This window comes from Streptomyces shaanxiensis (genome assembly GCF_039537145.1).
Taxonomy (GTDB): domain Bacteria; phylum Actinomycetota; class Actinomycetes; order Streptomycetales; family Streptomycetaceae; genus Streptomyces; species Streptomyces shaanxiensis.
In genome coordinates, this window is sequence record NZ_BAAAZY010000003.1 from 358,900 (window position 1) to 416,570 (window position 57,671).

Here is a 57,671-nt window from a genome sequence, read left to right on the forward strand (position 1 = left end):
AGGACCTCGTGGCCGTCAGTCCGTGCCGGACTCCATCGCGGCGCGGTCCAGCAGCGCGTCCTCCTCGGAGACCTCGCCGCGGGAGGCGATGGCCTCGGCGCCGCCCTCGGGCAGCTCCGGCATGGTGCCGATGAGGCCGGTCGCGGCGGCCTGGGAGGCGCCGACGGTGGGGCTGCCGGTGCCGATCAGGCCGAGGCCGACGTACTGCTCCAGCTTGGCGCGCGAGTCGGCGATGTCGAGGTTGCGCATGGTGAGCTGGCCGATCCGGTCGACCGGGCCGAAGGCCGAGTCCTCGGTGCGCTCCATGGACAGCTTGTCCGGGTGGTAGCTGAACGCCGCGCCCTTGGTGTCGAGGATCGAGTAGTCCTCGCCGCGCCGCAGGCGGAGGGTGACCTCGCCGGTGACGGCCGCGCCGACCCACCGCTGCAGCGACTCGCGGATCATCAGCGCCTGCGGGTCCAGCCAGCGGCCCTCGTACATCAGCCGGCCGAGGCGGCGGCCCTCGTTGTGGTACTGGGCGAGGGTGTCCTCGTTGTGGATCGCGTTCACGAGGCGCTCGTACGCCGCGTGCAGCAGGGCCATGCCGGGCGCCTCGTAGATGCCGCGGCTCTTGGCCTCGATGATCCGGTTCTCGATCTGGTCCGACATGCCGAGGCCGTGCCGGCCGCCGATGGCGTTGGCCTCCATCACCAGGTCGACGGGGGAGGCGAACTCCTTGCCGTTGATGGTGACCGGGCGGCCCTGCTCGAAGCCGATCGTCACGTCCTCGGCGGCGATCTCGATGGACGGGTCCCAGAACCGCACGCCCATGATCGGCTCGACGGTCTCGATCCCGGTGTCCAGGTGCTCCAGGGTCTTGGCCTCGTGGGTGGCGCCCCAGATGTTGGCGTCGGTGGAGTAGGCCTTCTCCGTGGCGTCCCGGTAGGGCAGGCCGTGGGCGACCAGCCACTCCGACATCTCCTTGCGGCCGCCGAGCTCGGTCACGAAGTTCGCGTCCAGCCAGGGCTTGTAGATCCGCAGGTGGGGGTTGGCGAGCAGGCCGTAGCGGTAGAACCGCTCGATGTCGTTGCCCTTGTAGGTCGAGCCGTCGCCCCAGATCTGGACGTTGTCCTCGAGCATCGCCCGCACCAGCAGCGTGCCGGTGACGGCGCGGCCCAGCGGCGTGGTGTTGAAGTACGCCCGCCCGCCGGAACGGATGTGGAACGCGCCGCACGTCAGCGCGGCCAGGCCCTCCTCGACCAGGGCGGCACGGCAGTCGACCAGGCGCGCGATCTCGGCGCCGTAGGTCTTGGCGCGGCCGGGCACCGAGGCGATGTCGGGCTCGTCGTACTGGCCGATGTCGGCGGTGTAGGTGCACGGGACGGCGCCCTTGTCGCGCATCCAGGCGACCGCGACGGAGGTGTCGAGACCGCCCGAGAAGGCGATGCCGACGCGCTCGCCGGTGGGCAGGGAGGTGAGGACCTTGGACATAGGAAGAGTATGCATGAAGACGCATGGTCATGCAAAGGGGGCATGTCGAAGCCCCGGGACATGACCATCCCGGCCCCATGTACTAGAGTTATCTCGACATCGAGATATCTGCCGAGGCGTACCGCAGTCGCACGCCGTCGCCAGTCTGGCAGTAAGGCATGCCTAACTTAGCCTTACCTTAGCGGATCGGCCAAGACGGTGTGGCGGCAGGATGCGGTGGTAAGCGCACAGAAATGAAGGAGACTGTCGTGTCGGCGAACAGCTTCGACGCCCGCAGCACGCTGCAGGTGGGCGACGAGTCGTACGAGATCTTCCGGCTGGACAAGGTCGAGGGCGCCGCGCGCCTCCCCTACAGCCTGAAGGTGCTGCTGGAGAACCTCCTCCGCACCGAGGACGGCGCGAACATCACCGCCGACCACATCCGCGCCCTCGGCAGCTGGGACTCCCAGGCCCAGCCGTCGCAGGAGATCCAGTTCACGCCGGCCCGCGTGATCATGCAGGACTTCACCGGCGTGCCCTGTGTCGTGGACCTCGCCACCATGCGTGAGGCCGTCAAGGCGCTCGGCGGCGACCCGGCGAAGGTCAACCCGCTCTCCCCGGCCGAGATGGTCATCGACCACTCCGTCATCGCCGACAAGTTCGGCACGAACGACGCCTTCAAGCAGAACGTCGACCTGGAGTACGGCCGCAACAAGGAGCGCTACCAGTTCCTGCGCTGGGGCCAGACCGCCTTCGACGACTTCAAGGTCGTCCCGCCGGGCACCGGCATCGTCCACCAGGTCAACATCGAGCACCTGGCCCGCACGGTCATGGTCCGTAACGGCCAGGCCTACCCCGACACCCTCGTCGGCACCGACTCCCACACCACCATGGTCAACGGCCTCGGCGTGCTCGGCTGGGGCGTCGGCGGCATCGAGGCCGAGGCCGCGATGCTCGGCCAGCCGGTCTCCATGCTCATCCCGCGCGTCGTCGGCTTCAAGCTGACCGGTGAGCTGCCCACCGGCACCACCGCCACCGACCTCGTGCTCACCATCACCGAGATGCTGCGCAAGCACGGCGTCGTCGGCAAGTTCGTCGAGTTCTACGGCGAGGGCGTCGCCGCCACCTCCCTGGCGAACCGCGCCACCATCGGCAACATGTCGCCGGAGTTCGGCTCCACCGCCGCGATCTTCCCGATCGACGACGAGACCATCAAGTACCTCAAGCTCACCGGCCGCTCCGAGCAGCAGCTCGCGCTCGTCGAGGCGTACGCCAAGGAGCAGGGCCTCTGGCTGGACCCGAAGGCCGAGCCGGACTTCTCCGAGAAGCTGGAGCTGGACCTGTCGACGGTCGTCCCGTCGATCGCCGGCCCGAAGCGTCCGCAGGACCGTATCGTCCTCGCCAACGCCGCCCAGCAGTTCACCCAGGACGTCCGCAACTACGTCGACTCCGTCGACGAGTCGGGCAAGGAGTCCTTCCCGGCCTCCGACGCCCCGGCCGTCGCCCCGAACGGCGCCCCGTCCAACCCGGTCACCGTGACCGCCCCCGACGGCTCGACGTACGAGATCGACCACGGCGCGGTCACCGTCGCGGCCATCACCTCCTGCACGAACACCTCCAACCCGTACGTCATGGTCGCCGCCGCGCTCGTCGCGAAGAAGGCCGTGGAGAAGGGCCTGACCCGCAAGCCGTGGGTCAAGACCACCCTCGCCCCGGGTTCGAAGGTCGTCACCGACTACTTCGACAAGGCCGGTCTGACGCCGTACCTGGACAAGGTCGGCTTCAACCTCGTCGGCTACGGCTGCACCACCTGCATCGGCAACTCCGGCCCGCTGCCGGAGGAGGTCTCCAAGGCCGTCAACGACCACGACCTCGCGGTCACCTCGGTCCTCTCCGGCAACCGGAACTTCGAGGGCCGTATCAACCCCGACGTCAAGATGAACTACCTGGCTTCCCCGCCGCTGGTCGTCGCGTACGCCCTCGCGGGCTCCATGAAGGTGGACATCACCAAGGACGCGCTCGGTGTCGACCAGGACGGCAACGCCGTCTACCTGAAGGACATCTGGCCCTCCGAGGCCGAGGTCAACGACGTCGTCGCCAACGCCATCGGCGAGGACATGTTCTCCAAGTCCTACCAGGACGTCTTCGCGGGCGACGCCCAGTGGCAGGCCCTGTCGATCCCCACCGGTGACACCTTCGACTGGGACGCGGAGTCGACGTACGTCCGTAAGCCCCCGTACTTCGAGGGCATGACGATGGAGATCACCCCGGTCTCCGACATCTCCGGCGCCCGCGTCCTGGCCAAGCTCGGCGACTCGGTCACCACCGACCACATCTCGCCCGCCGGTGCCATCAAGGCCGACACCCCGGCCGGCAAGTACCTCACGGAGCACGGCGTCGAGCGTCGCGACTTCAACTCCTACGGCTCGCGCCGCGGTAACCACGAGGTCATGATCCGCGGCACGTTCGCCAACATCCGCCTGCGCAACCAGATCGCGCCGGGCACCGAGGGCGGCTACACCCGCGACTTCACCCAGGCCGACGGCCCGGTCTCCTTCATCTACGACGCCTCGCAGAACTACCAGGCCGCCGGCACCCCGCTGGTCATCCTGGGCGGCAAGGAGTACGGCTCCGGCTCGTCCCGTGACTGGGCGGCCAAGGGCACGGCCCTGCTCGGCGTCAAGGCCGTCATCACCGAGTCGTACGAGCGCATCCACCGCTCGAACCTCATCGGCATGGGTGTCCTGCCGCTGCAGTTCCCGGCGGGCCAGTCGGCCGACTCGCTCGGCCTGACCGGCGAGGAGACCTTCTCCATTTCGGGCATCACCGAGCTCAACGAGGGCACCACCCCGAGCACGGTGAAGGTCACCACCGACACCGGTGTCGAGTTCGACGCGGTCGTCCGCATCGACACCCCCGGTGAGGCCGACTACTACCGCAACGGCGGCATCATGCAGTACGTGCTGCGCAGCCTGATCCGCAAGTAAGCGGTCAAGCAAGCGGTACGGCACGGCGGTCGAGGGCCGCACTCCCGGTGAGCGGGGGTGCGGCCCTTCGCCGTGCCGGCGCCCGGAAACCCCAGGTCATCACCCACCCTCAGGTGGAACACAGGGTTCCCTCAGCGGACGGGGACAGGATCGGGACATGACTGGCACCGCAGGGTTCCGCAACGGCCGCGTCCGTGTGCTCCTCGTCGACGACGCCCTGAAGCACCGGCTCGGCGACCTCGGCGCCGGCGCCGACGACTACGCCACCAACTCCGCCGCAAGATCGACCACGGCGGGGCACCGATGATCCGCACCGTGCACGGGCTCGGCCACGCCATCAGGCCGGTGGAGGACGGGAGATGAGCACTCGACGGCCCCTTCGCTCCATGCGCTCCCTACGCACGCGCCTGCTCGTGTTCATCGGCCTCACCCTCGTCACCGTGTGCGCCGCCATGGCGCTCACGACGGCCTTCGTCCAACGCGCCCATCTGATGGGCGACCTGGACGGCCGGGTCGCCGACGCCGCCTCGCGCAGCCTGGGTGGTGCCTCGCTGCACCCGGAGATCGAGGACGACCTGGGCTTCCTCAACGAGAACGGCCACCCCGTCGGCCTGCTCGCCGCCCGCCTCGACGAGGACGGCACGATCGTCGCCGCCGAGGTCGTCGGCCGGGACGCCGCACCGAAGGCGCTCACCGCCGAGCAGACCGCCGCCCTGGCGGACATCGCGACGGACGGCTCCCGGCACACCCGGACCGTCCCGGGCCTGGGCACCTATCGGCTCGCCGCGGTCGAGAAGGGCGGCGTCCAGGTCCTCACCGGGCTGCCCATGGGCGACGTCCAGCGCATGATCGGCGGACTGGTCGTCGCCGAGGCCGCCGTGGCGGTGGCCGGTCTCGCCGTGGCGGGCGGTGTCTGTGCCGTGGTCGTACGACGCCAACTGCGCCCCCTCGGCCGGGTCGCCGCCGCCGCGGCCGAGGTCTCCCGCGCGCCGCTCGACCGCGGCGAGGTCACCGGCCTCACCCGGGTCCCGGCCCGGGACACCGACCCCGCCAGCGAGACCGGCCAGGTCGGCGCCGCGCTCAACCGCATGATCGACCACGTCGAGTCCTCGCTCACCGCCCGCCGGCACAGCGAGGAGCGCATGCGCCGCTTCCTCTCCGACGCCGGCCACGAACTGCGCACCCCGCTCACCTCGATCGCCGGCTACGCCGAACTCATGAGCCGCGGCACCGACCGGATCGAGCCGGGGCTCGCCTGGCGTCGCGTCTCCGCCGAGTCCGCCCGTATGACCGGCCTGGTCGAGGATCTGCTCCTGCTGGCCCGCCTGGACGAGGGACGCCCGCTGCACTCCGCCGAGGTGGACATGGCCAGGCTGGTCGCCGAGGCGGTCTGGGACGCGCGGGCGGCGGGCGGAACGCACGACTGGCAGCTCGAACTGTCCCTCGACGCCGCCCCGTCGGTCCTCGGCGACGAGGCCCGCCTCCACCAGGTGGTCGCCAACCTCCTGGCCAACGCGCGGGTGCACACCCCGGCCGGCACGAAGGTCGTGGCCACGGTGAAAGCGGGGAGCGGATCGGGGGATACGGGGAACGGATCGGTGAAGGCGGGTAACGGATCGGGGGACACGGGGAACCGATCCGGTGAGACGGGGGACGGCTCCGGCATCGTGATCCGCATCCGCGACAACGGCCCGGGCATCCCGCCCGCCTTCCTCCCCACCGTCTTCGAACGCTTCACCCGCGCCGACGCCTCCCGCGCCCGCAGCGGCCCGCACGACGGGGGATCCGGTCTGGGTCTCGCCATCGTGGCGGCGATCGTCTCCGCGCACGGCGGCCGTATCGACGTCGAGAGCGAGCCCGGACGCACGGAGTTCACGATCGAACTGCCGCCCGTGGACGCCGAACCGCCGCCACTGGACACCCTGTCGGGCCCGTCCGCTCCAGCACCGGCGCGATCCCCGCGGACGCTCGCCGGTAACCGCTGACGGGCGGCAGCCCGTCCCGTAGGCCTGTGGCGCCTCGTGCGTCAGCCGTTTACATCCGCGCCACTCGGCGCTACTTTCCGAAACAAGGGGAGGGTGGGAGCGCTCCCATACGGTGGACCGGAACCCGCCTGTGCGCCGCTCCCACCTCACCCGGCCGCACCGCATCCGCATCCGCGCCGGTGCATCCGCACGGCTGCACCGCGCAGCGGCACCCGCACCTCCGCACCCGTACGCACGCATCCGCACAGCCCGTACCTGAAGGAAACGGATCCGTCTGTCATGATCCTGACAAAATCATCCGACGCGGGCACGCTCCCGCCTCGCCGATTAACGCTCCCGACCCGAGCCAGAGCCCTCTTCCTCGTCCTGGTCTCCCTGCTCGCGACCATCCCGGCCGTGGCCCTCGTCATGAGCGCCGGCAGCGAGGCGGAGGCCCACGGCACCCCCATGAAGCCCGGCAGCCGTACCTTCCTGTGCTGGCAGGACGGTCTGACCGACACCGGTGAGATCAAGCCGGTCAACCCCGCCTGCAAGGCGGCCCAACAGATCAGCGGCACAACGCCGTTCTACAACTGGTTCTCGGTGCTCCGCTCCGACGGCGCCGGCCGCACCCGCGGCTTCGTGCCCGACGGCGAGCTGTGCAGCGGCGGCAACACCAACTTCACCGGCTTCAACGTGCCGCGCGACGACTGGCCGCTCACCCATCTCACCTCGGGTGCGACGGTCGACTTCTCGTACAACGCCTGGGCCGCGCACCCGGGTTGGTTCTACGTGTACATCACCAAGGACGGCTTCGACCCGAAGCAGACCCTCACCTGGGACGACATGGAGGAGCAGCCCTTCCTCTCGGTCGACCACCCGCCGCTCAACGGCTCCCCGGGCACGGTCGAGGCCAACTACTCCTGGACAGGAAAGCTTCCTGACAACAAGTCGGGCCGCCACATCGTCTACATGGTCTGGCAGCGCTCCGACAGTCAGGAAACCTTCTACTCCTGCTCCGACATCGTCTTCGACGGCGGCAACGGCGAGGTGACCGGCATCAAGGAGCCCGGCAACCCGACCGACCCGGTGCCCGGCGAGTGCTCCGCCGCCCGCCGCACGACCGGCAGTTGGTCCGGCGGCTACCAGTCCGAGGTGACCGTCACCAACACCGGCGACGTCCCGATGCTCGGCTGGATGGTCGACTGGACCCTCCCCGCCGGCCAGAAGGTGGAGAGCCTCTGGAGCGGCAACGCGACCTACAACGGCCAGGCCGTGATGGTCCACAACGCCGACTGGAACGGGTCCCTCGATCCGGGGGAGAGCGCGACGTTCGGCTACGTCGTCTCAGGCTCCGGCGGCGACAGTACGGCGACCCTGCCCTGCCGGGTGGGCTGAACCGCCGTCCGCGGCGGACCCGGTGGGCGTCGGGCCTCGCCCGCCGGGTCCGCAGTCTGTCGACAGAGTGATTGACAGGAGAACGAACTGGTAACGGCAGGCAACTGTAAGGGGGTTCGCCGTGGTCTAGCCCATATGAAGATCAGTTTCTTGCTGCACAACGCCTACGGCATCGGAGGCACGATCACCACCACGTTCAACCTGGCCCAGGCGCTGGCGGAGCGGCACGAGGTGGAGATCGTCTCCGTGCTGCGGCACCGGGAGCGCCCCAACTTCACGCTGGACCCGAAGGTTTCCTTACGACCACTGGTGGACCTGCGGCACGAGAAGGAACATCCCCTGCATCTGAGACCGGCAAGAGTGTTTCCGGTCGCCGAGTACCGCCACCAGCAGTACAGCGAGCTGACCGACCAGCGGATCGGCGAGTGTCTGGCCGCGATCGACGCCGACGTCGTCATCGGCACCCGGCCGGGACTCAACGTGCACCTGGCACTGCAGGCACCGGAGCACGTCGTACGCATCGGGCAGGAGCACCTCACCCTCGGCAACCATCCGCCCCGGCTGCGCACCGCGCTGCGCCGGGCCTACCGCCGGCTCGACGTGCTCACCACGGTCACGGAGGCGGACGCCGCCGCGTACCGGCGCAGGATGCGGCTGCCCGGGGTCCGGGTGGAGGCACTCCCGAACAGCGTCCCCGATCCGGTGCTGCCCGCCGCGGACGGCACCGCCAGGATCGTGGTCGCGGCGGGACGACTCGTCCCGGTGAAGCGGTACGACCTGCTCATCGAGGCGTTCGCCCTGGTCGCCGCCGAACACCCCGACTGGCAGCTGCGCATCTACGGCAAGGGGGAGGAACAGGACCGACTGCGGCAGCTCATCCACCGCCTCGGCCTGTACGAGAACGTCTTCCTGATGGGTGCCGCCGCCCCCATGGAGGCGGAGTGGGTCAAGGGCTCGATCGGCGCGGCCGCGTCGAACTTCGAGCCGTTCGGCATGACCATCGTCGAGGCGATGCGCTGCGGCCTGCCGGTCGTGAGCACCGACTGCCCGTACGGACCCGGCGAGATCATCGAGAACGGGGTCGACGGACGGCTGGTCCCCGTCGGGGACCGCGACGCGCTCGGCGCCGCACTGCTGGACCTCGTCCGAGACGACGAGCGACGCCGGCGGATGGGCCGTACGGCCATGGCGAACGCGCGACGGTTCGCCCCCGTCCCGGTCGTGGAGCATGCCGAACGCCTGATGGACGAGGCGATGTCGGCCCGCCGGTCCGGGCGACGGATCACCCCGGAACGCGGCCGAATACGCAACGCCCTGGTGAGCCAGGGCTTCGCCGCGCGCGACACCGCGCACGCCGCGGCCGCCCGCGCGCTGCGCACGGTACGGAGGGGACGGCGATGACCACGGAACCCGGCGCGACGCGTGACGCGCACCTCCGTGCCGACTGCACGATCGACGCGGCCGGCCGGATCGCGTTCACCTTCCGGTCGCCGGCGGCCGCTCTCGGCTCCCGGCCGTCCCAGTTGCTGCTGCGGCTGCGCCCCAAGAAGGGGCAGCCCGAGAAGGTCCTGCACGCCCTCGACCTGGAGCCCGTGGGCGACGGTCGCCTGAGTGCCGTCCTGGAGCCGGAGCCCGCCCTCGCCGAGGGCCGGTGGGACGTGTACCTCCTTCCCGAACCCGGAGCGGCACGACAGCGCGTCCGCCCCGGTCTGCGTGATCTGCGGGCCCTCGTCGACGGACAGGCCCGTGACTGGCCGTCACCGGTCGCCGTACGGGTGCCGTACATCACCAAGGACGGCTACCTCGCGGTGCGGGCCTGGCTGCGCACCGCCCATGCGGAGGTCGAGGGCATCGAGGTCACGGACCGGACGATGACGGTCAGGGCCAGGCTGCACGGCACCACGCTCGCCGTCGGGGCCGCCGTACGACTGCGTCCGCGGGGCGGGAACGGCGTCGTACGGACCCTGGAACCACGGATCCCGGAGCCACAGACCCTGGAACCACAGACCCTGCAACCGCGGGCCGGGAGCGACGCCCGGGTGTTCTCCTTCACCGTGGACTACGAGGAGCTGGCCGCCGACCACGGCGCCGGAAGCCGCGTCTGGGACCTCTCCGTCCAGCCTCGACCCGACGCCACAGCCTCGCCGATCCGACTCGGCCGCCTGTTCGACGACATCGCGGACCGCAAGGAGATCTTCGTCTGGCCGGCGGCCGAGGTCGGCGCGGTCGTCGTACGTCCCTACTACACGGTCGACAACGACCTCTCCGTGGAGGTGACCGCCACGGCGTGACGTGTCCGTCCTCGAGCGGACCCGGTGGGCGTTGAGCCGTCGTCCACCGGGTCCGCGAGCCGGACGGACCCGAGGGGGGAGAGAGGACCGTCCGGTTGGGGAGTGGCTTGTTCCGACGTGAGGCCGTGAGGTGCGACAACGTTGTCGCACAGTCTCCTCACGACTCTACCGCCTCAACGGACAACACCGTCAAGCCAGTTGGACATCCGGCCGATCCGGTCGGCTCACTCCCCGTACGGGTGAACCGGCGGCCGCGCCCGCCGTGCCCCGACGTCGGCACGCGCGCGTGCGTGGTATCGCCGCGTCATGCGTTTCCGTCCAAGCCTGGCGACAAGGCTCATGTCCCTGCTGTCGACCGGCGCACTCCTGGTCACCGCCACCACAACCGCCCACGCGGCGCCCGCCGCAGCCCCGCCGGAACTCGTCGACGATCCCACGCCGTACGTCGACCCGCTCATCGGCACCAGGAACGGCGGCAACGTCTTCCCGGGCGCCGTCGTCCCGTTCGGCATGCTCTCCTTCAGCCCCGAGAACACCCGCGGCGACGCCACGCGCACGGCCGCACCCGGCGGCTACCACTACGACGCCACCCGCATCCGGGGCTTCAGCCTCACCCACATGTCCGGCACCGGCTGTGCCGGCGGCAGCGGTGACATCCCGCTCTTCCCGTACGCCGGTGCGGTCACCACGTCACCCGCGAGCGACACCGAGGACGCCGTCTACGCCTCCGGCTTCCGCCACGCCGACGAGAACGCCGAGCCCGGCCGCTACCGGGTCCGCCTCGCGTCCGGCGTCACCGCCGACCTCACGGCGACCGCCCGCACCGGCTCGGCGCGCTTCACCTACCCGGCCGGGAAACCCGCCTCGCTGCTCGTCAGGACCGCCAACTCCGAGGTGGGGTCGACGGGTTCGACGGTGCGGATCGATCCGGCGAGACGCACGATCACGGGGTCGGTCACCTCCGGGAACTTCTGCGGGTACCTCGACCCCGAGGGCCGGCGCTCCTACTACACCCTTCACTTCGCCGCCCGTTTCGACCGCGCCTTCAAGGCCACCGGCACCTGGCGCGACGACCGGCTCAGCCCGGGGTCCACAGCAGTGAGCGGCGGCACCGGCGGGTACGCCGACGGCGGGCGGCCCGTGGCCGGCAAAGGCGCGGGCGGATACGTCGAGTTCGCGCCCGGCACCGGCCCGGTGAACGTCAAGGTCGGCATCTCGTACGTCAGCCGGACCGGCGCCGAGGCCAACCTGGCGGCGGAGAACCCGCCGCACCGCTCCTTCGACGCCGTACGGGACGCCGCCCGCCGCGCCTGGCGCGACCGCCTGTCCGCGATCCGGGTCGGCGGTGGCACCCATGCCGAGCGGACCACCTTCTACACCGCGCTCTACCACTCCCTCCTCCACCCGAACGTCATCAGCGACGCCGACCGCCGATACCGCGGCCCCGACGGCAGGATCCACACCGTCAGCCGCGGCCATCGGGCCCAGTACGGCACCTTCTCCGGCTGGGACGTCTACCGCGACCAGGTCCAGCTGCTCACCCTGCTGAACCCGCGCGTCGGCTCGGACATCGCCCAGTCCCTGTACGAACTGGCGGAGCAGAACGGCGGCGTCTGGGACCGCTGGCTGCACGGCGCGAGCGGCACCCACGTCATGAACGGGGATCCGTCCCCCATCGCCCTGGCCGGCATCCACGCCTTCGGCGGGACGGACTTCGACCTGCGCGGTGCGCTGGCCTCGCTGGTCCGGGCCGCGACCGCGCCCACCGACAAGGACCTGTCGCCGACCGGGAGGCCGGTGCTGTCCGTCGGTCAACGCCCCTCCCTGGACCAGTACTTGCGGCACCACTACATGCCGTCCGTGTCGAACGCGTGGGGCGGTGCCGCCGAGACCCTTGAGATGTCCGGCGCGGACTTCGCCCTCTCCCGACTCGCCGCCGAGGCGGGGCAGAAGGCCACGGCGACGACCTTCGCCCGCCGCTCCCAGTGGTGGCGGAACAACTTCAACGCCGCCGCCACCCCGACCGCCGGCTACATCGCCGACCGCACGGCCGACGGCAGCTGGGTCCCCGGCTTCACCCCGGCCACCGGCGACGGGTTCGTGGAGGGGACGGCGGCCCAGTACACCTGGATGGTCCAGCACAACCCGGCGGGCCTGTTCGCGGCGATGGGCGGTCCCGGCAAGGCGGTGGACCGCCTCGACGCCTTCTTCCATCACGCAGACGGCAGCTGGGCCTTCACCGGCAGCGGCGGCGAGAAGGCGGAGCTGGACAACGAGCCGTCCATCAACGTGCCGTACCTCTATGACTACGCGGGCGCCCCGTACAAGACACAGCAGACGGTCCGGGCCGCGATGCGCGCGCTGTGGTCCGCCGGGCCCGGTGGCATTCCCGGCAACGACGACCTCGGCGCCATGTCGTCCTGGTACGTCTTCTCCGCGCTCGGCATGTATCCGCAGGTGCCGTCCCGCGCCGAACTGGTCCTCGCCTCACCGCTGTTCCCGCGCGTCGAGATCGAGCGGCCGTACGGGAACGACATCTCCGTCCACGCGAAGGGCGCCGCCGCCGACGCGCCGTACATCCACTCCCTGAAGGTGAACGGCCGCACGAGCGACCGCCCTTGGCTCCCGGCGTCCCTTGTGCGGGACGGCGGCCGACTGGACTACTCCCTCTCCCGTACGGCCGACCCGGCATGGGGAGCGTCCGACGCGCCGCCGTCCTTCCGCGAGGGCGAGCGGCTCGGGACGCCCGGGATCACCCCGACCGTGGGCTGAAGTCCAACACGTCGCACAGCCAGTCCAGTTGGCGACGGACGTGCACGGCGTCGCCGCCCTCGTGGCCGTTGAACGGATAGGCGTGGACCTCCTTGCGGGGAGCGGCGCCCGACAGTTCCGCATAGCGGTTGGCGGCGCCGTACGCCCCGCTGGGCGGGCACACCGTGTCGCGCAGGCCGATCCCGAAGTGGGCCGGTGCGTGGGCGCGCCGGGCGAAGGCGATCCCCTCCAGGTAGGAGAGGGTGTCGTACGCGGCGCGCTCGGCGCCCCGGTGCACGGCCAGGTACGCGGCGATCTCGCCGTACGGCCCGGCGTCCGTGAGGTCGAGTGCGCGCCGGATGCCGCACAGGAACGGGGCGGTGGCGAGGAGCGCGGCGAGGTCGGGGACGAGGCCGGCGACGGCGAGGGCGAGCCCGCCGCCCTGGCTGTTGCCGACGGCCGCGATGCGCGCGGCGTCCACCCCGGGCAGGGCCCGCACGGCCGTGACGGCTCTTACCGCGTCCGTGATCAGGCGGCGGTAGTGGTGGTCGTGGGGCGACAGCAGCCCGCGTACCGCCGGGCCCGGGCCGCCCGGTGCCGTGGCGTGCGGGTCCGGGGTGGCGCCGCCGTTGCCGTACTGGTCGCCCTGGCCCCTGTTGTCCATCAGCAGATGCGCGTATCCGGCGTTCACCCAGGTGAGCCGCTCGTGGGGGAGACCTCGGCCACGGCCGTACCCGGCGTACTCGACGACGGCGGGCAGCGGATCGCGCACCCCGGCCGGTCTGCTGAACCAGGCCCGCACCGGGTCGCCGGCGAACCCGCGGAAGGTCACGTCCCAGGTCTCGGTCAGCCGTAGTCCGGTCCGCACCGGGTGCGCCGACACCAACACCTCCGGCTGGGCCGCCTCCTTGAGGGTGTCGTGCCAGAACTCGTCGAAGTCGGCGGGCTCCTGGGGGTCCGGGCGGTAGCGCTCCAGCTCCGCCAAGGGCAGGTCGAACGCGGGCACCAACTGCCTCCGATTGTTGCGCTTGTAGATCTGAATGTTTCGTAGCCCCGGGCTCCTCCCGGTACCAGCCTCCCCAACTCGCCTTCCCTGTCAGTCCCATTGACAGCCATTACACCCGCCCCTAACCTCGCCGCAAAGTTGCCGGTACGACTCCGAAACTTTCGGTGCCACCGGGAGGCCCACCGTATGAGCACCTCCACCACATCGGCTCCACCGCCTGGCACACAGGACCCGCCGCCGACGAAGACCCCACCCCGGCGGAGCCGGACGCCGACGCGCACCGGCTGGCGGCGGGCGCTGCGCCGGGACTGGCAGTTGTACTCGCTGGCCCTGCTGCCGCTGCTGTTCTTCCTGGTCTTCCGCTATCTGCCGATGATCGGCAACGTGATCGCCTTCCGGCGCTTCGAGCCGGGCGGGTCGATGTTCGGCGAGGACTGGGTGGGGCTGCGCTATGTCGAGATGTTCCTCAGCGACCCCACCTTCTGGCAGGTGTTCCGCAACACTCTGTGGCTCGGCGGACTGACGCTGGTCTTCTGCTTCCCGATCCCGATCGTGCTGGCGTTGCTGCTCAACGAGGTGCGCCGCCGATCGCTGAAACGATTCGTGCAGTCGGTGTCGTATCTGCCGCACTTCCTGTCGATCGTGATCGTCGCGGGCATCACGATGCAGATGCTCGCCACCGACGGCCCGATCAACCACGTACTGGGCTGGCTGGGCCACGACCCGATCCGCTTCATCCAGGAACCCGAGTGGTTCCGCACCGTCTACGTCGGCTCGGAGATCTGGCAGACCGCCGGCTGGGGCACGATCCTCTACCTCGCCGCGCTCACCACCATCGACGAGGACCTGTACGAGGCCGCCCGCATCGACGGCGCCAACCGCTGGCAGCAGATCTGGCACGTCACCCTGCCCGGCATCCGGCCCACCATGATCACGCTGCTGATCCTCAACGTCGGCACCTTCCTGGCCGTCGGGTTCGAGAAGGTGCTGCTGCTGTACAACCCGCTGACGTACCAGACCTCCGACGTGATCTCCACGTACGTCTACCGGACCGGTGTGGAGTCCAACAGCTTCAGCTACGCCGCCGCCATCGGCCTGTTCGAGGCGATCATCGGCCTGGTCCTGATCACGTCCGCCAACCAGCTCTCGCGCCGCACAGTGGGGACCAGCCTGTGGTGAAGCCGAGTCGTTCCTACCGTGTCTTCCAGGGCGTCAACGGGGTGATCCTCGCCCTCGTCGTGGTTGTGACCTTGTACCCCTTCCTCAACATCGTCGCCCGGTCCTTCAGCGGGGAGCGTCAGATCCGCGCCGGTGAAGTCACCCTGTGGCCCAAGGGGTTCAACCTCACCACGTACAAGATCGTGTTCCAGGACTCCATGTTCTGGCGCAACTACGGCAACACCGTGCTCTACACGGTCGTGGCGACCGCCGTCGCCATGGTGCTGACGACCTGTTACGCCTACGTCCTGTCGAAGAAGCACCTCAAGGGCCGCACGGCACTCGTCGGCATCGCCGTGTTCACCATGTTCTTCACCGGCGGTCTGATCCCCAACTACGTCCTGATCACCAGCCTCGGCCTGAAGAACAGCGTGTGGGCGATCGCCCTGCCCAACGCGATCAGCGTGTTCAACCTGCTGGTGATGAAGGCCTTCTTCGAGAGCCTGCCGACCGAGCTGGAGGAGGCCGCGCAGATCGACGGGCTGAGTACTTACGGCATCCTGCTGCGGATCGTGCTGCCGCTGTCCAAGGCGGTCGTCGCGACGATGGTGCTCTTCTACTCGGTGTCGTTCTGGAACTCCTGGTTCAGCGCGTTCCTCTACATGGACCAGACCGACCTCATGCCGGTCACCGTCTATCTGCGCAACCTCATCCAGGGCGCCACCGGAGGCTCCAACGCCGGTGCCGGCACGGAGCAGCTGAGCCAGGTCGGGGCGAACATCCAGGCGGTCACCATCGTGCTCACCGCGCTGCCGATCCTCTGCGTGTACCCCTTCGTCCAGCGCTACTTCGTCTCGGGCGTGATGCTCGGCGCGGTCAAGGGCTGACCGGCGGGGGAGCCGACGGGAACGTCAACTCACTTACGGAACAAAGGAGTGTCCGTGAAGAACGCAGGACAGCTGTCGCGGCGCCAGATCCTCGCCGCCGCCGGTTTCATCGGCCTCGCCACCCTCACAGGCTGCGGCAGCGGCGACGACGGCGGGGACTCGAAGGACCTGTCGAAGAAGCAGAACGGCGCGATGAAGGAGTACCGCGCCGGACAGCGGTTCAAGGCCGCGAAGCCGCTCTCCTTCTCGCTGCTGCACAACAACAACCCCGTCTACCCGACGAAGAGCGGCTGGCTGTTCTGGAAGGAGGTCACCAAGCGCACCGGCGTCACCCTCAAGCCCGTCGACGTCCCGCTGGCGGACTACGAGAAGAAGCGCAGCGTCCTCATCGGCGCGGGCGACGCCCCTTTCCTGATCCCCAAGACCTACCACCCCTCCGAGGTCGCCTTCGTGTCGTCCGGCGCGATCCTCGCCGTCAGCGACTACGTGCACCTCATGCCCAACTTCCAGGACAAGGTGAAGAGATGGAAGCTCGAGCCCGAGCTCGACTCCATACGCCAGTCCGACGGCAAGTACTACCTGCTGCCCGGTCTGCACGAGAAGGTCAAGCCCGGCTACTCGCTGTCCTTCCGCACGGACGTCCTCGACAAGCACGGACTGACCCTGCCCACCAGCTGGGACGAGGTGTACGACGTCCTCAAGGCACTCAAGGCCGAGTATCCCGACAAATACCCCTGGACCGACCGCTGGAGCACCAACACCCCCTTCCCGTGCGGCGCGCTGTTCAGCTACCTCGGCCAGGCGTACGGGGTCAAGTCGGGCTGGACGTACGACAACATCTCCTTCGACTCCAAGGCGCAGAAGTTCGTCTTCACCGCCACCCAGGACAGCTACCGGCAGATGATCGAGTACCTGCGCAAGCTCGTCGCCGAGAAGCTCCTCGACCCGGAGAGCTTCACCCAGCAGGACGACCAGGCGGTGCAGAAGCTGCTGGCCGAGAAGTCCTATGTCATCAGCGCCAACCCGCAGGAACTGGTGCAGAACTACCGCTACAACCTGCAGAAGCAGGTCAAGGGCGCGAAGATCGAGATGGTGCCGGTGCCGCTCGGCCCGGCGGGCCCGGTGGTGCTCGGCGGAGCCCGGCTGGAGAACGGCGTCATGATCTCCAGCGAGGCCCTCAAGAGCGACACCTTCGTCGCGATGATGCAGTTCGTGGACTGGCTCTGGTACTCCGACGAGGGCCAGAAGTTCTGCAAGTGGGGCGTCCAGGGCGTCACCTACACCGAGTCCGGCGACACCTACCGGCTGAAGCCCGGCATCTCCCTGATGGGCTCCGACCCGGACGCCCCGAAGGACCTCCAGAAGGACTACGGCTTCTTCAACGGCGTCTTCACCTACGGCGGCAGCTGGGCCCTCGTCTCCTCCAACTTCAGCCCGGACGAGAAGAAGTTCCAGGACGCCATGGCCCAGCGCGAACAGCTCCCGATCGACCCGGCGCACCCGCTGCAGTCCATGGAGCAGGAGCAGGCGACGCTCTGGGACACCCCGCTCAAGGACCACGCCATCCAGAACACCCTCAAGTTCGTCCTCGGCAAGCGCCCGCTGTCCGAATGGGACGACTACGTCGCCGAGTCGAAGGCCAAGAACATGGACCGGCTCGTCGACCTGCACAACAAGGCGAGGGAACGCTTCGAGAAGGAGAACGGGTGAGCAGCGGCGTCCGTACGGCCGACTTCGGCGCCGGAGTCCTCTCCCGCGCCGCCGCCCTGATCCACACCCTGGTCACCGTCGAGGCCCTGCTGCTCCTGGCCGCATCGCCCGGACTCGCCGGCCTGCTCCTCCTCGGCCCCGACCCGGCCAACCTGCCCCTGGCCGCCGTATGCCTGCTGCCGCTGGGCCCCGCCCTGTCCGCCGCCGTCCACGCCCTGCACCACCGCACCGGTGACCTCACCGATCTGCACCCGGCCCGCGCCTACGCCCGCGGCTGGCGGCTCAACGCCCTCCCGGCGCTGAAGCTCTGGACGCCGCTGCTCGCCTGGCTGACCGTCATCGCCTTCACCCTCACCCACTTCTCCGCCACCGGCCTGCCCGGCTGGTGGGCGGTGCTGCTCGGCGTGATCGGCGCCGGCTCCCTGCTGTGGGGCGCGCACGCGCTGATCCTCACCTCGCTGTTCGCCTTCCGCGGCCGCGACACCGCCCGCCTCGCCGCGTACTTCCTCTTCCGGCACGGCCGCGCCACCCTCGGCGCCGCCTCCCTGCTCCTGCTGACGGCCGCGTCGACCGCCCTGCTGACCGAGGCCCTGCCCGCCCTGCTGGCCGCCCCACTGCTGCTCTCCCTGCTGCGCAGCAGCCGCCCGGTGATCGCCGAGACCCAGGAGGACTTCACCGCATGACCGCGCCGCGCACCCCGAGGATCCCGTACGGCGGCGACCACAACCCCGAACAGTGGCCGCAGCCGGTCTGGGACGACGACCACCGCCTGTTCACCCAGGCCCGCATCGACACCCTCACGGTCGGCGTCTTCACCTGGTCCCTCACCCAACCGGCGCCAGGCACCTACGACTTCACGGTCCTCGACCGCATCCTCGACCGCGCCGCCGCCGAGAACCGCCGCATCTGCCTGGCCACCGGCACCGCGGCCCTCCCACCCTGGCTCGCCAAGCGACACCCCGAGGTCAACCGCACCGACTTCGAGGGCCGCCGCCACCGCTACGGCCAGCGCCACAACTTCTGCCCCAGCTCGCCGGCGTACCGCGAGCACGCCACGGCGATGGCCGCCCGCCTCGCCGAACGCTACGCGGACCACCCGGCGCTGCTCGCCTGGCACATCAACAACGAGTACGGCGGGGCCTGTTACTGCGACCTGTGTGCCGAGGCGTTCCGGGAATGGCTCCGGGCCAAGTACGTCACCCTCGATGCCCTCAACGACGCCTGGTGGACGACCTTCTGGTCCCACCGCTACACCGACTGGGACCAGATCGAGCCCCCCAGCGCCCTCACCGAGCACTGGCGCGGCCCCGACCACACCGCCTTCCAGGGCATCACCCTCGACTACTTCCGCTTCACCACCGACGCCCTCCTCGGCTGCTTCCTCGCCGAGAAGGAGGTGATCCGTGCCCATGACCCGGACACGCCGGTCACCACCAACTTCATGGGCATGTTTCGCCCCCTCGACTACCACCGCTGGGCGCCCCACCTCGACTTCGCCTCCTGGGACAGCTACCCGCCCCTCGACGCCCCGCCCACCTGGCCGGCCCTCGCCCACGACCTGATGCGCGGCCTCAAGGGCGGCGCCCCCTTCTGGCTGATGGAGCAGACCCCGTCCACTACGGCCTGCCGTGACGTCAATCCCCTGCGCCGCCCGGGCGAACTCCGCCTCGCCACGTTCCAGGCCATCGCCCACGGCGCCGACGCGGCCCTCTACTTCCAGATGCGCGCATCCCGCGGCGCCTGCGAGAAGTACCACGGTGCGGTCATCGGTCACGCGGGCCGGGACGACACGCGGGTGTTCCGTGAAGTGGCTGATCTGGGACGGGAGTTGGAGGCCCTTGGGGACGCGACCCTGGGCGCCCGCACTCCGGCCCGCACCGCCCTGCTCTTCGACTGGGACAGCTGGTGGGCCCTGGAGATCTCCGACGGTCCCTCTCGACTGGTCAAGTACCAGGAGGTGGTCCACGCCTACTACCGGGCCGCCCGCGAGGCAGGCGCGGACCTGGACGTCGTCCCGGTCACGGCCGACCTCACCGCGTACGACGTGGTGTTGGCCCCCGTCCTGCATATGGTCAAGGGCAACCTCGCCGGCCGCTTGGAGGCCGTCGCCGCGCGCGGCGGGACGGTCCTGACGACCTTCCTCTCGGGCCGCGTCGACGAACACGACCGAGCCTTTCTCGCCGATGTTCCCGGCCCGTTCGGCCCGCTCATGGGGGTCCGCGTCAACGAGTGGGACTCCCGGCCGAGGGACGTCGTGCAACCGGTCCAGCTGGGGGAGCTGACCTGCGAGGCACGCCTGGTCTTCGAGATCGTGCTGCCGTGCGGTGCTGAGACAGTCGGCACGTACGGCGCGGATTTCTACGCGGGCACGCCGGCCGTGACCCGGCACGCCTACGGGCAGGGCGAGGGGTGGTACGTCGCCACCGCCCTCGACCAGCCCGGCGTCGACCGGGTGGTCCGCCGGATCCTGGCTCGCCACGACCTGCTCGGCCCGTACGCGGACCACCCCGCGCTGGAGACCGCGACCCGGGTCTCCCCGGACGGGACCAGCCTCCTCTTCCTCCTCAACCACACCCTCGAACCCGCCCCCCTGACCGCCCACACCACCGCCACCGACCTGCTCACCGGCAAACGGGTCGAGGAGGGCGAACCCCTGACCCTCGACCCGCTCGGCACGGCGATCCTGCAGGTTCAGTAGATGCGCCGCCCATGTGCGTCGGGCACACCCGACTTGCGCAAGAAGTAGCTGTTGATCTGATCGCGCCACTCGCGGGCGCTGCGGAGCTGCTCCTCGAACCGCTCCGCCACCCGCGCGTGGCGCGCCGGGTCCATGAGCCCGGCCAGCGAAGCCCACACCTCCCGGGCCTCCTCCACCTCTTCCACGCCTTCGAAGTGGGTGTCGTACATGTGCTGGATCACCGTCTTCCCACTCCGAAGCGTGTGCCCGTAGGACACGTGGTGGAAGAACAGCAGCAGCTCGTCCGGGCAGGTCTCCGGTGACTCGTACACCTCGGCCCACGCCTTGGCGTACTGCCCCGCGTACCCGGTGCCGGTCGCCACGCTGCGGTCGACGCCGATGCCGTCGCGGTCGGCGAAGTGATAGGTGCCCCAGGGGCTGTACTCGTAGCCGTCGACGCTCGGGCCGTAGTGGTGACCGGGCTGCACCATCCAGCCCACCCCGAGCGGGGCGGTGTACTTCTCGTACGTCCGCCACGAGCCGTCCAGCACGGTCCGCAGCCCCGCGTGCAGGCGTGTGTCGTCGGGGCCGGGCGCGAAGGTGAGCCCGATCCACTCGTCGAGGATCCGACGGGGATCCGCGTCCGGCTGCCAGGCCAGCCGCCCGAAGGTGTACAGGTTCGCCTGGGCCAGCGGATGCCCGGTCCAGAACGGGTCGTCGCCGACGTTGGACACGGCGACCAGACCGCCGCGCGCCAACTCCCCGACCGACGCACCGTCCGCCCCGTCGTGCGGCCGGAACCGCAGCACCTCGCTCCACATCGGCCCCAGCCAGCACACATGCCGCTGCTGCCCGGTGTACTCCTGCGTGGCCTGCACCTCCACCGCGAGCCGGGTGCCGGGCATCGCGCCGATCAGCGGCGAGACCGGCTCGCGTACCTGGAAGTCCATCGGCCCGTGCTTGACCTGGAGGACGGCGTTGTCGGCGAACTCCCCGTCCAACGGCGTGAAGTGGTCGTACGCCGCCCGCGCCCGGTCCGTCGTCCGGTCCCGCCAGTCCTGGCGGTGGTCGTAGACGAACGCCCGCCAGTGCACCGTGCCGCCGTACGGCTCCAGCACCGCGGCCAGCATGTTCGCGCCGTCCGCGTGGCTGCGGCCGTACGCGAACGGCCCCGGTTGGCCCTCGGAGTCGGCCTTCACCACGTACCCGCCGAAGTCGGGAATCGCCGCGTACACCCGCGCGCTCGCCTCGGCCCACCACCCCCGCACCGCCTCGTCCAGCGGATCCGCGGTCGGCAGCCCACCGAGCACCATCGGGGCGGCGAAGGTGACCGACAGATGCGTGCGGATGCCGTACGGCCGCAACGCACCCGCGATCTCGGCGACTTCACGGATCCGGTCCGTGAGGAGACGGGCCTCGGCCTCGTGCACGTTGACGTTGTTCACCGCCACGGCATTGATCCCGCAGGCCGCCAGCAGCCTGCCGTACGCCCGCACCCGCCCCAGCAGCTCCCCGCGCGCCCGGCCGTCCTCCCAGAACAGCGACCCGCCGGCGTATCCGCGCTCCACCTGGCCCATGACCGGGTGCACGGCGACGTTGTCCCAGTGATCCAGCATGCGCACCGCCGACTCGGGCCGGTGCTCCTCACGTCCGTACGAGCCCTGGAACGCCGTGTCCCCGAGCCGGACGACGTGGAAGAGGCCGTACAGCAGCCCGGACCCGCCGGACGCGGTGACGGTCGTACGGCCGTCACCACGCTCGAAGGTGAACGCCTCGCCGCAGTCGCCGTCATCGGTGCCGGTCAGCTCCAGCACCAGGTCGTACGGTTCGCAGGACACGAGAGTCCCGTCGCGCGAGACGCTTCCCCCGAACCGTACGCAGGCCTCCGCCACTTCCCCGTGCACCGTGTCCACCAGCGGACCCGAGCCACGGATCAGCGTGTGCCGGGTGCCGATCGGCCGGAACGCCTCGTCCGGCAGCCAGGCCGGATCGGCACCCTGCATGAGACCCCCAATGCGTCTGCTCAGGCGAGCAGTTCGACTTCCGACACCACCGCCTCGCCGTCGAGCACCAGGCGGTACTTCCCGTACGTACCCGGTGCCTCCACCGTGAACGCCCGTGTCTGCCGGTCCCATGTGAAGGACTGGCCCGAGCGCTTGTCGAGGGTCTGCCACGTGGTCCCGTCGTTCGATCCCTGGAGCGTCCAGCCGGTCGGCGCCTTCGTCCGGTCCGACGGCGAGGTCAGCGTGTACTGCACGGCCTTGGCGTCCTCGGACACCGGCAGCTCCACCGAGGTGACGCTCGCCTGGGTCGCCGAGGTGTTGTCGAAGAGCGCGCCCTCACCCTTCAGGACGTCCGCCCTCGGCACCGGCACCTCGTCGTCCTTGGTGATCGACACGGGCGCCGCGTTCTTGCCGGTGCCCCACGACGAGGGCCGCGGCCCCATGTCGAACTCCAGGATGCCGCCCTTCGCGATCAGCGAGTGGGGCAGCGAAGTGGACTTCCACGGCACGCCGTTGACCTTCAGGCCCTGTACGTACACGTTGCGCGCGCTGTTCCTCGGCGCCTTGACGACCAGCTCCCGGCCGTTCTCCAGATGGACCGTCGCCTTGGTGAACAAGGGTGACCCGATGGCGTACTCGCCACTGCCCATCACGAGCGGATAGAAGCCCAGCGCCGAGAACAGGAACCAGGCCGACTGCTCGCCGTTGTCCTCGTCGCCGTGGTAGCCCTGCCCGATCTCGCTGCCGACGTAGAGCCGCGACAGCACCTCGCGGACGTTCTTCTGCGCCTTCCAGGGCTGCCCGGCCGCGTCGTACATGTAGATGGCGTGGTGGGCGACCTGGTTGGAGTGGCCGTACATGCCCAGCCGGACGTCCCGTGCCTCCGTCATCTCGTGGATGACCCCGCCGTAGGAGCCGACGAAGTCGGGTGAGGCCGTCTCCGGGGTCGCGAAGTACGCGTCGAGCTTGTCGGCGAGGCCGCTGCGGCCGCCGTAGAGGTTGGCCAGGCCCCGGCTGTCCTGCGGGGCGGTGAAGGCGTAGCCCCAGCCGTTCGTCTCCGTGTAGTCGTAGCCCCACACGCGCGGGTCGTACTTCGAGGACTCGACGCGCCAGTCGCCCTTCGCGTCACGGCCCTGGAAGAAGCCGGCTTTCCCGTCGAAGAGGTGCACATAGTCCTGGGCGCGGTTGAGGAAGTACTCCGACTCGTCCTTGTAGCGCTGGTCGCCGGTCTTCTTGTACAGCGCCTGACCCATCCGCGCGATGCCGTAGTCGTTGAGGTAACCCTCCAGCGCCCACGACAGGCCCTCGTGCGTCTCGGTGCTCGTGTAGCCGAGGAAGGGCGAGGTCTCCATGCCCTTGCGGCCCACGCCGGACGACGGAGGCACGACCGTCGCGTTCTTCACGGCCGCCTCGTACGCCGACTTCGCGTCGAAGTCGACGCCCTTGACGTAGGCGTCCGCGAAGGCGACGTCGGACGAGGTGCCGGTCATGAGGTCCGCGTAGCCGGGGGAGGACCAGCGAGAGGTCCACCCGCCGTCCTTGTACTGCTGCACGAACCCGTCGACCATCTCGCCCGCCTGGCTCGGCGTGAGGAGCGAGTACGCCGGCCAGGTGGTCCGGTACGTGTCCCAGAAGCCGTTGTTGACGTACACCTTGCCGTCGACGATCTTCGCGCCGGTGTGCGTCGGGGTGTCCGGATTCGGCATCGGGGAGAACGGCGACGCGTACTGGTACTTCGAACCGACCTTCTCGAAGCCGGAGTTGGGGTACAGATACAGCCGGTACAGGCTGGAGTACAGCGTGGTCAGCTGGTCCGGCGTCGCGCCCTCCACCTCGACCTTGCCGAGGAGGCGGTCCCACTGGCGCTGGGCGCGCGACTTCACGGTGTCGAAGGAGGTGCCGTCGGGGATCTCCTGACGCAGGTTGTCCTTCGCCTGGTCGATGCTGATGAGGGAGGTGGCGAGGCGGAGCGTGACGGTCCGGTCGGCACCGGCGTCGAAGCGCAGATGTCCCTTCACCCCACTGGAGGAGCCCTCGGCCACCGGCTTGTCGAACGTGCCGTACACGAACAACCGGGTCGCACCGGTCGACAGCCCGGACTTCACGTCCGAGTAGCCGGTGACGATCCCGTTCTCCTTGTCGAGCGTGAGCCCCGCCTGGTCGGTCACGTTGTCGAAGAGGACGCTCGCGTCGTCACCCGGGTAGGTGAAGCGCAGCACCGCCGCGTGGTCGGTGGGCGCCATCTCCGCCTTGAGCCCGTTCTCGAACCGCACCCCGTAGTAGTACGGCCGCGCCGTCTCGTTCTCGTGCCGGAAGGCCAGCTCGCGCGCCTCACGCCCGGTGTCCGGGGTGCCGGAGGCGGCCGACGGCATCACCTGGAAGGTCTGCCGGTCACCCATCCAGGGGCTCGGCTCATGGCTGGCGCTGAACGCCTGGATCGTCGGCAGGTTGTCGTCGTTGTTCGATCGGGCGTAGTCGTACAGCCAGCTCAGCGACCCGGCGTTCGTCACCGGCGTCCAGAAGTTGAAGCCGTGCGGCACGGCGGTCGCCGGGAAGTTGTTGCCGCGCGAGAAGCCGCCGCTGGAGAGGGTGCCGCGGGTGGTGAGCGCGTAGTCCGACTTGTGGGCCTTCGGCTTCTCGGGCGCGACCGTCTTCAGCGCGATGTCGTCCAGCCAGCCCCGGAACTTCGCCGGGCCCTCGGGGGAGTCGTAGGCCACGAGTATCCGGTCGACGGTCTTGCCGGCCGCGACCGACCCGATCCGCGAGGCGACGTTGTTCCACTGGTTGACGTACAGCACCTTGGCGGCGCCCTGCCCGCGCGGGGAGAGCGGGAAGCCGTGCTGGTCGGTGGCGCCGAGGTCGCTCAGATAGGTGCCGTCGGTGAAGGCGAGGTCGACGGAGACGTTCGTGGCGTCGTAGTCGAGGTCGCCGTCGGCCATCGACGGGAAGACGCGGTAGGACAGACGGGTGTCGCGGCCGACGGCCACGTTCACGTCGTACACCTTGTTGTACGAGTACGCCTTCCCGTCCGCCGTGTGCCGGCCGGCGTAGCGCAGGGCCCGCTTGCCGGTGAAGCCGGCGCCCGCCTTGGCGGTCGGGGAGCCGCTCGGCCCGCGGTCGACGAGGGAGAGCATGTCCTGCGGGACCGGGCCCTCGCTGCCGCCGGTGGAGAACTGGACGTCGGCGAGCTGCAGGATGCCGGAGGCGCCGTTGTTCCTGCCGACCTCCAGCCGGAAGTGCTGGTACTCGGCCGGTTCCGCGATATCGTACGTCTTTGTCTGGAACCGTTCGGCGAACGTCTCACCGGAGCGGGTGTCGACGGTCTTCCAGTCCTTGCCGTCCGTGGAGGCCTTCAGGGTCCAGTCCCGCGGGTCGCGCTCGGCGTAGTCATTGGCCGAAGTGAGCGCGTATTTCGCGATTCTCACCGGTTTGTCCAGATCGAACTCCACCCATCCGGTGGCTTCGAAAACCAGCCACTTGCTGCTCGGCTCCCCGTCGACGAGGTTCTCCTTCACCTCCCCGCCGCCGGTGTTCTCGCCGTTCGCCCGCACGTCCGTGACGTGGTCGGTCACATTGCCCGGGATGCCGCTGCTGTAGCCGCCGTCTACGCCCGAGGCTCGCTTGCCGCCGTCCGGCGCGGTGTCGACGGTGTTGAGCCAGTCGGGTGCCGGGTCGCCGGCCTCGAACGAGGAGGCGAACTCCCGGTCGGCCGCCGCGGGCGCCTCCGGCAGGGCGACGGCCACCCCCTGCGAGCCCACGGTCAAAGCGAAGGCGGCCGCCGACACGACCGCCGTACCCCATCTGTGCCGAGCTCTCTGCTGCATAAGCCGGTACCCTCCCTGCGCACGGGACAACGTTGTCAACTTCGCTGCGCAAGGATCAGTTGTGGCTCAAGTGCCAAGTATTGTCAAGGGTGTTGGTCGAGGCATTCGGGGCTTATGCTGCGGATTTTTCGGGCAAGCGGCGCACAGGCCTCTCATATTTCCGTGAGGTCTCAACTCGGAAAAGACCACCGGCCAACCTTGCATTCGATCTTGCTCCGCTGGCGGGAAGTGGACTATACCTGTCGGCACTTCACATGATTGCGCACTTCCTGCACGACCCCAGCTTGACCCGATCGCGGTGCCGGGGAGGATCCGGTTCACCGCCTGAGTCCTGGAGAAGGCGAGGACTTGAGCATGGGATCCACTTCTGCCCAGAATCCCGAGAACAACGGCTCCGCGGGTGTCGGACGCCGCGATCTGATCAAGCGGTCCGCCGCGCTCGGCCTGATCTCCGTACCGACGATGAGTTTCCTGTCCGCGTGTGCCAGCGGCGGGGGCGGCGGCAACGGTGACAAAGCCAAGGAGGGTACGAAGACCGCGAAGAACCCGCTCGGCGTCAATGACACCGCGCAGATGGAGTTCGTGCTCTTCGACGGTGGTTTCGGCAAGGAGTACGCCGAGGACGCCGTGAAGATCTACGAGCAGAACTTCCCCAAGGTGAGCGTGAAGTTCTCCGCCACCCAGAAGATCCAGTCCACGCTCCAGCCCCGCTTCAACCAGGGCACCCCGCCGGACCTCATCGACAACTCCGGCGCCGAGCAGATGGACATGGGCGTCCTCGTCGGCAAGGACCAGCTCGCCGACCTCACGCCGCTGCTGGACGCCCCGTCGTACGACGACCCGAACAAGAAGGTCCGCGACACGCTGCGCCCCGGCATCGTGGAGATGGGCCAGTTCGACGGCGACCCGGTCTGGATCATGTACTACGCCTACACGGTGTACGGCGTCTGGTACTCGCAGAAGGCCCTGGACTCGCTCGACGCCACGTACCCCGAGACCTGGGACGAGATGCTCGCGGTCTGCGAGAAGGCCAAGAAGAAGGGCATGGCGGGCTGGACGTACGCGGGCAAGTACCCGTACTACCTCCCCTTCTCGCTCTACCCGATGATCGGCAAGGTCGGCGGCACAGAGGTCCTCGACGCCATCGACAACCTGGAGCCGAACGCCTGGAAGCACCCGGCGGTCAAGGCGTGCTTCGAGGCGTACTACGAGCTCTACAAGAAGGGCTACGTCCTCAAGGGCACCCCGGGTCTGGACCACATCCAGTCGCAGACCGCGTGGGCCGAGGGCAAGGCGCTGTTCATCCCGAACGGCTCCTGGGTGGAGAACGAGTCGGCGAAGGTCATCCCGGCGGACTTCGGCCTGGCCGTCTCCGCGCCGACCGGTATCGACAGCTCCGACAAGATGCCCTTCGGCACGATCTGGGCCTCCGGCGGTGAGCCGTTCATCGTCCCGGCCAAGGCGAAGAACACCGCCGGCGGTATGGAGCAGCTGCGCGTCATGCTGAGCGAGGCGAGCTCCAAGAACTTCACCAGCAAGGTCAAGTCGCTGACCGCGTACAACGGCGGCACGGACGGCATCACCCTGACCCCGGGTCTGAAGTCCGGTGTCGCGGCGCTGGACAAGGCCGGCGAGAACGTGGTGAACCCGCGGCTCCAGGACTGGTACGTGCAGCTGCAGAAGGAGAAGATCGGTGTGTCCGGTCTCGGCGAGATGATGGCCGGGCGCCTCACCCCGGCCGAGGCCATCAAGAAGATCCAGGGCTTCGCCGACGAGACCGCCAAGGACACGTCGATCAAGCACTACAAGCACCAGTAGATCCGGTGAGGATCCGTCACCAGCGGCTGCACGCGCGCGCAGATCGGGGTCGATAGCAATGCAGCACGGCAAGTACCGGTTCATCGTGGGGTTCCTCGCGGTGCCCCTGGGGCTGTACGCGCTCTTCGTCGTCTGGCCGTTCATCCAGTCCATCTACTACTCGTTCACGGACTGGACCGGCCTGAGCCCCGAATTCAAGATGGTCGGCTTCGACAACTACGAGAGGATGCTCGACGACGACATCTTCTGGAAGTCGTTGCAGCACAGTCTGTTCTTCGCGTTGTTGCTGCCGCTGGTGACGCTGAGTTTCGCGCTGTTCCTCGCTTTCATGATCAATGTGGGCGGACGGCGCAGAAAAGGCGGCCCGGCGATCACCGGGGTCCGCGGTTCCTCGTTCTACAAGATCGTCTATTTCTTCCCGCAGGTGCTGTCGATCGCCATCGTCGCGCTGCTGTTCGCCTTCGCGTACAACCCGGACAGCGGCGCGATCAACTCGATCCTGCGCGGGATCGGCCTCGACAGCGTCCAGCCGCTCTGGCTGGGCGATCCCGACCTCGCCCTGTGGGCCGTGATGGCGGTGATCGTCTGGTCCACGGTCGGCTTCTTCGTGGTCCTGTTCTCCGCCGGCATGGCCTCCATCCCGGCCGACCTGTACGAAGCCGCGCTGCTCGACGGCGCCGGCCGCGCCAGTACGTTCTTCCGGATCACCCTGCCGCTGCTGTGGGACACCGTGCAGTCCGGCTGGGTCTACATGGGCATCCTCGCCCTCGGCGCCGAGTCCTTCGCGGTCGTGCACATCATGACGACCGGGCCAGGCGGCCCCGACTACTCGACCACGGTCATGGTCCTGTACGTGTACCAGAAAGCGTTCCGTGACGGACAGGCCGCCTACGCCACCACGATCGGTGTGGCCCTGCTCGTCGTCACGCTGGCCTTCGCCGCGATCGTGATGCGGCTGGGGCGGCGCGAGCGGCTGGAGTTCTGACAGATGAAGACGACCGAGACCACCGCTCCCGTACCGGCCGAGTCCGGTATGACCGTCACCAAGACCGGGGCCCCGACCGAAGCGCCGTCCAGGGAGAAGAAAGAGGGCACCGTCCTCAACGTCTTCTCGCACGGGGTTCTCGTCATCTGGGCGTTCATGGTCGTCATGCCGCTGCTCTGGGCGGTGATGACGTCCTTCAAGGACGACAGGTCCATCTTCAGCTCGCCCTGGTCGCTGCCGGACGAGCTGCACTTCTCGAACTGGTCGCGGGCGTGGACCCAGGCCAACATGAGCGACTACTTCCTCAACACCATCCTGGTGGTGGGGGGTTCGCTGATCGGCACCCTGGTGCTCGGCTCGATGGCGGCGTACGTCCTCGCCCGGTTCGACTTCCCGGGCAACCGCTTCATCTACTTCCTCTTCATCGGCGGCATGAGCTTCCCGATCATGCTCGCGCTGGTCCCCCTGTTCTACGTCGTGAACAACATGGGCCTGCTGAACACGATCCACGGCCTGATCCTGGTCTATATCGCGTACTCGCTGCCGTTCACGGTGTTCTTCCTGACGGCGTTCTTCCGTACGCTGCCGACCTCGGTGGCCGAGGCGGCCTTCGTCGACGGCGCCTCCCACTCCCGCACGTTCTTCCAGATCATGCTGCCGATGGCCAAGCCGGGCCTGATCAGCGTCGGCATCTTCAACTTCCTGGGGCAGTGGAACCAGTACATGCTGCCCACGGTCCTCAACACCGACCCGGACAAGCGGGTCCTCACCCAGGGCCTGGTGCAGCTGGCCGTCAGCCAGGGGTACAAGGGCGACTGGTCCGGCCTCTTCGCCGGTCTGGTGATGGCGATGCTGCCGGTGCTGGCCGCCTACATCGTCTTCCAGCGCCAGGTGGTGGCGGGGCTGACGGCGGGGGCGCTGAAATAGACCGGAGGCGGTGGCCGAGCCGGAGGTAGCGCTCCGAAACCGTGCGTACGCACGCCGTTCCCGGTGCCGGGGACGGCGTGTACACGTATGTGCACGTACCCGGATCCGGTTCAACCTCTTGACGGGAGGCAACCCGAACGGCTCAGCTTAGAGTTCACTAGTTGGACACTGACGGGGCCTCATCGAAGCGGTCCCGCGCGCAGGAGGTCGTCGTGGAGACTCCGGGGTCGCAGTCGTCGCTGCACCGAGCCAATCTGGAGCGGGTCGTGCGGGCCGTACGGCTGGCCGGATCTCTCACCCAGGCGGAGATCGCGAGGACGACGGGTCTGTCCGCGGCGACGGTCTCCAATATCGTCCGTGAGCTCAAGGACGGCGGAACGGTCGAGGTCACGCCCACCTCGGCGGGTGGCCGGCGGGCCCGCAGCGTCTCGCTGAGCGGCGACGCCGGCATCGTCATAGGGGTCGACTTCGGCCACACCCATTTGCGCGTCGCGGTCGGGAACCTCGCCCACCAGGTGCTGGCCGAGGAATCCGAGCCGCTGGACGTCGACGCCTCCTCGACACAAGGGTTCGACCGGGCCGAAGAACTGGTCAACCGGCTGATCGCGGCGACCGGCGTCGACCGCTCCAAGATCGCCGGGGTCGGGCTCGGCGTGCCCGGCCCGATCGACGTCGAGTCCGGCACCCTCGGCTCGACCGCCATCCTGCCCGGCTGGACCGGCACCAAGCCCGCCGAGGAGCTGCGCGGCCGGCTCGGGGTGCCCGTGCACGTGGACAACGACGCCAACCTGGGCGCCCTGGGCGAGCTGGTCTGGGGCAGTGGGCGGGGCGTGCGGGACCTGGCGTACATCAAGGTCGCCAGCGGTGTCGGCGCCGGTCTGGTGATCAGCGGCAAGATCTACCGGGGCCCGGGCGGCACAGCGGGAGAAATCGGGCATATTACTCTGGATGAATCCGGCCCGGTCTGCCGCTGCGGAAACCGGGGCTGCCTGGAGACCTTCGCGGCCGCGCGCTATGTGCTCCCGCTCCTCCAGTCCAGTCACGGCACCGATCTGACCATGGAGGGCGTCGTACGGCTGGCCAGGGACGGAGATCCGGGCTGCCGTCGGGTGATCGCCGACGTCGGCCGTCACATCGGCAGTGGAGTCGCCAATCTCTGCAATCTCCTGAACCCGAGCCGCGTGGTCCTGGGCGGTGATCTCGCCGAGGCCGGTGAGCTGGTGCTCGGGCCGATCCGGGAGTCCGTCGGCCGCTACGCCATTCCCAGTGCGGCGCGCCAACTGTCCGTTCTTCCCGGGGCACTTGGTGGTCGTGCCGAGGTGCTCGGAGCGCTCGCGCTGGCGCTCAGCGAGATGGGTGATTCAACCCTTTTGGACGGCACCCTCCATGCGGCCACGCCTGCCTTCACTTAGAGAACGGATGGCACCGTTGCCAACCCGTTAAGGATTTACTTCTTGACGTCGCACGTGTGGCCGAGTTGACTTCCAGCCACCTCGGCCGCAATGTCGCGGCCTCGTCAGGGAGGTTTCTGAAGTGAACACGCGTATGCGTCGCGCCGCCGTTGCCATTGCCGCTGGTGCGATGGCCGTCTCGCTGGCTGCCTGTGGCAGCGCCGAGGAAGCCGGTGGCGGCAACGACTCCACCGCCTCTGCCGCCAAGGGCGACAACATCAAGGTCGGTCTCCTGCTCCCGGAGAACCAGACCGCGCGTTACGAGAAGTTCGACCGGCCCCTGATCGAGGAGAAGATCAAGGAGCTGACGAACGGCAAGGCCACCGTCGACTACAACAACGCCAAGCAGGACGCCAACCTGCAGGCGCAGCAGGTCGACACCATGATCACCAACAAGGTGGACGTGCTCATCCTGGACGCCGTCGACGCCAAGGCGATCAAGAACTCCGTCCAGAAGGCCGTCGACGCCGGCATCAAGGTCGTCGCCTACGACCGCCTGGCCGAGGGCCCGATCAGCGCCTACACCTCGTTCGACAACGTGGCTGTCGGCAAGACCCAGGGCGAGGCCCTGCTGACGGCCCTGGGCGACAAGGCCAAGGACGGCCAGATCGTCATGATGAACGGCTCCGTCACCGACCCGAACGCCGCCCAGTTCAAGGAGGGCGCGCACTCCGCCCTCGACGGCAAGGTGAACGTCGGCAAGGAGTACGACACCAAGGAGTGGAAGCCGGAGAACGCCAACTCCAACATGGAGGCGGCGATCTCGGCGATCGGCAAGGACAAGATCATCGGCGTCTACTCCGCCAACGACGGCATGGCGGGCGGCATCATCACCGCCCTGAAGGCGGCCGGCCTCAGCGACATCCCGGTCACCGGCCAGGACGCCGAACTCGCCGCGGTGCAGCGCATCATCACCGGCGAGCAGTACATGAGCGTCTACAAGCCGTACGCCCCCGAGGCCTCCGCCGCCGCGGAGATGGCCGTCGCGCTCGCCCAGGGCAAGTCGCTCGACTCCATCGCCAAGGACAAGGTCTCCAGCGGCAGCGCCAACGATGTTCCGTCGGTCCTCGTCCCGGTCACCTCGCTGACCAAGGACAACGTCAACGACACCGTCATCAAGGACGGCGTCTACACGGCCGCTGAGATCTGCACCGGCAAGTACAAGGCCGCCTGCGACAAGCTCGGCATCAAGTAAGCAGCATCAGGTCCCTTTCCAGGTGCGGGAATTCGTCCTTGAATTCCCGCACGGGGGCATGACTGCTCCAGACTCCTCCGGCGCCCCGCGCATACGTCAGCCCCGCAAGCTCGGCGCGGGGCGCCGGACGGAACCCCGCGGGTATCCCCCGCCCACCCACCCCTGCAGTCTCTGCACAACCTTCCGCCGGGTCAGGCGGCGAAGGAGATGGTTCACGTGTCCGCTACGCCCGTGCTGGCGTTGCGCGGGGTCTCCAAGCGGTTCGGTGCCGTTCAGGCGCTCACCGACGTAGAGCTTGAGGTCCACGCCGGTGAAGTGGTCGCCCTGGTGGGCGACAACGGCGCCGGAAAGTCCACGCTGGTCAAGACGATCGCCGGCGTGCACCCCATCGATGAGGGCGCCATCGAATGGGACGGCAAGGCCGTCTCGATCAACCGGCCGCACGACGCCCAGGCCCTGGGCATCGCGACGGTCTACCAGGACCTCGCGCTGTGCGACAACATCGACGTCGTCGGCAACCTCTTCCTGGGCCGCGAGCTGAAGAAGCGCGGTGTCCTCGACGAGGTCGAGATGGAGCGCCGCTCGCGCGAGCTGCTCCAGACGCTGTCGATCCGCATCCCCAGCGTGCGTATCCCGATCGCCTCGCTCTCCGGCGGTCAGCGCCAGACCGTGGCCATCGCCCGTTCCATGCTCGGCGAGCCCAAGCTGGTCATCCTCGACGAGCCCACCGCCGCCCTCGGCGTCGAGCAGACCGCCCAGGTCCTCGACCTGGTCGAGCGGCTGCGTGAGCGAGGCCACGCGGTGATCCTCATCAGCCACAACATGGCCGACGTGAAGGCCGTCGCGGACAAGGTCGCCGTGCTGCGCCTCGGCCGCAACAACGGCGTCTTCGAGGTCAAGACGACCTCGCAGGAGGAGATCATCTCCGCCATCACCGGCGCCACCGAAAACGCCGTGACCCGCCGTGCGGCGCGCACGAACGGGGAGGTTTCCAAGTGAGCATCGACAAGACCTCCACGACGCCGGACGAGCACGAGGTCCTCAACACCGAGGCCGCCGCGGCCGCGGTGACCGCCGTCGACCCCCGCCTGCTGGTGCAGGAGCAGGGCCTGGCCGGCTACCTCACCGAGTTCCGGCGCAAGCTGAAGGCCGGTGAGCTGGGCTCCCTGCCGGTCATCCTCGGCCTGGTCGCCATCTGCGTCATCTTCCAGAGCCTGAACTCCGCCTTCCTGTCCGCGCAGAACATCAGCGACATCACCGTCACGATGGTCGGCACGGGCATGATCTCCGTCGGCATCGTCTTCGTGCTGCTGCTCGGCGAGATCGACCTGTCCGTCGGCTCGGTCAGCGGCGCGTCCAGCGCCATCGCGGCCGTCCTCGCGGTGAACCAGGGCTGGCCCGAGTGGGCGGCCGTGCTCATCGCCGTCGGTGCGGGTGCCGTCATCGGCGCGGCGCACGGCTTCTTCTTCGCGGTGCTGGGTGCTCCCGCGTTCGCCGTCACGCTGGCCGGTCTGCTGTTCTGGCTCGGCTTCATGCTCCAGACGCTGGGCGAGAACGGCACGATCAACCTCGACAGCGACGGTCTGATCGGCAAGCTCACGACGTACTTCTTCACGGACGTGGCGGCCGCGTACGGCCTGGCGGCCGTGGTGACCGCGGTGTTCTTCATCACCTCGTTCCTGGGCAACCGCCGCCGCGAGGCCGCGGGCATCCCGTTCCGCCCGCTGAGCGACACCATCCTGCGGACGGTGCTGCTGGGTGTCGTCTCCTTCGCCGCGGCGATCATGTACAACCAGTACAAGGGCCTGCCGCTGGCCACGGTGATCTTCCTGGTGTTCCTGGTCGCCACGGACTTCGTGCTGCGGCGTACCTCGTACGGCCGCAAGATCTTCGCGCTCGGTGGCAGCGTCGAGGCGTCCCGCCGTGCGGGTATCAACGTGACCGCGGTGCGGATCTCCGTGTTCGCGATCTCCGGTGGGTTCGCGGCGATCGGCGGTCTGTTCCTGGCCTCGAAGATCGCGTCCGCCAACCAGAGCGCCGGTACCGGTGACCTGCTGATGAACGCCATCGCGGCGGCCGTCATCGGTGGTACGTCGCTGTTCGGTGGGCGTGGGCGTACGTGGAACGCGCTGCTCGGTGTGCTGGTGATCGTGTCGATCCAGTACGGGCTGCAGCTGGAGTCCATCGCCGAGCCGGTGAAGTACATGATCACCGCGGGTGTTCTGCTCACGACGGTTGTGATCGACTCGATCACGCGTAAGACGCAGAAGACCGCGGGGCGCGCGTAGCGCGGAACGCCGTAGCGCCGTAGGGGCGTGGGTGAACATGCGCGTGCTGGTCCGTTGTGGCCGGTCGCGCGGTTCCCCGCGCCCCTTTGCTGCGTTGTAGTACAGCGTGTCGCTGGGTAGAGCCGATTGCGTGACGTACGACGGGTGGGCCGGGAACCTTCCGCCGAGCCGGAACATTAGACTCGACAAGCCCGGCAACAGCTCGAACAGCTCTACTGCAAGGAGGCACGGGTGCCGCTGCTGACCCGCATCACGGGACCGCGCGATCTGGACCGGCTCAGCCCGGAGCAGCTGGACCAGCTGGCGGAGGAGATCCGGACCTTCCTCGTCGACGCGGTTTCCAAGACCGGCGGCCACCTCGGCCCCAACCTCGGTGTGGTGGAGCTGACCATCGCCCTGCACCGGGTCTTCGACTCGCCCAAGGACAAGGTGCTCTGGGACACCGGTCACCAGTCCTACGTCCACAAGCTGCTCACCGGCCGCCAGGACTTCAGCAAGCTGAAGATGAAGGGCGGTCTGTCGGGCTACCCCTCGCAGGCCGAGTCCGAGCACGACGTCATCGAGAACTCGCACGCCTCGACCGTCCTCGGCTGGGCCGACGGCCTCGCCAAAGCCAACCAGCTGCGCAAACGCGACGACCACGTCGTGGCCGTCATCGGCGACGGCGCGCTGACCGGCGGTATGGCCTGGGAGGCGCTGAACAACATCGCCGAGGCCAAGGACCGCCCGCTCGTCATCGTCGTCAACGACAACGAGCGGTCGTACGCTCCGACCATCGGCGGTCTCGCCAACCACCTGGCGACCCTGCGGACGACCGACGGGTACGAGCGCTTCCTCGCCCGGACCAAGGACATCCTCGACCGCACGCCCGTCGTCGGCAGGCCGCTCTACGAGACCCTCCACGGCGCCAAGAAGGGCCTCAAGGACTTCATCGCGCCGCAGGGCATGTTCGAGGACCTCGGGCTGAAGTACGTCGGGCCGATCGACGGACACGACATCGAGGCGCTGGAGTCGGCGCTGGCCCGGGCCAAGCGGTTCGGCGGGCCGGTCATCGTGCACTGCCTCACCGAGAAGGGCCGCGGCTACCAGCCCGCCCTGCAGGACGAGGCCGACCGCTTCCACGGCATCGGCCCCATCCACCCCGACACCGGCCTGCCGATCAAGGCCTCGGGTGCCGACTGGACGTCCGTCTTCGGCGACGAGATGGTCAAGCTCGGCAAGGAGCGCGAGGACATCGTGGCGATCACCGCCGCGATGCTGCAGCCGGTCGGCCTGAAGAAGTTCGCGGACACCTTCCCGGACCGGATCTACGACGTCGGCATCGCCGAGCAGCACGGCGCCGTGTCCGCGGCCGGCCTGGCGACGGGCGGCGTGCACCCCGTCTTCGCCGTCTACGCCACCTTCCTGAACCGTGCCTTCGACCAGGTCCTCATGGACGTGGCCCTGCACAAGTGCGGTGTCACCTTCGTGCTCGACCGGGCCGGCGTCACCGGCACCGACGGCGCCTCCCACAACGGCATGTGGGACATGTCGATCCTCCAGGTCGTGCCCGGTCTGCGGCTGGCCGCCCCGCGCGACGCCGACCAGGTGCGGGCGCAGCTGCGCGAGGCCGTCGAGGTCGAGGACGCGCCGACCGTCGTGCGCTTCTCCAAGGGCGCCGTCGGCCCCGCCGTACCCGCGGTGGGCCGGGTGGGCGGCATGGACGTGCTGCGCGAGCCGGGGACGGACACGCCCGACGTCCTGCTCGTCTCCGTCGGTGCGCTGGCCCCCATGTGCCTGGACATCGCCTCGCTCCTCGACAAGCAGGGCATCACCACCACCGTCGTCGACCCGCGCTGGGTCAAGCCGGTCGACGAGGCCATGGCCCCGCTGGCCGAGCGGCACCGCGTGGTCGTCACGGTCGAGGACAACAGCCGCGTCGGCGGTGTCGGCTCGGCGGTCGCACAGGCCCTGCGAGACGCGGGCGTGGACGTCCCGCTGCGTGACTTCGGCATCCCGCCGCGCTTCCTCGACCACGCCTCGCGCGCCGAGGTGATGGCAGAGATCGGCCTCACCGCACCCGACATCGCCCGCCAGGTCACCGGACTGGTCGCCAAGCTGGACGGCCGCTTCGACCGTACGGCGGCCGGGGTCGACTCGGTGGAGCCGGCGAGGGACTGAGTCCGCCAGGGACTGAGTCCGCCAGGTATCGAGTTCCCGGGACCGAGTCCGCCGGGGACTGGCAACACCCGTACGGCCGGATGGGTCGGTTCGCCACTCATGATGGTGGCGAAACCGGCCCATCTGTGTGAATCCGCCTGTGCCCGGGCATGCGTACCACGCCCCCTCTCGATCATGTCGAGGACGACAAGCGTGGGAGGTATGACCGTGAGCAGCACACTCTTCCGGACGAAGAGAGTCGAGCAGTCCATCCTCGATACCGAGGAGCCAGAGCACGCGCTCAAGAAGTCCCTGTCCGCCCTGGACCTGACCGTCTTCGGCGTCGGCGTGATCATCGGCACCGGCATCTTCGTGCTCACCGGCACGGTCGCGAAGAACAACGCCGGGCCGGCCGTGGCCCTGGCGTTCGTCGCGGCCGGTGTCGCCTGCGCGCTGGCCGCGCTCTGCTACGCCGAGTTCGCGTCCACGGTCCCGGTCGCCGGGTCCGCGTACACGTTCTCGTACGCCTCCCTGGGCGAACTGCCCGCCTGGATCATCGGCTGGGACCTGGTCCTGGAGTTCGCGCTCGGTACGGCGGTGGTGGCCGTCGGCTGGTCGGGCTACGTCCAGTCGCTCATGGACAACGCGGGCTGGGAGATGCCCGCGGCCCTGGGCAGCAGAGAGGGGGCCGACGCCTTCGGGTTCGACATCCTCGCCGCCGCGCTCGTCCTCGTCCTCACCTTCATCCTCGTACTGGGCATGAAGCTGTCCGCGCGGATCACGTCCCTGGTCGTGGCCATCAAGGTGACCGTCGTCCTGACCGTGATCATCGCCGGTGCGTTCCTGATCGACGGCGACAACTACGACCCGTTCATCCCGAAGAGCCAGACGGTGGACGCCGGCAGCAATCTCGACGCCCCGCTGATCCAGCTCATGTTCGGCTGGGCGCCCTCCAACTTCGGTGTGATGGGCATCTTCACCGCCGCCTCGGTGGTGTTCTTCGCCTTCATCGGCTTCGACGTCGTGGCGACGGCCGCGGAGGAGACCAAGAACCCGCAGCGCGACATGCCACGCGGCATCATCGGCTCCCTGCTCATCTGCACCACGCTGTACGTCGCCGTGTCGATCGTGGTCACGGGCATGCAGCACTACAGCAGGCTGTCGGTGGACGCCCCGCTCGCCGATGCCTTCAAGTCCACCGGGCATCCCTGGTTCGCGGGCTTCATCAGCTTCGGCGCCGCGGTCGGCCTGACGACGGTCTGCATGATCCTGCTCCTCGGCCAGACCCGCGTCTTCTTCGCGATGAGCCGAGACGGACTGCTGCCGCGCTTCTTCTCCCAGGTCCACCCGCGGTTCAAGACCCCGCACCGGCCGACCATCCTGCTCGGCGTGATCATCGCGATCCTCGCCGGCTTCACCCCGCTGACCGAACTCGCCGCCCTGGTGAACATCGGCACCCTGTTCGCCTTCGTCGTCGTGGCCATCGGCGTGATCATCCTCCGCAGGACCCGCCCCGACCTGGAGCGGTCGTTCCGCACCCCGTGGGTGCCGGTCCTGCCGATCCTGTCGGTGCTCGCCTCGCTGTGGCTGATGATCAACCTGCCCGCCGAGACATGGGTGCGGTTCGCCATCTGGATGGCCGCCGGGTTCTTCGTGTACTTCCTCTACGGCCGCTCCCACAGTCGCCTCGGCCGGCACGAGGAGACCACCGTCGACGAGGTCATGAAGCCGCCGAAGGGAGACACCCCGTAGCCGGAACCGGCGTTCGACGGATTGCCGCCGACCGACTCTCCGGCCCCGCATGCCCTGCTTCGGCAGGAGATGCGGGGCCGGACGGCGTTCACCCCTGGGCCCCTCCTTCGTCCGGCCGCTGTTGAGCCTCGACGAGGGCTGTCCCGCCGTACAGGCGCGGATGCAGGCGCAGGGCGAGGGCGGAGGAGCCGTACGAGACGGTCGCCGACCGCAAGCCGCCGCCGGTGCCATGGCCGTACGAGGCCGCTCTCGCGGTAGCGGGTCCGGATCGCTGACGTCGGTGCGGGTCCTGGCGGCCGGCGCCGGGCGCAGCCGTACTGAGTCGGCGTGCGGCGGCCGCGTACAGCAGTCGCTAGGGCCGTACCGTACGCGGCCCCGCCACCTCCGCCCCCAAATCCGTCACCCTCCGCCGCAGTTCCCGGTCCGCGGTCACCACCAGGCAGGGTCGCCCGTCGGCCCGAGCGACGAGCTCGACCATGTGATCGTCCCCGCTCCCGGCGGCGGTCTCCACCCGGACCCCCGGCACGGACTCCACGCCCCGTGCGGCCCCCTCCACCACGAGCACGAGCTCCACGGGCCCCGTCCGCCCGGGCACACCGTCCGCCGCCAGCCGGTCCCGCAACCGCTCCGCGGCCCCGCGCCGGTCCCGCCACCACCCGTCGGGCACCGACCCGACGACATTCGCGGCGTCGACGATCACGAGCAGGGGGACGTCATCGTTCATGGGGCAAGGGTCGCACGGCGTTCAAGGTCGCACGGCGGCCATGGGGCACTGGTCCTACGGCGACCGCCCGCTGCCGACCCTTGCCGCCCTGCCCAAGCCGGCGGGCTCAGGCGTCCCCGTCCTGCTCGAAGCTCGCGAAGTACGCCGCCGCCATGTCCTCGTTCCCGTGCCCCTGCGCAGCCGCCCGCTCGAAGCGCTCCGCGCTCGCCTCGGCCACGTCCAGGCGTACTCCGTGCCGTTCGCCCGCCTCCACGATGAGCCGTGCGTCCTTCGCCGCCGTGCTCACCGCGAACTGGGCCGGGGTCAGCCCGCCGTTCAGCACCAGGCCGGTCTTGGCCCGCAGGTAGCCCATGTCGAGCGGGCCGCCGTCGATCACCTCGAAGAAGCGCTGGGCGTCGACGTCGAGGGCCTTGGCGAGGGCCAGTACCTCACCGGCCGCGTTGGTCACCGCGAGCACCCAGCTGTTGGCGACCAGCTTCAGCCGCGTCGCGGTGCCCGCCCCGCCGTCCTCGCCGGTCCACACGGTACGGGCGCCGACGGCGTCGAACACCGGCGTCACCGTCTCCCGCCCCGCGACCGGCCCCGCCGCCAGGACCGTGAGCTGACCGGCCTCGGCCGGCTGGCGGGTGCCGAGCACCGGGGCGTCGTAGAAGACGAGGCCGTGCTCGTGGGCGAAGGCGGCCAGGTAGGGGATCGCCTCGATGCCGGCGGTCGTCGACTGGACCCACACGGCACCGGAGCGCAGCCCGGACGCTGCCTCGCGCATGACGTCCAGCGTCGCGGGGCCGTCGTACAGCATGGTCAGGACGACGTCGGCGCCCTGGACCGCCTCGGCGGGCGTATCGGCGACGAACGCGCCGTCGGCGGCCAGGGGCTCGGCCTTGGCGCGGGTGCGGTTCCAGGCGCGGACCGTGTGTCCGGCCCTGGCGAGGTTGCGGGCCATCGCGGCGCCCATGATGCCGGTGCCCAGGACGCTCACGGTGAGCTTGTCGGTCATGACGTCGACTTCCTGTTCTCGTACGGACGTTGCTGCTGTGATCCAGCTTGCCCGGGGCCGGGCCGCAGCGGCGCGCCGACCCCGAATAGAGTGAACCGGTGAACGGCGACTGGCTCATCCGCGGCCGCGACGGCCGCCTCAGCGTCTATCTGCCGACCGACGACGCGGTCCTGTGCCGGGCGGAACTCGGACCCGGCGGCCCCTGGGAACCCCCGCGCAAGGTCGGCGGCGAGCAGAAACTGCGACCCGGCCCCGCGGTCGGCCAGGGCGCCGACGCCTACGCCCATCTGGCCGCCTGGCGTCCCACCAAGGCGGGCGAGGCGGGCCTCGTCCACTCCACGCACTTCCGGCCGCGCCTGGCAGCCCTGGACTGGATCTCCATCGGCCACCCGGACAGCGCCGGGGACCGCACCGGCACACCGGCCGTCACGGTCGACGCGCAGGGGCGGGCGCATGTCTTCGTCCGCAACAAGGCGGGCGGTGTGAGCATGCGCGGCCAGAAGGAGGTCGGCGGCTGGGGCCCGTGGCGTGACCTCAAGGGTCGTGAGGTCGACGACCGCCTCGCCGCCGTGACGGGCGAGTCCGGACTCGTCGAGCTGTACGCGGCCGTCCCCGGTGCCGTCCTGCACTGGCGCCAGGAGAAGCCGGGCAGCGTCCCGGTCCTGGAGGAGGCGATGGAGACCCCGGTCCGCCCGGGCACCCTGCACGCCCTGGCCACCTCCGCCGAGCACACCACCCTCTTCTACGCCGACGACTCCGGCGACCTGTGCGCCTGGCGCCCGGGCACCAAGCCGGTGACCCTGCTGGCCTCCGCAGGGCCCGGCCCGGTGTCCGCGATCCGCTGCGAGCTGGACGGCCACGACTGCACGTTGCTCGCCCAGCGCTCGGCGAGCGGCCGCGTCGCTTTCGCCGCGTACCCGACAGAGCAGGAGTCGGCGGGGGCATGGTGGACCGAGTCCGGTCCGCAGCTGGCGGCGGACGCGGTGGTGGCCCTGGCGGTGGACGAGGACGAGCGGGTGGTGGCGGCCACGTTGTCCCGGGCGGCCGGGAAGCTGCTGGTCACCCGGCGCAAGGACGAGCCGGGGCTGGCGCTGGAGGCGTGGCGGGAGGTCTAGCAGACTCAATTCGCAGGATTGTTCGGTACACCTGCGCCAGGATTACCCTCATGGACACGGAAAGCACGGAAAGCCTGGTAGAGGCCTGGCGGCGGATCCTGGCGCCCTCCGGGACCTCCTGGGTGCTCTTCGAGCACGGCACATGCGTGGTGCTGAAGGAGCCCGCGGACGACCTCGCGGGACAGGCCTTGGGGATTCTCGGCGAGTTCGGACCGGTGCACGTGGGCTCCCCGGCCGGTGACTTCAACGTGCTCACGCTCAAGGACGACCTGGGCTGGCTGGTCACCAGCCATCACCCGGACGTCGTCACCCACGTCGCCCTCGACGAACCCGTCGACCCGTCGCACCTGGCCGTCGGCATCCACGGCCGCGCCAAGCGCCACCAGGACGGGACGGAACTCCGGGTCGTCCATGTGGAGGACCGGCGAGCGGCCGGCGACTGAGAACGCCGGTGCCCCGCACACCAACTGGCATGCGGGGCACCGGCGTTCACAGCGGAGCGCTTACGCGGGGACGCTCGCCACGCCCGGCGCCAGGAACTTCTTGCCGTTCACGCGCTCGGAGACACCCTCGCGGTCCAGGTACGGCGTGATGCCGCCCAGGTGGAAGGGCCAGCCGGCGCCCGTGATCAGGCAGAGGTCGATGTCCTGGGCCTCGGCGACGACGCCCTCGTCGAGCATGAGGCCGATCTCCTGGGCCACCGCGTCCAGGACGCGGTCGCGGACCTGCTCCTCGGTGAGGACGGAGTCGCCCTGCTGCAGGAGCGCGGCGACCTCGGGGTCCAGCTCCGGCTTGCCGGAGTCGTAGACGTAGAAGCCGCGCTTGCCCGCCTTGACGACGGCCGCGAGGTTCGGGGAGACCGTGAAGCGGTCCGGGAAGGCCCGGTTGAGGGTCTCCGAGACGTGCAGACCGATCGCGGGACCGACCAGCTCCAGGAGCACCAGCGGGGACATCGGCAGACCGAGCGGCTCGACGGCCTTCTCGGCGACCTCGACCGGCGTGCCCTCGTCGATGACGTTCTGGATCTCGCCCATGAAGCGGGTGAGGATGCGGTTCACGACGAACGCCGGGGCGTCCTTGGTGAGGACCGCGGTCTTCTTCAGCTTCTTGGCGACGGCGAAGGCCGTGGCCAGCGAGGCGTCGTCCGTCTTCTCGCCGCGGACGATCTCCAGCAGCGGGAGGACCGCGACCGGGTTGAAGAAGTGGAAGCCGACGACCCGCTCGGGGTTCTTCAGCTTCGACGCCATCTCCGAGACGGAGAGGGAGGAGGTGTTCGTCGCGAAGATGGCGTGCGCCGGGGCGACCGCCTCGACCTCCGCGAACACCTGCTGCTTGACGCCGATCTCCTCGAAGACGGCCTCGATGATGAAGTCGGCGTCCGCGAAGCCCTCGGCCTTGTCCAGGACACCGCTCACCAGCGCCTTGAGGCGGTTGGCCTTGTCCTGGTTGATACGGCCCTTGCCGAGCAGCTTCTCGATCTCGGCGTGGACGTAGCCCACACCCTTGTCGACGCGCTCCTGGTCGATGTCGGTCAGCACGACCGGCACCTCCAGGCGGCGCAGGAAGAGCAGCGCGAGCTGGGAGGCCATCAGACCGGCGCCGACGACACCGACCTTGGTGACCGGGCGGGCCAGGTTCTTGTCCGGCGCACCGGCCGGGCGCTTGCCGCGCTTCTGCACCAGGTTGAAGGCGTAGATGCCGGCACGCAGTTCGCCACCCATGATCAGGTCGGCGAGGGCCTTGTCCTCGGCGTCGTAGCCCTGCTGCAGGTCGCCGTTCTTGGCGGCGGCGATGATGTCGAGGGCGCGGTAGGCGGCCGGAGCGGCGCCGTGCACCTTGCTGTCCGCGATGAAGCGGCCCTTGGCGACGGCCTGGTCCCAGGCCTCACCGCGGTCGATCACCGGACGCTCGACCTCGACGTCGCCCTTCAGCACCTGGGCGGTCCAGATCAGCGACTGCTCCAGGAAGTCGGCGCCCTCGAAGATGGCGTCGGCGATGCCCAGGTCGAAGACCTGCTGGCCCTTGAGCTGCTTGTTCTGGTTGAGGCTGTTCTCGATGATCACCGAGACGGCCTTGTCGGCGCCGATCAGGTTCGGCAGGATCGTGCAGCCGCCCCAGCCGGGGACCAGGCCGAGGAAGACCTCGGGAAGCGAGAAGGCCGGGAGCGCCTTCGAGACGGTGCGGTACTTGCAGTGCAGACCGACCTCGACGCCACCGCCCATCGCGGCACCGTTGTAGTACGCGAAGGTCGGCACGGCCAGGCCCGCGAGGCGCTTGAAGACCTCGTGGCCGCCCTTGCCGATGGCCAGCGCGTCCTTGTGCTCCTTCAGCAGCTCGACGCCCTTGAGGTCGGCGCCGACCGCGAAGATGAACGGCTTGCCGGTGATGCCGACACCGACGATGTCACCGGCGGCGGCCTCGGCCTCGACCTGGTCGATGGCGGTGTCGAGGTTCGCCAGCGACTGCGGACCGAAGGTGGTCGGCTTGGTGTGGTCGAAGCCGTTGTCCAGCGTGATGAGCGCGAAGCGCCCGGCGCCGAACGGCAGGTCGAGGTGGCGTACGTGCGCGGACGTCACGACCTCGTCGGGGAACAGCTCGGCCGCTCCCTTGAGAAGCTCAGCGGTGCTCACTTGTCGCCTCCGGCGTCCTTGTGGTGCGGGTTCTCCCAGATCACCGTGGCGCCCATGCCGAAGCCGACGCACATGGTGGTGAGGCCGTAACGGACCTCCGGCTGCTCCTCGAACTGGCGGGCCAGCTGCGTCATGAGGCGGACGCCGGAGGAGGCCAGCGGGTGGCCGTACGCGATGGCGCCGCCGTACTGGTTGACGCGGGCGTCGTCGTCGGCGATGCCGTAGTGCTCCAGGAAGGCGAGGACCTGGACCGCGAAGGCCTCGTTGATCTCGAAGAGGTTGATGTCCTCGATGGACAGGCCCGCCTTGGCGAGGGCCTTCTCCGTGGCCGGGATCGGGCCGTAGCCCATGACCTCCGGCTCGACGCCCGCGAAGGCGTAGGAGACGAGGCGCATCTTGACCGGCAGGTTGTTCTCGCGGGCGAAGTCCTCGCTCGCGATGATCGACGCGGTGGCGCCGTCGTTCAGACCGGCCGCGTTACCGGCGGTGACCCGGCCGTGGACGCGGAACGGGGTCTTCAGGCCGGTCAGGTTCTCCAGCGTGGTGCCCGGGCGCATCGGCTCGTCGGCGGTGACCAGGCCCCAGCCCGTCTCGCCGGCCTCCGCGTTGGTGCGGCGCACCGAGATCGGCACCAGGTCCTGCTGGATCTTGCCGTTGGCGTACGCCTTGGCGGCCTTCTCCTGCGAGCGCACCGCGTACTCGTCGGCGCGCAGCTTGGTGATCGTCGGGTAGCGGTCGTGCAGGTTCTCGGCGGTCATGCCCATGAACAGCGCCGACTCGTCGACCAGCTTCTCGCTGACGAACCGCGGGTTCGGGTCCACGCCCTCGCCCATCGGGTGGCGGCCCATGTGCTCGACACCACCGGCGATGACGGCGTCGTAGGCGCCGAAGGCGATCGAACCGGCGACGGACGTCACGGCGGTCAGGGCGCCGGCGCACATGCGGTCGATGGAGTAGCCGGGGACCGACTGGGGGAGACCGGCGAGGATGCCGGCCGTGCGGCCGAGGGTCAGGCCCTGGTCACCGATCTGCGTGGTCGCGGCGATGGCGACCTCGTCGATCTTCTTGGGGTCGAGACCGGGGTTGCGGCGCAGCAGCTCCCGGATCGCCTTCACGACAAGGTCGTCGGCGCGGGTCTCGTGGTAGATGCCCTTCGGGCCCGCCTTGCCGAACGGGGTGCGGACGCCGTCTACGAAGACGACGTCCCTGACGGTACGAGGCACGATGGCTCTCCTCCAGGGTGCGGGATGGCACTACTGCTGCGCGGCACGCTGAGCGCGCGCTCAGGTGCCCATGCTACTTACGGGTAACGTAGCTGCACAGTCCTGGGGGCGGGAGCGGCGAAGGTCACACCCCGGGGTTCACTCCGGGGTTCGCTTCGGCGTTCACCTCGGGGGTGCCGTCGACCCCCTCGGAGTCAGCACGGGAGTGGGTACGGGGTGCGATCCCGGCCCGTCCCCCGTGATCACCCCGAACAGGGTCCGCGCCACATCCGCCCCGAATCCATGCACGTCATGGCTCATCGCCGACAGCGTCGGATGCGTCAGCCGGCACAGCTGCGAGTCGTCCCACGCCAGCAGCGAGACATCTCCCGGCACCGACAGCCCCATCTCGGCCGCCACCGACAACCCCGCCACCGCCATGATGTCGTTGTCGTACACGATCGCCGTCGGCCGGTCCGGCGGCGACGCCGTCAGCAGGGACCTCGTCGCCCGGGCGCCCGCGTCGCCCGAGAAGTCGGTCGCGACCTGCCAGGCCCCCGCCAGCTGAAGAGCCCGGGCCGCCTCGTCGAAGGCAGCCGTACGGATCGAGGTGTGCCCGAGCGCCGCCGCACCCCCCACCCGCGCGATCCGCCGGTGCCCCAGCGCGGCCAGATAGCGCACCGCCTCCCGCACGGCCGTCGCGTCGTCGGTCCACACCGACGTCAGCCCACCCGTCAGCGACGGGTGCCCGACCGCCACCACCGGCATCGCGAGCCGCTCGACCGCCGCCACCCGGGGATCGTCCGGCCTGAGGTCGACCAGGATCGCCCCTCCGATCTGCCGCCCCCGCCACCAGGCGTCCTGCAACCCCACCTCCTCCTCCACGTTCCGCACGAGCCGCAGCAGAAGCGAGCAGGAGTGTTCGGCCAGGACGCTCTCCACCCCCGAGACGAACTCCATGTAGAAGGGTTCGAGTCCGAGCAGCCGGGCCGGCCGGCAGATCGCAAGCCCCACCACGTCCACCCGCGATCCGGCCAGCGTCCGCGCCGTGAGGTTCGGCGCCCAGCCCAGCTCCCGGGCGGCCCGGAAGATCCGGTCCCGGGTGGCCTCCGACAGCCCCGGCTTGTGGTTGAAGGCGAGGGACACGGCGCCCTTGGACACGCCGGCGCGGGCGGCGACGTCCTTGATGGTGACGCGAGGACTCGGCAGGGCGGTCATCGGGAGGGCTCCATGCAGTACAGGGCGGATCGTGCGGCCTCGGCGTCAGGAGTCTCCCAGCCGCGCACACCGATGGTCACCTCTTCGCCGGGCAGCAGCGTGACGAGCCCGCGGTCGGCACGGGCGTCCGGGTGCAGCCGGTCGGCCTGGAGCAGCAGATCCCGTACGAGGGTCCGGGCGGTCACCACGATCCCACCCGGCGCGAGCGCGACGTCGAACTCCGGCCGGGGATACGGGACTTCCCTGTCCGGTGCCGGAAAGTGCACGGCGCGCAGAGCGCCGGTGTCCGCCACGAGGAATTCCTTGGGGCCCGCAGGTTCCAGCTCCTTCGGTACGTCCACGCGAGCCACCGCCCGCCCCTGCGCGCCGAACCCCACATTCACCTCGCCGACCACGACCCCCTCGACGGACATCCGCCGCAACCGTACGGCCCCCGCCCACGCCTCCGCCGCCTGATTGACGACGGCCAACTCCAGCCCCCGCTCCCGCACTTGCAAGGTCAGCAACCGGTCCGCGTACAGCCGCCGCAGCTCGTGGTACAGCGGCTTCTCGCGCCCGTCCCCGTCGATCGCCGCCCAGGACGTCACCGGCCAGCAGTCGTTGAGCTGCCAGACGACGGTGCCCGCGCACACCGGCCATTGCGACCGCCAGTGCTCGATCCCGGCCGCGACGGCCCGCGCCTGGTTGACCTGCGTGAGGTAGTGCCAGCGGTCGAAGTCCCCCTCGAAGTCGGCGAAATGCCGTTCCAGTCCTCGCCGCAGCTTCCCGTTCCCGTCCTCGGCCTTCTGGTGGTGCAGCATGCCGGGGGAGTCCGCCGCAAGTTCCTCGCCCGGCAGCGCGCGCCGCAGCGTGGCGTACGCGGGCGGCGCCTGCCACCCGAACTCGGCCACGAAACGCGGCACGTTCGCGCGGTACTCGGCGTAGTCGTCCCGGTTCCACACCTCCCAGGAGTGGTGCGTGCCGTGCGCCGGATCGTTCGGATGCCACTCCCACGAGCCGGACCAGGGACTCCCCGCCGTGTACGGCCGCGTCGGATCCAACTCGGCCACCACCCGCGGCAGCAGGCCCAGGTAGTACCCCTCGCCCCAGGAGTCCCCGGCCAGCCGCGGCTCCCAGCCCCAGTCCCGGAACCCCCACAGGTTCTCGTTGTTGCCGTTCCACAGCACCAGCGAGGGATGCGGCATCAGCCGTACGACGTTCTCCCGGGCCTCGGCCTCCACCTCCCCGCGCAGCGGCTGCTCCTCGGGATAGGCCGCGCACGCGAACGGGAAGTCCTGCCACACCAGCAACCCCAGCTCGTCGCACGCGTCGTAGAAGTCCTCGCTCTCGTAGATCCCGCCACCCCAGATCCGTACGAGATCCACGCCCGCGTCGGCCGCCTGCCGCAGCCGCTCCCGGTACCGCTCACGAGTGACCCGGGACGGGAACACGTCGTCCGGGATCCAGTTCACGCCGCGCGCGAACAGCCGCAGGCCGTTCACGACGAAGGTGAACCCGGTGCCGTCGGCATCGGCCCGGCGGTCCAGCTCGACGGTCCGGAAGCCGATCCGCCGCCGCCACACGTCCAGCGCGTCGCCGCCGTGCAGGAGTGTCAACTCCACGTCGTAGAGGGGCTGTTCGCCGTATCCGCGCGGCCACCACAGCCGGGCGTCCGGGACCTCGATCCGTACGACCCCGTCCGTCCCGTCGATCTCCGCCCGCGCCCGCACCCCGCCGACCACGGCCTCCACGGTGAGCGGCGCCTCGACCCTGGTCCGTTCGACATCGACGGCCAACTCGACGTGCCCCGTGCCCTGTTCGACGGTCACCAGGGGGCGCACACGGGCGATCCGGGCCGTCGACCAGTGCTCCAGCCGCACCGGCCGCCAGATCCCCGCGGTCACCAGGGTCGGCCCCCAGTCCCAGCCGAAGGAGCAGGCCATCTTGCGGATGTACTGGTAGGGCTCGGCATAGGCGGCGGGCCGCTCGCCCAGCTTGCCACGCACGGCCTCCGCCTCGGCGTACGCGGAGGCGAAACGCACCGAGAGCCGTCCGCTCAGCCCGGTCACGTCGAAGCGGTACGAGCGGTGCATGTTCCTTACCCGGCCGAGCAGTTGACCGTCGAGCGAGATCTCGGCGACGGTGTCGAGCCCCTCGAAGACCAGGTCGGTCTGCTCATGGGCGGACGCGGCGTCCAGGTCGGTCTCGTACGTCCAGTCCCGCCGCCCGACCCACGCCACCTCGGTCTCGTTCCGCCCGAGAAAGGGGTCCGGGATCACCCCAGCCGCCAGCAGGTCGGTGTGCACACAGCCGGGCACGGAGGCCGGCAGCGCGGCTGTCGCGCCCTCGGGGTGTCGCACGATCCATCCGTCGGTGAGCGGTGTGGCCTGAAGCATGCGCGCTCCTAAACCGATTCATCCCAGAGCTGGGAACCAGTTCGGCATCGTTGGCGAGATACGGACTTTACCGGTTAAGAAAACGTTGTCAGAGTTCGGAACCAGCCAACCCGCCAGTGCTCATCCGTCCCGAGAACGTAGCTGATGCACATGAACCGCCGTACTGTCCTCGCCGTCGCCACGGGTGCCCTGCTGCTCTCGGCGTGCACCGGCACCGGAGGAAGCTCGAAGGGCGCGGAGGCCAAGGCGGCCGACGACCCGTCAAAGGTCAGCGGCACCATCACGGTTCTCACCCATCGGACCGACCTCGTGCAGGACGGGACGATGAAGAAGTACGCCGCCGAGTTCAACAGGACGTATCCCAAGGTGACGGTCGAGTTCGACGCCGTCACCGACTACGAGGGCGAAGTCAAGATCCGTATGAACACGGAGGACTACGGCGACGTCCTCATGATCCCCGCGGTGATCGAGAAGAAGGACTACCCCAGGTTCTTCGCCTCGCTGGGCACTCAGGCCGTGCGGAGCAAGAAGTACCGCTTCACCGACTACACCACCGTGGACGGCAAGGTCTACGGCCAGAGCCCGCTCGGCGCGGTCCCGGGCTTCATCTACAACAAGAGGGTCTGGCAGGAGGCCGGCATCACCGACTGGCCCACGACGCCGGCCGGGTTCCTCGACGACCTGAAGGCGATCAAGTCGAGGACCGACGCGATCCCGTACTACACCAACTTCAAGGACATGTGGCCGCTCACCCAGTGGACGCAGGTCAACGGCTCGGTCAGCTGCGACGAACAGGCCACCACGAAGCTTGCCGAGGGCGACCCGTGGGCGAAGGGCGCCGATGTGCGGACCGCCGACACGCTGCTGTACGACATCGTCCACGAGGGGCTCATCGAGAAGGACCCCACGACCACCAACTGGGAGGCGTCCAAGCCCCGGATCGCCAAGGGCGAGATCGCCACGATGTGGCTCGGCTCCTGGGCGGTCACCCAGATGCAGGGCGCGGCGAAGCAGGCCGGCGCCGACCCGGACGACATCGGCTTCATGCCCTTCCCGGCCCAGAAGAACGGCACGTTCTGCGCGGTGGCCCAGCCCGACTACAACCAGGCCGTCAACATCCACTCCGAGCACAAGGAGGCCGCCCGCGCCTGGATCGACTGGTTCACCGACAAGTCCGGCTACGCGGCGGACAACCTCGCGCTGTCCCCGCTCAAGACCGCCCCCTTGCCCGACGTCCTGAAGCCGTACGAGGAGGCGGGGGTCAGGATCCTCGACCTCGACGACACCAAGGGCGCCGAGGTGAAGTCCATCGACAACCAGTCCGAGATCGGCCTCTACAAGCCCGACTACCGCCAGGACCTCGTCGACCTCGCCCGCGGGGCCACCAAGGGCAGCCTGGACGACTTCCTGGACGACCTCGGCAGGAAGTGGACCGAGACCCAGAAGTCGCTGGGGTCCTGATGACGGACACGTCGCTCGAGAAGGCGGCCGCCAAGGCCTCCACGGGGGCTGTCGACGCCGCCCCCGAACCAGCCCCCGCCCCGCGCACGGCACGCCTGTGGCGCGGGGCCACCCCCTGGCTCTTCCTGCTCGCCCCGCTCGCCCTGCTGATCGTCTTCACCTACGCGCCGATCGCCAACATGGTCGCGTACAGCTTCACCGACTGGGACGGAGTGAGCCCCGAGCTGCACTACACGGGCGCCGAGAACTACGCCGAACTCTTCACCCGCTCCGACCTGTTCGAGGTCTTCTGGGTCAGCGGCTACTACCTCGCCGCATCCGTGATCCAGATCGTCGCCGCGCTCTACTTCGCCACGGTCCTCAGCTTCAACGTCCGCTTCCGGAACTTCTTCAAGGGCGTGCTGTTCTTCCCGTACCTGATCAACGGGGTGGCGATCGGCTTCGTCTTCCTCTACTTCTTCCAGGACGGCGGCACCCTCGACTCCGTGCTCGGCCTGTTCGGAGTGGAGACGGACCGAGCGTGGCTGGGCACCCCGGAATCGGCGAACACCTCCCTCGCCGCCGTGTCCGTCTGGCGCTACCTGGGCCTGAACTTCGTCCTCTTCCTGGGCGCGATCCAGTCGATCCCCGGGGAGCTGTACGAGGCGGCCGAACTGGACGGCGCGAACCGCTGGCAGCAGTTCCGCCTCATCATCGCGCCGGGCATCAAGCCGGTCCTGTCGTTGACCGTCATCCTCTCGATCTCGGGCTCGCTCTCGGTCTTCGAGATCCCGTACATCATGACCGGCGGGGCGACGGGCACCGAGACCTTCGTGATCCAGACCGTGAAGCTGGCCTTCCAGTTCAACAAGACCGGGCTCGCCTCGGCCGCCGCGGTCGTGCTGCTGCTGATCGTCCTGGCGGTGACCTGGGTGCAGCGGCGTCTCGTCCCCGACGACAAGGTGGACCTCGCATGACGCGCAGCGCAGTGGCCCGCACGCTGATGTACCTGTCCCTGATCGGCGCGACGGTCGTGGTCCTGCTCCCGCTCGCCGCCGTACTCCTGACGTCCCTCAAGTCCGAGCAGGAGATGGCGAACGGCAGCGGAGCCCTCGCCCTCCCCGACGACCTGCTCGACTTCCACAACTACGCGACGGCGTTCCAGGACGGCCGTATGCTCTCGGCCTTCGCCAACACGGCGGTCATCCTGCTCTTCGCCATCGGCGGCACGGTACTCATCGGCTCCATGACGGCCTACGCCATCGACCGCTTCACCTTCCGCTGCAAGAAACTGGTCGTGGCCCTGTTCCTGGTGGCCGCCCTGGTCCCCGGCGTGACGACCCAGGTGGCGACCTTCCAGATCGTCAACAGCTTCGGCATGTTCGACAGTCTGTGGGCGCCGATCGTCCTCTACATGGGCACGGACATCGTCTCGATCTACATCTTCCTGCAGTTCGTCCGCTCCATCCCGACCTCACTGGACGAGGCGGCCCGCCTGGACGGTGCCAATGCCTTCACGATCTACCGCAGGATCATCTTCCCCCTGCTGAAGCCGGCCGTCGCGACGGTGGTGATCGTCAAGGGCATCACCACCTACAACGACTTCTACATCCCGTTCCTCTACATGCCGTCGGAAGACCTTGGCGTGATCTCGACGTCCCTGTTCCGCTTCAAGGGCCCGTTCGGCGCCCACTGGGAAACGATCTCGGCAGGAGCGGTGCTGGTGATCCTGCCGACCTTGATCGTCTTCCTGCTGCTGCAGCGGTTCATCTACAACGGTTTCATGCGAGGTGCGACCCGGTGAGGTGCCTCGAGGTCCTACGTCGGCTCGGCGGACAGGGCAGCAACCAGAACCGGCGTGACCTGCTCGACCTGCCAGGCCCGAGCCCCGTAACCAGCCAACGCCTCGGCGACCGAGTCGGCGTCGACCACCTTCGGCGGCTCCCAGCAGACCCGCCGCACGGTGTCCGGGGTGATCAGGTTCTCCTGAGGCATGTTGAGCTGCTCGGCGAGCGCGGAAACAGCGGCCCGGGCCGCGGACAGCCGAGCCGCAGCAACCGGATCCTTGTCGGCCCACGCTCGCGGCGGCGGAGGCCCCGTCACCTGCTGCCCGGGCGCCGGCAACTGCGACTCCGGCAAGGCCTTCGCGCGGTCCACCGCGGCCTGCCACTGCTCCAGCTGTCGCCGTCCCATCCGATGCCCGAAACCGTTCAGCGCGGCAAGGGCATGCACATTGGCCGGCAAGGAGAGCGCGGCCTCCACGATGGCCGCGTCACTGAGCACCTTGCCCGGCGAGACATCCCGCTTCTGAGCGATCCGGTCCCGCGTCTGCCACAGCTCCCGCACCACGCCCAGCTGCCGACGCCGGCGCACCTTGTGCATCCCGGACGTCCGCCGCCAAGGATCCTTGCGCGGCTCGGCGGGCGGCGCGGCCGCGATCGCCTCGAACTCCTGTCGCGCCCACTCCAGCTTCCCCTGCCGGTCCAGCTCCTTCTCCAGCGCGTCGCGCAGGTCCACGAGCAGCTCGACGTCCAGCGCCGCGTACCGCAGCCACGGCTCGGGCAGCGGCCGGGTCGACCAGTCGACGGCCGAGTGGCCCTTCTCCAGGACGAACCCGAGCACGCCCTCGACCATCGCGCCGAGTCCCACTCTGGGGAACCCGGCGAGCCGCCCGGCCAGCTCGGTGTCGAACAGCAGGCTCGGCACCATGCCTATCTCGCGCAGACAGGGCAGATCCTGGGTGGCCGCGTGCAGCACCCACTCCACGCCGGACAGCGCCTCGCCGAGTCCCGACAGGTCGGGGCAGGCCACCGGGTCGATCAACGCGGACCCCGCGCCCGCGCGGCGCAGCTGCACCAGATAGGCGCGCTGGCCGTAGCGGTAGCCGGACGCGCGTTCGGCGTCGACGGCGACCGGGCCCGAGCCCGCGGAGAAGGAGGCGATCACCTCGGTGAGGGCGGCCTCGTCGGCGATCACGGGCGGAATGCCCTCGCGGGGCTCCAGCAACGGGATCGGCGCCTCCGTAACAGAAGATCCGCCGTCGTCCGGAGGGGCGCCTCCGGTGGTTCGCAGTGAACTGTCTGCTGCGGTCTCTTGGGCGTCGGTCACATGTCAAGGGTATCTGTGTATGGACAGCGCCCGCCGACGGAACGTTCCGTCGGCGGGCGCCTGAGGGTCGTAAACCAGTCAGGTAAGTGAAAGGTCCGGTTCACGACAGGTGAGGACGCGGGAGGGGATCAGCGGCCCGGCAGACAGCCGATCCCGTTCACGTCAGTGAATGATCAAGCGTTCACATGGGTGTGATGCGGCTCATGCGGTTTCGGTCGGGCCTTCAGTGGATGATGCCGGTTCGCAGGGCCACGGCGACCATGCCGGCGCGGTCGCCGGTGCCCAGCTTGCGGGCGATCCGGGCGAGGTGGCTCTTGACGGTCAGCGCGGACAGGCCCATCGAGACGCCGATCGCCTTGTTCGACTGGCCCTCCGCCACCAGCCGCAGCACCTCGACCTCACGACCGGAGAGCTCGCGGTAGCCGCCCGGGTGGCTCGGGGCACCCGGGTGGCGACGGTGCATACGGGCGGCGGCGGAGCCGATGGGAGCGGCACCGGGCCGGGTGGGGAGCCCGACGTTGGTGCGCGTGCCGGTGACCACGTAGCCCTTCACGCCACCGGCGAGGGCGTTGCGGACGGCGCCGATGTCGTCGGCGGCGGAGAGGGCGAGGCCGTTGGGCCAGCCCGCGGCGCGGGTCTCCGACAGGAGGGTGAGGCCGGAGCCGTCGGGCAGGTGGACGTCGGCGACACAGATGTCGCGGGGGTTGCCGATGCGGGGACGAGCCTCCGCGATGGACGAGGCCTCGATGACATCGCGCACACCGAGCGCCCAGAGGTGGCGGGTGACGGTGGAGCGGACGCGGGGATCGGCCACGACCACCATGGCGGTCGGCTTGTTCGGGCGGTAGGCGACCAGGCTTGCAGGCTGCTCGAGGAGAACGGACACCAGGCCTCCTGGGTGCGGGGACGACTTTCAAGGTCACAGTCGTCTTCGGCACTAAACCCATGGCCCTTTAGGGAAAGATCACGATTTAGTTAGTAACAATCGGGCAATTCAGACACGTGGTCGATCGTTCAGTGAGCACATCGCTTCGATCGAAGGCTGTTCCTGACCGAAAGTGGCCGTATCGACAAAGTGACGGTCAAGCCGGTGGCGGTCAGCGGGACTGTGGATCACGGCGCTGCGGCAGCGTCACCACCGACGCGTCGCCCGGCCCCGCCGGCGGCAGCCCCGCGACCTGGGCGAGCAGGTCGCACCAGGACGCCAGGTGGGCCGCGGTGTCCGGAACGCCGCCCAGGCCCTCACGCGGCGTCCAGGAGGCACGGATCTCGATCTGCGAGGCCGCCGGCCGCTCGGACAGCCCGCCGAAGTAGTGGGAGCTGGCGCGCGTGACGGTGCCGCTCGGTTCGCCGTACGACAGCCCGCGCGCCTGGAGCGCGCCGGTCAGCCAGGACCAGCAGACGTCGGGCAGCAGCGGATCGGCGGCCATCTCCGGCTCCAGCTCCGCGCGCACCAGGGTCACCAGCCGGAAGGCACCACGCCAGGCGTCGTGCCCCGCCGGGTCGTGCAGCAGCACCAGGCGGCCGTCGGCCAGGTCCTGGTCACCGTCGACGACGGCGGCCTCCAGCGCGTACGCGTACGGGGCCAGGCGCTGGGGCGCCTTGGTCTGCTCGACCTCGATCTGCGGGCGCAGACGCGCGGCGCGCAGAGCCTCGACAGCGGCCCGGAAAGCCGGTGGAGCCGTATTGTGCGAATGCCGGTCCCCCTCCCCGGCCTCCTTCGCGTCATCCATTCCGCCAGTGCCGTCCGACAGTCTTCCCTGAGCCGCAGCCATGCCGGGAAGATTAAAGGGAACGGGAGCTTCGTGCAGGGAGGGACACCCGGACAACACGGCGACCCCCGAGCCGGGCCCGGTGCGGCCGTGCGAGACTTGCCCCCGTGAGTGCCAACCAGACGCCGCCGTCAGCCACGTACGAGTCCGCCTTCCTCAAGGCGTGCAGGCGCGAACCCGTGCCGCACACGCCCGTGTGGTTCATGCGGCAGGCCGGGCGCTCCCTGCCGGAGTACCGCAAGGTGCGCGAGGGCATCCCGATGCTCGAGTCCTGCATGCGGCCCGAACTGGTCACCGAGATCACCCTGCAGCCCGTGCGCCGGCACAACGTGGACGCGGCGATCTACTTCAGCGACATCGTCGTCCCGCTCAAGGCCATCGGCATCGACCTCGACATCAGGCCCGGCGTCGGCCCGGTCGTCGAGAAGCCGATCCGCACCCGCGCCGACCTGGCCCAACTGCGCGACCTGACCCCCGAGGACGTCTCGTACGTCACCGAGGCGATCGGCCTGCTCACCGCCGAGCTCGGCTCGACCCCGCTCATCGGTTTCGCCGGCGCGCCTTTCACCCTTGCGAGCTACCTCGTCGAGGGCGGCCCGTCCCGCACGTACGAGAACGCCAAGGCGATGATGTACGGCGACCCCGAGCTCTGGGCCGACCTGCTCGACCGCCTCGCGGACATCACGGCCGCCTTCCTGAAGGTGCAGATCGAGGCGGGCGCGAGCGCGATCCAGCTGTTCGACTCGTGGGCCGGCGCGCTCTCCCCGGCCGACTACACGAACTCGGTGATGCCGCACTCCGCCAAGGTCTTCGCCGCGGTCGCCGGATACGGCGTCCCCCGCATCCACTTCGGCGTCGGCACCGGTGAACTGCTGAAGCTGCTGGGCGAGGCCGGCGCGGACGTCGTCGGCGTCGACTGGCGCGTCCCGCTCGACGAGGCCGCCCGCCGGGTCGGCCCCGGCAAGGCGCTCCAGGGCAACCTCGACCCGACCGTCCTGTTCGCCGGCACGGAGGCCGTCGAGGCGAAGACCCGAGAGGTCCTCGACACCGCCGCGAACCTCGAAGGCCATGTCTTCAACCTCGGCCACGGCGTCATGCCGTCCACCGACCCGGACGCGCTGACCCGGCTCGTGGAGTACGTCCACACGCAGACCGCCCGCTAGGCCGTTCTCCGGGGCTCACCAGGAGTGCCGGGGCCGTGCTTTCCTGCCGAACAGCAGACCGCGCGGTTCCGGCGGCGGGGGCGTGCCCGCCTTGAGCGGCCAGGCCAGCAGCATGCCCGCCAGGAAACCCACGATGTGCGCCGCGTACGCCACGGTGCCCGCGTCCGTGACGCCCTCGCCGGACGAGTACGCCGCCTGCAGCCCGAACCAGAACCCGAGCACCAGCCAGGCCGGCAACCGCAGCGGCAGGAAGATCAGGAACGGGACCAGGACCCAGACCCTGGCCTTCGGATACAGCACGAGATAGGCGCCCAGCACGCCCGCGATCGCCCCGGACGCGCCGATCAGCGGGTCGGCGGAGTCGTCGTTGAGGAGCGCGAAGCCGTACGACGCCGCGTAGCCGCAGACGACGTAGAAGAGGAAGTACCGCACATGGCCCATGCGGTCCTCGATGTTGTTGCCGAAGATCAGCAGGAAGAGCATGTTGCCGAGCAGGTGCAGCCAACTGCCGTGCAGGAACATCGCGGTGAAGACCGACAGCACCGGGGACTTGTCGTAGTCCGGCGCACCGATCACACAGCCGGGGCCCTGCGCGCCGACCGCGACGTCGCCCGTGGGGACCGCCCTGGGCAACTGGTCGTGGATCAACTCCCGCGGCACCGCCGCGTAGTGGTCCAGGAACGCGTGCAGATGGCACAGCTGGGCCAGGCTGCTCTCACCGGCCACCGAGCCGGCTATGCCGGGCATGGACAGGAAGACGAGGACGTTCGCGGCGATCAGCGCGTAGGTCACCCAAGGGGTGCGGCGGACCGGGTTCACGTCATGGACGGGGATGACCACGACAGGTATCTGCCCGGGATGCGTGCGGCAAATCGGTGAACGTGGCCGCGGCCGCGTGCGTATGTGTCGGCAACCGCCCGCGGCACGGGGAAGGCGGGTCGCGGGGACTACGTGAGGAACAGGCGATGAACGACCGAGTTACTCCTCCGATTCACGCGTTGCCCGACGGGGAGGCCGAGATCGCCCTGGTGGTACGGCTGCCCTGGGAAGACGTCGCGCGGCTGGGCCAGGAGGCGGGGCGTCTTGCGACGCAGATGCAGCGGCCGGTGACGTTGGACGAGGCCGTCAGCCATCGGCTGCGGTCGGCTCGGCCTGCTGCGGCGCATGCGAAGCCGGCGGGGGAGCAGCCCGCTGCCGCTATGCCGCCGAGTGTGAGTGCCTCTGTGTCTTCGTTGCCTTCGCGGCCGCCGGCCGAGCAGGCTCGGCA

The 57,671-nt window shown here is 69.4% G+C and carries 41 protein-coding genes and 1 pseudogene (1 of these 42 running past the window's edge); 28 read left to right on the forward strand and 14 right to left on the reverse strand.

Going from position 1 to position 57,671, the window contains the following annotated elements:
* Positions 1-15 precede the first annotated feature (15 nt).
* Entirely contained in the window at positions 16-1,470 is a 1,455-nt protein-coding gene (gene argG / locus ABD932_RS03775) for an argininosuccinate synthase (RefSeq protein WP_345008753.1), read from the reverse strand.
* Between the two features lie 248 nt (positions 1,471-1,718).
* Here argG and acnA point away from each other — a divergent pair, with 248 nt between their 5' ends.
* The 7 genes and pseudogenes from acnA to ABD932_RS03810 form a co-directional block, all read left to right on the forward strand.
* The gene (acnA, locus tag ABD932_RS03780; RefSeq protein WP_345008625.1) at positions 1,719-4,436 is read left to right on the forward strand and encodes an aconitate hydratase AcnA; all 2,718 of its coding nucleotides are present in this window, start codon (positions 1,719-1,721) and stop codon (positions 4,434-4,436) included.
* A gap of 157 nt (positions 4,437-4,593) precedes the next feature.
* Complete coding sequence (locus ABD932_RS03785; RefSeq protein ID WP_345008626.1) at positions 4,594-4,743, forward strand: hypothetical protein; 150 nt, start codon at positions 4,594-4,596, stop codon at positions 4,741-4,743.
* A 52-nt stretch (positions 4,744-4,795) separates the two neighbouring features.
* Complete coding sequence (locus ABD932_RS03790; RefSeq protein ID WP_345008627.1) at positions 4,796-6,421, forward strand: sensor histidine kinase; 1,626 nt, start codon at positions 4,796-4,798, stop codon at positions 6,419-6,421.
* A 279-nt stretch (positions 6,422-6,700) separates the two neighbouring features.
* The gene (locus tag ABD932_RS03795; protein WP_345008628.1) at positions 6,701-7,798 is read left to right on the forward strand and encodes a lytic polysaccharide monooxygenase auxiliary activity family 9 protein; all 1,098 of its coding nucleotides are present in this window, start codon (positions 6,701-6,703) and stop codon (positions 7,796-7,798) included.
* Positions 7,799-7,933: 135 nt separating this feature from the next.
* The gene (locus ABD932_RS03800; protein WP_345008629.1) at positions 7,934-9,199 is read left to right on the forward strand and encodes a glycosyltransferase family 4 protein; all 1,266 of its coding nucleotides are present in this window, start codon (positions 7,934-7,936) and stop codon (positions 9,197-9,199) included.
* Positions 9,196-10,089: a transferase gene (locus ABD932_RS03805; protein WP_345008630.1), complete on the forward strand. Its 894-nt coding sequence runs from the start codon at positions 9,196-9,198 to the stop codon at positions 10,087-10,089. The genes ABD932_RS03800 and ABD932_RS03805 overlap by 4 nt, the downstream gene beginning before the upstream one ends.
* Before the next feature lie 306 nt (positions 10,090-10,395).
* A pseudogene (locus ABD932_RS03810) lies at positions 10,396-12,852 on the forward strand (GH92 family glycosyl hydrolase); the annotation flags it as partial.
* On the opposite strand, the gene ABD932_RS03815 reads toward ABD932_RS03810, so the two are convergent.
* Positions 12,842-13,846, reverse strand: a complete 1,005-nt coding sequence (locus ABD932_RS03815) for an acetylxylan esterase (protein WP_345008632.1) — start codon at positions 13,844-13,846, stop codon at positions 12,842-12,844. The pseudogene ABD932_RS03810 and the gene ABD932_RS03815 sit on opposite strands and share 11 nt — an antisense overlap.
* A gap of 186 nt (positions 13,847-14,032) precedes the next feature.
* On the opposite strand from ABD932_RS03815, the gene ABD932_RS03820 reads away from it, so the two are divergent.
* Genes ABD932_RS03820 through ABD932_RS03840 form a run of 5 tightly spaced genes read left to right on the forward strand, consistent with a single transcriptional unit; the run spans position 14,033 to position 20,299 of the window.
* Complete coding sequence (locus ABD932_RS03820; RefSeq protein WP_345008633.1) at positions 14,033-15,025, forward strand: ABC transporter permease; 993 nt, start codon at positions 14,033-14,035, stop codon at positions 15,023-15,025.
* Positions 15,019-15,891 (forward strand): carbohydrate ABC transporter permease, encoded by an 873-nt coding sequence (locus tag ABD932_RS03825; protein WP_345008634.1) that lies wholly within the window; start codon positions 15,019-15,021, stop codon positions 15,889-15,891. The genes ABD932_RS03820 and ABD932_RS03825 overlap by 7 nt, the downstream gene beginning before the upstream one ends.
* Positions 15,892-15,945: 54 nt before the next feature.
* Positions 15,946-17,601 carry an ABC transporter substrate-binding protein gene (locus ABD932_RS03830; protein WP_345008635.1) on the forward strand — a complete coding sequence of 552 codons (1,656 nt, stop codon included), beginning with the start codon at positions 15,946-15,948 and terminating at the stop codon, positions 17,599-17,601.
* On the forward strand, positions 17,598-18,284 hold the full coding sequence (locus tag ABD932_RS03835; protein WP_345008636.1) for a hypothetical protein: 687 nt from the start codon (positions 17,598-17,600) through the stop codon (positions 18,282-18,284). Before ABD932_RS03830 ends, ABD932_RS03835 begins: the two co-directional genes overlap by 4 nt.
* Positions 18,281-20,299 carry a beta-galactosidase gene (locus ABD932_RS03840; RefSeq protein WP_345008637.1) on the forward strand — a complete coding sequence of 673 codons (2,019 nt, stop codon included), beginning with the start codon at positions 18,281-18,283 and terminating at the stop codon, positions 20,297-20,299. The genes ABD932_RS03835 and ABD932_RS03840 overlap by 4 nt, the downstream gene beginning before the upstream one ends.
* Here the strand turns inward: ABD932_RS03840 and ABD932_RS03845 are convergent.
* Positions 20,293-22,281 (reverse strand): alpha-glucuronidase, encoded by a 1,989-nt coding sequence (locus tag ABD932_RS03845; protein ID WP_345008638.1) that lies wholly within the window; start codon positions 22,279-22,281, stop codon positions 20,293-20,295. The genes ABD932_RS03840 and ABD932_RS03845 overlap by 7 nt on opposite strands.
* Before the next feature lie 20 nt (positions 22,282-22,301).
* Complete coding sequence (locus ABD932_RS03850; protein WP_345008639.1) at positions 22,302-26,105, reverse strand: GH92 family glycosyl hydrolase; 3,804 nt, start codon at positions 26,103-26,105, stop codon at positions 22,302-22,304.
* Between the two features lie 354 nt (positions 26,106-26,459).
* Here ABD932_RS03850 and ngcE point away from each other — a divergent pair, with 354 nt between their 5' ends.
* The 9 genes from ngcE (at position 26,460) to ABD932_RS03895 (ending at position 38,660) form a co-directional block, all read left to right on the forward strand.
* A complete protein-coding gene (gene ngcE / locus ABD932_RS03855; RefSeq protein ID WP_345008640.1) occupies positions 26,460-27,923 on the forward strand; it encodes an N-acetylglucosamine/diacetylchitobiose ABC transporter substrate-binding protein in 1,464 nt (487 codons plus the stop codon).
* A gap of 58 nt (positions 27,924-27,981) precedes the next feature.
* Positions 27,982-28,908 carry a carbohydrate ABC transporter permease gene (locus tag ABD932_RS03860; protein ID WP_345008641.1) on the forward strand — a complete coding sequence of 309 codons (927 nt, stop codon included), beginning with the start codon at positions 27,982-27,984 and terminating at the stop codon, positions 28,906-28,908.
* A 3-nt stretch (positions 28,909-28,911) separates the two neighbouring features.
* Positions 28,912-29,835: a carbohydrate ABC transporter permease gene (locus ABD932_RS03865; protein ID WP_345008642.1), complete on the forward strand. Its 924-nt coding sequence runs from the start codon at positions 28,912-28,914 to the stop codon at positions 29,833-29,835.
* A gap of 212 nt (positions 29,836-30,047) precedes the next feature.
* Positions 30,048-31,247 (forward strand): ROK family transcriptional regulator, encoded by a 1,200-nt coding sequence (locus ABD932_RS03870; RefSeq protein WP_345008643.1) that lies wholly within the window; start codon positions 30,048-30,050, stop codon positions 31,245-31,247.
* Positions 31,248-31,380: 133 nt separating this feature from the next.
* Positions 31,381-32,481, forward strand: a complete 1,101-nt coding sequence (locus ABD932_RS03875; RefSeq protein ID WP_345008754.1) for a sugar ABC transporter substrate-binding protein — start codon at positions 31,381-31,383, stop codon at positions 32,479-32,481.
* 207 nt (positions 32,482-32,688) lie between these two features.
* Positions 32,689-33,480, forward strand: coding sequence for an ATP-binding cassette domain-containing protein (locus ABD932_RS03880; RefSeq protein WP_175647635.1), 792 nt, complete (start codon positions 32,689-32,691; stop codon positions 33,478-33,480).
* On the forward strand, positions 33,477-34,769 hold the full coding sequence (locus tag ABD932_RS03885; RefSeq protein WP_345008644.1) for a sugar ABC transporter permease: 1,293 nt from the start codon (positions 33,477-33,479) through the stop codon (positions 34,767-34,769). Before ABD932_RS03880 ends, ABD932_RS03885 begins: the two co-directional genes overlap by 4 nt.
* A 231-nt stretch (positions 34,770-35,000) precedes the next feature.
* Entirely contained in the window at positions 35,001-36,929 is a 1,929-nt protein-coding gene (dxs, locus tag ABD932_RS03890; RefSeq protein ID WP_345008645.1) for a 1-deoxy-D-xylulose-5-phosphate synthase, read from the forward strand.
* A 207-nt stretch (positions 36,930-37,136) separates the two neighbouring features.
* Positions 37,137-38,660, forward strand: coding sequence for an amino acid permease (locus tag ABD932_RS03895; protein ID WP_345008646.1), 1,524 nt, complete (start codon positions 37,137-37,139; stop codon positions 38,658-38,660).
* A 352-nt stretch (positions 38,661-39,012) separates the two neighbouring features.
* Here the strand turns inward: ABD932_RS03895 and ABD932_RS03900 are convergent, their stop codons facing one another.
* Together ABD932_RS03900 and ABD932_RS03905 are read right to left on the reverse strand one after the other, a co-directional pair.
* Positions 39,013-39,384, reverse strand: a complete 372-nt coding sequence (locus tag ABD932_RS03900; protein WP_345008647.1) for an NTP pyrophosphohydrolase — start codon at positions 39,382-39,384, stop codon at positions 39,013-39,015.
* A 106-nt stretch (positions 39,385-39,490) separates the two neighbouring features.
* Entirely contained in the window at positions 39,491-40,381 is an 891-nt protein-coding gene (locus tag ABD932_RS03905) for an NAD(P)-dependent oxidoreductase (RefSeq protein WP_345008648.1), read from the reverse strand.
* Between the two features lie 98 nt (positions 40,382-40,479).
* On the opposite strand from ABD932_RS03905, the gene ABD932_RS03910 reads away from it, so the two are divergent.
* On the forward strand, positions 40,480-41,496 hold the full coding sequence (locus tag ABD932_RS03910) for a PLL family lectin (protein WP_345008649.1): 1,017 nt from the start codon (positions 40,480-40,482) through the stop codon (positions 41,494-41,496).
* Positions 41,497-41,546: 50 nt separating this feature from the next.
* Complete coding sequence (locus tag ABD932_RS03915; protein ID WP_345008650.1) at positions 41,547-41,939, forward strand: hypothetical protein; 393 nt, start codon at positions 41,547-41,549, stop codon at positions 41,937-41,939.
* Positions 41,940-41,999: 60 nt separating this feature from the next.
* On the opposite strand, the gene ABD932_RS03920 is transcribed toward ABD932_RS03915, so the two are convergent.
* The 4 genes from ABD932_RS03920 to ABD932_RS03935 form a co-directional block, all read right to left on the reverse strand.
* Positions 42,000-44,126, reverse strand: coding sequence for a 3-hydroxyacyl-CoA dehydrogenase NAD-binding domain-containing protein (locus ABD932_RS03920; RefSeq protein ID WP_345008651.1), 2,127 nt, complete (start codon positions 44,124-44,126; stop codon positions 42,000-42,002).
* Entirely contained in the window at positions 44,123-45,349 is a 1,227-nt protein-coding gene (locus tag ABD932_RS03925; RefSeq protein WP_345008652.1) for a thiolase family protein, read from the reverse strand. The genes ABD932_RS03920 and ABD932_RS03925 overlap by 4 nt, the downstream gene beginning before the upstream one ends.
* A gap of 162 nt (positions 45,350-45,511) precedes the next feature.
* Positions 45,512-46,546 (reverse strand): LacI family DNA-binding transcriptional regulator, encoded by a 1,035-nt coding sequence (locus tag ABD932_RS03930; protein WP_345008653.1) that lies wholly within the window; start codon positions 46,544-46,546, stop codon positions 45,512-45,514.
* A complete protein-coding gene (locus ABD932_RS03935) occupies positions 46,543-48,921 on the reverse strand; it encodes a glycoside hydrolase family 2 protein (protein ID WP_345008654.1) in 2,379 nt (792 codons plus the stop codon). Before ABD932_RS03935 ends, ABD932_RS03930 begins: the two co-directional genes overlap by 4 nt.
* 150 nt (positions 48,922-49,071) lie before the next feature.
* On the opposite strand from ABD932_RS03935, the gene ABD932_RS03940 reads away from it, so the two are divergent.
* The 3 genes from ABD932_RS03940 to ABD932_RS03950 are packed head-to-tail and all read left to right on the forward strand — an operon-like array spanning position 49,072 to position 52,165.
* Positions 49,072-50,382, forward strand: coding sequence for an ABC transporter substrate-binding protein (locus ABD932_RS03940; protein WP_345008655.1), 1,311 nt, complete (start codon positions 49,072-49,074; stop codon positions 50,380-50,382).
* On the forward strand, positions 50,382-51,338 hold the full coding sequence (locus ABD932_RS03945; RefSeq protein WP_345008656.1) for a carbohydrate ABC transporter permease: 957 nt from the start codon (positions 50,382-50,384) through the stop codon (positions 51,336-51,338). Before ABD932_RS03940 ends, ABD932_RS03945 begins: the two co-directional genes overlap by 1 nt.
* Positions 51,335-52,165 (forward strand): carbohydrate ABC transporter permease, encoded by an 831-nt coding sequence (locus tag ABD932_RS03950; protein WP_345008657.1) that lies wholly within the window; start codon positions 51,335-51,337, stop codon positions 52,163-52,165. The genes ABD932_RS03945 and ABD932_RS03950 overlap by 4 nt, the downstream gene beginning before the upstream one ends.
* Before the next feature lie 14 nt (positions 52,166-52,179).
* On the opposite strand, the gene ABD932_RS03955 is transcribed toward ABD932_RS03950, so the two are convergent.
* From ABD932_RS03955 to ABD932_RS03965, 3 genes are all read right to left on the reverse strand, one after another.
* On the reverse strand, positions 52,180-53,469 hold the full coding sequence (locus tag ABD932_RS03955; RefSeq protein ID WP_345008658.1) for an HRDC domain-containing protein: 1,290 nt from the start codon (positions 53,467-53,469) through the stop codon (positions 52,180-52,182).
* A gap of 223 nt (positions 53,470-53,692) precedes the next feature.
* Positions 53,693-54,355: a response regulator transcription factor gene (locus ABD932_RS03960; RefSeq protein WP_126395801.1), complete on the reverse strand. Its 663-nt coding sequence runs from the start codon at positions 54,353-54,355 to the stop codon at positions 53,693-53,695.
* 211 nt (positions 54,356-54,566) lie between these two features.
* Positions 54,567-55,202 (reverse strand): DUF3000 domain-containing protein, encoded by a 636-nt coding sequence (locus ABD932_RS03965; protein ID WP_250087372.1) that lies wholly within the window; start codon positions 55,200-55,202, stop codon positions 54,567-54,569.
* A gap of 146 nt (positions 55,203-55,348) precedes the next feature.
* Here ABD932_RS03965 and hemE point away from each other — a divergent pair, with 146 nt between their 5' ends.
* Positions 55,349-56,404 carry a uroporphyrinogen decarboxylase gene (gene hemE / locus ABD932_RS03970; protein WP_345008659.1) on the forward strand — a complete coding sequence of 352 codons (1,056 nt, stop codon included), beginning with the start codon at positions 55,349-55,351 and terminating at the stop codon, positions 56,402-56,404.
* A 15-nt stretch (positions 56,405-56,419) separates the two neighbouring features.
* On the opposite strand, the gene ABD932_RS03975 is transcribed toward hemE, so the two are convergent.
* Positions 56,420-57,244, reverse strand: a complete 825-nt coding sequence (locus ABD932_RS03975; RefSeq protein WP_345008660.1) for a rhomboid family intramembrane serine protease — start codon at positions 57,242-57,244, stop codon at positions 56,420-56,422.
* A gap of 125 nt (positions 57,245-57,369) precedes the next feature.
* Here ABD932_RS03975 and ABD932_RS03980 point away from each other — a divergent pair, with 125 nt between their 5' ends.
* Positions 57,370-57,671, forward strand: the 5' portion of a protein-coding gene (locus tag ABD932_RS03980) for a hypothetical protein (RefSeq protein ID WP_345008661.1). It continues 31 nt past the right edge of the window; the window shows 302 of its 333 coding nt (coding positions 1-302); its start codon is at positions 57,370-57,372; its stop codon lies beyond the right edge, outside the window.

What these genes read in the sequence shown, in the direction of transcription:
- ABD932_RS03820 (WP_345008633.1), top strand. Translation starts at nt 14,033, where the DNA reads ATGAGCACCTCCACCACATCGGCTCCACCGCCTGGCACACAGGACCCG.
- ABD932_RS03915 (WP_345008650.1), top strand. Translation starts at nt 41,547, where the DNA reads ATGGACACGGAAAGCACGGAAAGCCTGGTAGAGGCCTGGCGGCGGATC.
- ABD932_RS03845 (WP_345008638.1), bottom strand. Translation starts at nt 22,281, where the DNA reads ATGCAGGGTGCCGATCCGGCCTGGCTGCCGGACGAGGCGTTCCGGCCG.
- ABD932_RS03965 (WP_250087372.1), bottom strand. Translation starts at nt 55,202, where the DNA reads ATGGATGACGCGAAGGAGGCCGGGGAGGGGGACCGGCATTCGCACAAT.
- ABD932_RS03790 (WP_345008627.1), top strand. Translation starts at nt 4,796, where the DNA reads ATGAGCACTCGACGGCCCCTTCGCTCCATGCGCTCCCTACGCACGCGC.
- ABD932_RS03950 (WP_345008657.1), top strand. Translation starts at nt 51,335, where the DNA reads ATGACGCGCAGCGCAGTGGCCCGCACGCTGATGTACCTGTCCCTGATC.
- ABD932_RS03860 (WP_345008641.1), top strand. Translation starts at nt 27,982, where the DNA reads ATGCAGCACGGCAAGTACCGGTTCATCGTGGGGTTCCTCGCGGTGCCC.
- ABD932_RS03840 (WP_345008637.1), top strand. Translation starts at nt 18,281, where the DNA reads ATGACCGCGCCGCGCACCCCGAGGATCCCGTACGGCGGCGACCACAAC.
- ABD932_RS03900 (WP_345008647.1), bottom strand. Translation starts at nt 39,384, where the DNA reads ATGAACGATGACGTCCCCCTGCTCGTGATCGTCGACGCCGCGAATGTC.
- ABD932_RS03940 (WP_345008655.1), top strand. Translation starts at nt 49,072, where the DNA reads ATGAACCGCCGTACTGTCCTCGCCGTCGCCACGGGTGCCCTGCTGCTC.
- argG (WP_345008753.1), bottom strand. Translation starts at nt 1,470, where the DNA reads ATGTCCAAGGTCCTCACCTCCCTGCCCACCGGCGAGCGCGTCGGCATC.
- ABD932_RS03795 (WP_345008628.1), top strand. Translation starts at nt 6,701, where the DNA reads ATGATCCTGACAAAATCATCCGACGCGGGCACGCTCCCGCCTCGCCGA.
- ABD932_RS03930 (WP_345008653.1), bottom strand. Translation starts at nt 46,546, where the DNA reads ATGACCGCCCTGCCGAGTCCTCGCGTCACCATCAAGGACGTCGCCGCC.
- ABD932_RS03875 (WP_345008754.1), top strand. Translation starts at nt 31,381, where the DNA reads ATGCGTCGCGCCGCCGTTGCCATTGCCGCTGGTGCGATGGCCGTCTCG.
- ABD932_RS03805 (WP_345008630.1), top strand. Translation starts at nt 9,196, where the DNA reads ATGACCACGGAACCCGGCGCGACGCGTGACGCGCACCTCCGTGCCGAC.
- ABD932_RS03935 (WP_345008654.1), bottom strand. Translation starts at nt 48,921, where the DNA reads ATGCTTCAGGCCACACCGCTCACCGACGGATGGATCGTGCGACACCCC.
- ngcE (WP_345008640.1), top strand. Translation starts at nt 26,460, where the DNA reads ATGGGATCCACTTCTGCCCAGAATCCCGAGAACAACGGCTCCGCGGGT.
- ABD932_RS03945 (WP_345008656.1), top strand. Translation starts at nt 50,382, where the DNA reads ATGACGGACACGTCGCTCGAGAAGGCGGCCGCCAAGGCCTCCACGGGG.
- ABD932_RS03785 (WP_345008626.1), top strand. Translation starts at nt 4,594, where the DNA reads ATGACTGGCACCGCAGGGTTCCGCAACGGCCGCGTCCGTGTGCTCCTC.
- ABD932_RS03880 (WP_175647635.1), top strand. Translation starts at nt 32,689, where the DNA reads ATGGTTCACGTGTCCGCTACGCCCGTGCTGGCGTTGCGCGGGGTCTCC.
- ABD932_RS03850 (WP_345008639.1), bottom strand. Translation starts at nt 26,105, where the DNA reads ATGCAGCAGAGAGCTCGGCACAGATGGGGTACGGCGGTCGTGTCGGCG.
- ABD932_RS03905 (WP_345008648.1), bottom strand. Translation starts at nt 40,381, where the DNA reads ATGACCGACAAGCTCACCGTGAGCGTCCTGGGCACCGGCATCATGGGC.
- ABD932_RS03865 (WP_345008642.1), top strand. Translation starts at nt 28,912, where the DNA reads ATGAAGACGACCGAGACCACCGCTCCCGTACCGGCCGAGTCCGGTATG.
- ABD932_RS03800 (WP_345008629.1), top strand. Translation starts at nt 7,934, where the DNA reads ATGAAGATCAGTTTCTTGCTGCACAACGCCTACGGCATCGGAGGCACG.